Below are 55,932 nucleotides of genomic sequence, written 5' to 3'. Positions count from 1 at the left end.
GCAAAAAGAAATACCATTAATAAAATGGAAGAAAAAAACCTCGAAAGTAAGTCCTTCCGAGGCTAATATTAATCAAATTTTATAATCTAATCCTTGTCAACTTTTTTCAGGACTAGACACTATTTTTTGCAAGTAGATATTCCAAAGAGGGTATAAAGTGGACAAAAGCTAACGAGGCTAGTCAAAACAAATACGCCTGCAATAACCATTGCAATGATTCCAATAGTACCTGTGAGTGTCCCCGTAAAGTATAATGCTGCAACAATGATAGCAATGATAATACGAATCAATTTGTCGGTATTTCCCATGTTCTTTTTCATAGTATGAAATGTTTGGTTGAATATAAAAGGGTTTAAATGATGTCATAAATATCCCTATTATTCAAATGTCATACAGTGATAATTGTTACATAAAAACCTGTTTTTGAGAAGTTTATTTTAAATTTCAAACTTTTCTATCCTACCTGCTTTCCACTCGTAAGGAATATTTTCAACGACAAATCCGCTAGCAATTTGAAATTGGTTCTTGGTAATATGTTCGATATAATTACTTGAAAATTTGAGTATTTCGATGGGTCTAGGTTGCCAAAACTCTCTTTTCCCTTCGACAATTACCACTTCTTTTCTCATATTATCTACTGAAAAAGTAAACGGTAATGGTCCAGCGAATCGCCTAGCTTCTTGCCAATTGGCAAATGGAGAATTTGTCGGTAACTCAATATCTGATTCAATATCAGTCTTTAAACAGATATCGAATCCGCCTGACTTTGAGAGAAATAGAATGCTATTTGTGTGAATACTTTTCTGAATATCAATAGTTTTATATTGATAGTTGGTGAAAATATTTCCCAGAAATTCCATTTTTCTTTTATCTGTTTCAGATTTAAGAATATACAAGCCTCTAAGATTTTTACCTTTGACGTTGGTATATCTTACAAAGATTCTATAGCCAATAAGTGTAAAATCATTTCCCAAAATGGAAGGGAAACCCTTGGGACGAAGATTTTTAGTTTCTACCAATGCCATAGCCACAAACCCCCAATGGTTTTGAAAAGTATCAAGTTTTAAGGGTGCAGGAATTAATTTTTCAAGAATACTTTTTTCGACTGCACAAGTAACTATAAAAGACTGTTCGAAAAATGCCTGTACAGGAAAAGGGTGAGATGATAGTTTTTGGAAAAAAATCATTTTTGCTTTTCAAAAGGTTTAAATACAAATGTATGTACGTATATCATTGTACAAAAAAGCATTGCAAAAACTAAGTTCCAAGCACCCCATAAAAGCCAATGTTGAGCTAATTGAAACTCAATAAGGTTCATGGACATAACAATCACAATTTGGAAAATAGCCATAAACTTCGGCTGAAAATTAAGATAGATAATAAAACCCAAGCATATCTCAAGCACCCCGATGACAATGGTTAGTTCATGACTGTAAGTATTACCAAGAATAGTTTCTACAATCTGCTCATGTCTCGGAACCTGCCCCAAAACCTTACAATAAAGTCCATTCAGAAGCCAAACTGTAGCAATAAAATGCCGAAAGTAGTCATGGAGCGATTGATTCATGGCAGAGTTTAGTTTTATGTAAGGGTGGCAAGAAGACTAATTCAAATAAATGAGTATTCGATGAGATAATATCTTTTTAACAACAGTCCCAATTAAAGTAAGCCTTCTCAAAATGTTTATTCTTCAAGTCTTGAATATTGATAAAGAAATTTGCTACTCCACTATCTCCAAACATTATTTCATTATCTGTATCAATTTGAAGTAGTAACACATCATTTTTTAAATTTGTGCCGTAATCTCGTGGGTCAGACTGTGTGAAAAAAGCATAACCTCCAATTTTATGTCCGATAATATAAAAAAAATTGTCCAATTGCTCTTGCTGAGTACTATCTAATGTCTCCTTATAATCATAATAATCAAGACCATTAAAATCTAATTCAAATCTGAAATCAGTGATGCTTCCATATTCTGTTTCTTTCGTAAATGTTAATGAATGTTCACAATATATTGGGCTTTCTTCATAGGTTTTATCCGACAAAAAATTGAAATCCGTTTGATAATCATCACTTATTGTGTCATGATAAAGAATTTTATAATCATTCTGACTCATATTATACCAATCTGTTGGATGAATGAAAAACTGTAATATTCCACTTTCAGGGTAGTTTTCAAGTGCTGGAACCTCAGCAAAGTTAATTTGTGCTAGCAATATCATAGGTGTTCCATCCAAACCAGTGGGGTATTTTTGATTATTAGGTAGGTATGGAAGTCCTAAAAATTTACTTTGTTTTATTTCTAACTTTTGTCCTGCTGTTAATGGATGAGCCAAAATTTTAACAGAGTCCAGTTTATATGATTCAATCTGTGGAGCAAGATTTTCTAGAAAATAGGGTATCATTTTTGTGATTATTTAGGACTACTGAAGTCAAGTTAAAAGGGATTCAATAAAATTTTCAACAACTTTTTTAAAAAGAAGAAGCACTTTTTCTTTCGTATTAATGGTAATTTAACTTTTTTATTTATATTAAAAAAGAAATTTATTTTACGATTTTCTGCATTAAACTTTGCTTTAAAACCTTAAATATGTTTACTATTTATATTGCTAATTTTATGATAAAATCCTCAATGGCGATTTAATTAGATATGTATAAAATGACTCAAATGTTAGGCATTTATTTAGTATTTACAAAAAAGGCGTTCGAAATGAATTTTTCGAACGCCTTTTTTGATTATTTTATTCCTATGTAAGGATTTCCTGAAAATCGAAATTAGAATTTATAATTCACAGTCAACGCTAATTGGCGAGGTGCAATAGGATTAATACTATAGCGGTCGTGAACGATGTAATTCATCTCGTTAAATATATTTGAAACCTTTGCTAAAAATGACACTTGGTTGTATGTATAACCAACAGAGAAATCAACTGTTACAAAACCAGATAGTGGAATCAAAGCGTTGTATGAACTCAATGAGGCGGTGGTATTATTTAAACCACCATTCAAACCAACTACGTTGTTATTACCTGCAAATCGATTTCCAGTATAAAATGCTGACAATCCCAACTTCACACCTTTTAGTTTGGTATTATCAAAAGTATAAAATATCGAACCATTGGCTGTACTTCTTGGACTTCTGATAAGTTGCTCGCCTTCTACTTGTGAACCAACTGCACCAGTTGTGTTGGTATATCGCATATAGTTATATCCATAACCAAGTAAAAAGTAAAAGTTTTTCGATAAGATACCATTGAAATCAACCTCAAAACCATCACTTGTAGTTTCGCCTGATAATTCTCTAATGCTTGTATTGGTATTTGGGTTTCCGTTTTTATCAAAAAGTGCCGTTTGAGCAAAATTGCTATTGATGATTTTATATACGCTTAAATTAGCAGATAATTTACCATCTAAAAACTCATTTTTAACACCGATTTCATAGTTATTAATGATTGAAGGCTTGAGGTTATCTCCATTAATATCTGTACCAGTATTAATCGTAAAACTGTTGCTGTATGATGAATATACCGACGTTGTTTTCAATGGCTGGTAAATCAAGGCTAATTTCGGTGAAAAAGCTCCATCCGATTTATCGGCAGTAGTCCCACGACGCTCTACATTTTTTTCAAGATTTAAAATAGTTGATTGGAATGCTGTTTGATATGAGTATCTCAATCCTGCTAGTATCTTAAATTTAGCTGTAATACTTAGCAAATCTTGCACATAAACGCCATAGCGATTTTGCGGAGTCGTTGTACGAGCGGTATCTGCGATTGTAGGAATGTCGGTACGTGCTACATATTTTGAGAAATCATAAATGTTGATTTTATCATAAGCAGTACCTACTACCCCAGTTGCAGAGGTAAATTTAAAACTATGACTCACGTTAGAAATTCTTAAAAAGTCAGTTCCCACTAATAATTGATGACTTATTGCTCCTGTCTTAAAGTTTCCATTCAAATTTATTTGAGCTGTGTAATCTTTCTCACTTGTATGAACGGCACTCAATGTACGTGTGTAATCACCATTAGATGCAATTGCACTAGGTACACCTACTCCAAAGCCCTTGACTTCAGTATTTTGAATCGAACCAATTGCAGTCAATTTCCAATTTGTATCAAACTTATGGTTGATTGTCAAAAAGCTTGATGTCTGCTCAGTATTATTATAAGCCCAGCTTGTATTTATAAAACGATTTCGAGGTGCATCTGGTAATTCTGTAATAGTGATTCTACTATTTGGTGTCCCTACTCCAGCATCTGGTACAATATTACTTTTCAAATAATCTACTTGCAATAAAACATCCGTTTTGTCATTGATTTTATAAAGCAACGAAGGTGTAACGTAAGTTCTTTCAGTTTTTACAACATCACGATAACTTTTTGCATTTTCATAAGTTCCTACTACTCTAAAGGCAAGGTTTTTACTAATTGGTCCATAAACGTCAAGCGTTGGCTTGTACTGATTGTAGCTTCCCAAAAGCATAGAGGCTTGTCCACCCCAGTCGAAACGAGGTTTTTTAGTGACCATATTGATAATCAAACCACCAGAAACATTACCATATAACAAAGCAGAACTACCCTTCATTACTTCAACTGATTCTAAGGTACTAGCATCAGGAAAACCCATCGTATTACTAATTGTTCCATTTTTAAAAATACTACCTCCTGCACCTGCGATACCTACACTGTATCCACGAGAAGAAAATGTTTCGGCAACACCACCACGAGTTTCAGTTTGCGATACTCCACTTACATTTTTTACCACATCACCAAGTCTGATGGCTTGCTGGTCCGCAATGACGGTACTTGTCACTACTCCAGTACTTTGAGGTAAATCTAAAGGACGAATATTTGCCTTGCCTAAAGTAGGTGTACGGTTAGCAATATAACTACCCGATACTACGATTTCTTTGATCATTTCTGAGCTTTCAAGTAATTCGAGAGAAAGGTTCAATGTTTTACCTTCTTCAATTACAACTTTTTGCTCAAGTGTTTTATAACCTACAAAAGAGGCGACTAATGTATAATTTCCACTTTTCAGATTCGAAATAACAAATTTCCCTTGTTCGTCCGAAGTAGTTCCTTTTTTACTACCTTTTATTTGAATAGATACAAACGCCGCTGGTTGACCATCATTATTGGAAACTTTGCCTGCAATTTGTCCTGTTTGAGCATAAATAATTTGCGTAAATAGACATAACAATAGTAAAAAAACACTTTTCATATAACTTATTTATTATTGATATTTAGACTTATTTTAAATAGATGCACAAATGTATATGTCGTAAAACTATTGTACAAGTTTTATTTAGAATAAATTAAAATAAGATTCGAAATAGGATTTTTAGAAGATTTGATTGTGGAGAGGAGAGGGGGCTATCCAAAATTATCCATTTCGGATAGCGGATGTTAGATTTCGGAAATATGATTTACCTTTTTGAATCGAATTTTGTGAAGTAAAGGTATATGTACATATTTTGAAATTAGCAATCAAACCTGCAATACGGTAAAACTTTGGTTCAGTACTAATTTAAAATTTAGAAACAGTTTTATAAAAAAGTGCTTTAATCGATGCTGAAATAATTTTCATATAGATAGAAGGAGATGTTTATAGGTGTTATAGTTAGGTGTAATGTATATTGCTAGCAACAGGATTAAGCGAATACAGTTTAATTTTATCAAACCAAAAAATTAGAACATTACTTCTGGCGACACAAGTCGCCAGAAGTAATGTGATTACAGTAATTTAAAATGATATTCCTGAATCAATGCAGGCGTTTCAGGTGAAAGTGTCAGACTGATTTCGCATTTGCCTTTTTCTCCTTCAACTACGAAACTACCTCTCAATTTGTTTTGAGGATCAATAGGATGAATTTTAACCACCTTGCCCACTTTTTCTTGAAAGTTTTTGGTATCCTTTCCTAAAATTGACATTGGATAGTCATCGAAAAAGTTAACTGCAAATATTTTCATACTTTTCGCATTTCCCCAATCTTTTACAGCATCTACCAATTGAATATATCGCTCTTCCAAAACTTTGGCGGGTTGAATAGGATAACGTTCAAGTTTGGTGGTAGCCAAAAGTGTATCCAAAATTTGGATATTGATATAGCTCATTGGCGAATAGGTATTATTGGCAAATGAAATAACACCCAAACCATAATCTTGTAAAATATACCAATGACTCCCAAAACCTGGCAGACCACCACTATGTCCGACCATACGACGTCCATCACAATCCACAGACGTACGTAAACCATATCCGTAAGCGCTTACCATCGCACATTTTTTACCTGATTGATATTGATAATTGGCGTTGAGATTATTGAATTGCCAAGGCTTCTGCATTTCTCGTACCGAACTTCTTTTGATAGGGCCTGTTTCTGAAGCATCACTCGTTGGCCAAGCTGCTTGATGGAATGCAACATATTTGCCATAATCTTCCATTGTTGTAATGAGCCCACCCATAGCACCATATACGCCATCGTGCTCTAAAGGTTGTGGAATCCACTTGCCGTCCAACCAGCGGTAGCCCAATGCCAATTCCTTCTGTGACACTTTGGTGTATTCCCAATAGGTATGATTCATGCCTAATGGCTTTAAAATCTGCTGGTTGATGTATTCCTGATAGGTTATTCCTGAGACTTTTTTTATGATAGCACCTAGTAGTGCAAAACCCAAATTACTATATTCGTATTCGGTATCTACGGCTGTAGAGAAGCTAATTCCTTTTTTTAAGAAATCTGTAAATTCCTTCTCTGAAATTCCTAATTGCCTATCTCCCCAAGGATTATCTTCAGGAAAACCAGCAGAATGTGTGAGGAGATTTCTGACTGTAATGGTAGGCGAATCCTTGGTAGCGTATTTTTGATTCTTCATTTCAGGAACATATTTCCAAACTGGGTCGTCCATTTGGAGTTTTCCTTCATCACGTAGCTTGACAATAGCCATAGCAGTCAAACTTTTGGTCATACTTGCTATTCTAAAAGCAGATTGTGGTGTGGCAGGAATATTTTGGTCAAGATTCGCCAATCCAACACCTTTTGCATGAATCAGTTTTCCGTCTAGAACAATTCCGTAGCTCATGCCTGGGAAATGATTTTTCTCGGCATATTCCTTAAATAATTGGTCAACTAAGGGGAGAGCTTGAGAAACCTGTTGTTTTCTTTCTTCAAAAGATTGTGCTTGAGTTTGGAAAAATAAACCCAGACCCAAGGCTAATCCTAAAATTCGTTGATGAGGTAAGTTGCGCATATTTTATCATTGATTTTTCTCTAAAATAGCCTTTTAGGCTCTGAAAAACAAATATTTCATCTCTAAACAAAAACAAAACCCTTCTTGTAAAAGAAGGGTTTGTCAACTGAATTATATAGCAAATAGTGGAAAAATTCTATTCGATTTGGGATTTCGAATTTGAGATTTCGGATGTATAGGCTAGTTTTCGAATCCTATTTTACAAAAAAACAATATCCGAAATCCTTAACCCTATATCCGCAAAACTTCTTTATTCTTAGTAAAGTATTTGAACTGATCCTAGCAAACCCGATGGTTCGGGTTCCCAAGTCGACGGTTCCAATGATTTGTATTGAATATCTACGATATTGATATCCTTAAATTTTTTCCAATTATGAGATTGTTTGTCTATGAACCTCATTCTGTTGGCTGAAAGATTTTTTACTTCAATTTCTAAATGATTTTTTTCTTTTAACAGCTTGCTAGGAATGGCTACATTGAAAGGTAAACACCAAAGTGTACCCAAATTTTGACCATTCAACGTTACTTTTGCCGATTCACGAACATTGCCTAGATTTAAGTAAATCACGTTTTCTTTTACTGACTTCCAGTCAAAATCTATGGAATATTTAGCAGTTCCTGTAAAATATTGATTGGTGGAGTCTCCGACACTAGTCCATGAGTCTAATTTGTCTGTTTGGTAAGATTTTGGCAAAAATGGCTGTCCTTCCAAAAACTCAATATTCCATGTACCCTTAATGTCAACTTTGTGAGTAGGTTGGGCAGTCGTATTTTTGGTAATATTCTGAGCAGTCTTTTTGTCAAAAAACTGTACAAAACGGCTTTCTCCAGCTAAAAGTGCTAATTTGATTTCTGTGTAAGCGCCTCTTCTACTAAATGGAATATACTGTTTGGTTTGATGTAGTGGGTCATAGATTTCTACAGCTTCTCCTTTAGCACCGAGTAATAAATTTCCTTCTTGAAATTGCTGTGAGAAATTACTAATAAAATATATTGAGCCTTTGGCATTTTGTTTTTTGATAAAGGATATTCCCTTGCTTACCATTTCCTCTGAGGTTATTCCAAGTTTTGCTAAAGAACTAGATAGTGCAGAAATGTCAGTCGCTTTAAGATTTTTATTAAAATCGGCTAATAATGTTTCATTCGATTCCCAATCCTTAAAGCCAGCAGTATTGGCAGGCAATTGGTCTACAAATAAAATTGGTGCACCTTGTTTTTGTAGCTTTTGTAAGGCTTTAAGTGTTTCTGTTGGCAAATACTGGGTCTTAGGAATTACGATAGTTTTGTAAGTCAAACCACCACGACTTTGTAGTTTTCCGTTTATATATTTTAACTGAGTCAATTGTATATCAGATACATAGTCAAAGTTAAATCCTTTAGATTGTAAAAGTTTAGCGACTTGTCCAAACGAATTATTGAATAAAAGTTCCTGTGCATTGGCGTGTACAGATAATAGATGTACATGTTCTTTTCCCCCAGCATCGTGCCAAATGTCATGGATAGGGAAGTAGAGTAATACATCATTTTGTGCCTTCGATTCTTGCAAAAGTTCCTGACAACGAGCTATGTACTCATTCAAAAAGTGTAATTCATTCCAGAAATGACTTTGTTGATTAAAGTTAGTAGACGCATAGAACAACCAACCCGGATAGGCCTCTTGCGGAGGAGAATAAGGCACACCATGATAAAAAATATGGTTGATGCCCGAAGTCAGGGATTCATCAATAATTGGTTTTACCTGCGATAATGATACCTTGAAATGGTCTGCTAGCCAAGTTGCGGTTTCTGAGCCCACAAATTTTTTGTTTTCAGTATTAGCAGCAGAGCTAGCAAATTTGATTACTTGAGGATCAGGTACGCCATATCTAGCTTCCTCAAATTTTGGATCTCTTCTAAAGTATGGAATGTCAAAATACTTTGTCCCAAAGTACTCTGTTTCAGGTACATCAGATAGAGCGTACAAGTCCAACATATTCCCAGGAGAGCCATGCGCCTCATTTCGAGAGATTTTACCCATTTTTCGAACACCCTCAGCCCAAGTTTTAGTAAATTCTTCTCTGCACAAATCTGCGATTGTGGCATTGTAGTCGCCAAAGATTCTTTTTTCAAGCAGGTCTTTAGTTTCAGTTTTTGCCAAAATGTTTAGATAAGGTGTTAAATCATAACCACGCCTTTTCTGAAATTCTTCTAAAAAATCGTTAGTCCAGTTGGCTCCATACACCTCATACGAGTCATTGTAAAGCGCACGTACTCCATATTCTGGTAATTGAAATAGCGTTTGAAATGGCTTCATGTAATTATCCAATGCCTCCTTGTTGAAGTGGTCGAGTACAAATCCTTCGCCACCTGGCGCTGCACGCTTTACTTTTTGTTTGGTAGGTAAAACTTTGACACTGGTTTTTCCATTTTCCGATACAATCTCAAAAGCTTTAGCTGCATCTTTTTCACTTACGTGTTTTCCGCCAAATGGCCACCCCGTGCCCATTGTCATATCTATTCCCAAACCTAAGTTTCGTGCTTCTTTTACAGTAAAAGCCAACATTTGATTCCATTTTGGACTCAAAAAGTCAAGGTTGTTGGCGTCATTACCTTTTACCCCATAAATCGGAATGATATGTAGTCCACCAAATCCAGCTTGAGCATAATCTTGTAAGTTTTTACGGATACCTGCTTCGTCTACTGCACTTCCCATCCACCACCAATAAGCCCAAGGCTTATGCGTATTATATTTTTGTGCATTTGTAGTAAACGTTCCAATCAGAAGAAAAATTAGTGGCAAACATTTCATTAAAAAGTTGCCAAATCTTAGATGCTCTGATTTTGTAAAGGAGATAATTTTCATTTTTGATATGATTATTTTAATTTTTTCAAGATACATAGATAAAAAATAAAAGTAGGAACTGCATCCTGTAGCATACTGGAAATAGGATAAAATTCGATATATACCTTGAACAAAAAAATATTTTGAAGTCTATCAAACAAAGAAATATATAATATGATTATATATTTAACTGAATATTTATTCGAGAAATTTCTATTATAAAATTGTTTTTTCTACTTTTATTGTACATATTTAGCATACAAAGAAAATTATTGTGATTAAGATTATTGAATACCCATAAAATATACAATTATACCCCTTACGATTATCATATGTTTGACGACTCGACTGTAAATGTAGACATTCTAAAAGAGCGTGCCTACAACTTACGCTGGGCGACTGTTCCTGAAGGCGTGATACCATTAACCGCAGCGGACCCTGACTTCCCGAGTGCACCACAAATAGCCGATGCCCTAACTAGATTTATTAAAGACCGCTATTTATGTTATGCTCCACCCGAAGGACTTCCTCAGTTTAAAGAAAGCGTAGCCCAATTTTTTCACAACAAACGAAACGTTCCTGCCAAACCTGAATTTACTTTTCCTGTAGATAGTGCGGCATTTGGAATTTATGTTATTTGCAAAGCTTTTCTCGAAAAAGGAGATGAGGCAATTATTTTTAACCCAGTTGATTTTCTCTTTAAATACTCTATCGAAACTGTTGGTGCAAATGCTATTCCTTATGGTATTCCTTCAGGTCAGGAGTTTGTTGATTTTTGGGAATTAGAAACATTAATCACTCCCAAAACAAAAATGATTTGTCTTTGTAATCCTTTAAATCCAACGGGGAAAGTATTTACTCCTGCCGAATTGAAGATACTAGGAGAAATTGCAATCAAACACAATCTTGTCATTTTGTCTGATGAAATCTGGAGTGATATTGTGTATCAACCATACACCTATACCAGTATTGCAAGCTTAGATGAGAGTATCCGACAACATACTGTTATTGTTACAGGATATAGTAAATCGTATGGCTTAGCAGGATTGCGTATTGGTTCGGTAGTAGCTTTCAATCAAACTCATGCTAATAAAATTTTTCAAGCCTCTTTACATCAATCTACTGTTCATGGAGCAAACGTTTTAGGGCAAATTGCTGCAACCACTGCCTTAAACGAATGCGGATCATGGCTAGAGGCATTTATTCAACATCTTCAACAGATGCGTGATATGTGTGTATCTGAACTCAATGCAAGTAAAGGAGTATCCTGTATAGCACCTCAAGGGTGTTATGTTGCATTTGCAGATATTACAGGAACTGGCAAAACCAGCGCTGAAATACAATCGTATCTACTTGAAACAGCCAAAGTAGCAGTGGTACCAGGTTTGCCACAATGGTTTGGAACTGGCGCTGATGGTTATATTAGACTAAGCTTTGCCACATCACAAGGAATTCTTTCTAACGCACTTAATAATATAAAAACCGCACTTAATTACTTATGAAAGTTGTAATAATTGGTGGTGGAGTGGCAGGATTGTCACTTGGCTTGTTGCTAAACAAACAAAATATTGAAGTAGTTATCAATGAAAAAATGACCGAATTTCATACCAGAGGTCATGCTTTTTTAATGCATCTAGACGGATGGTCTATCCTTGAGGAATTGAGTGAAGGCAAGAATGTTCCGTTGCCAGGCATCGAAATCGGAGAGTTTAATTTTAATAAAAGTAACGGAGAACCTGTAAAACGCCAAAAGCTAAATCTTTGGCGTTGTATTAGGAGAAAAGACTTAATTGCATTTTTGAATCGTCTTGTTCCCGAAGGGCTCATCAAGACAGGACGTATTTTTTCCCATTTTATTTATGAAAATGGGAAAGCCATTGCCGCTCAGTTTAGCAACGGAGAAATCGAATATGGTGATATTTTTATCGGGGCAGACGGTAGTAACTCTGCTGTTAGAGAAGCCGTGTTTGGTTCAGTAGAATTTACTAAAGTAGAAGTAAAAGAAGTGGTAGGTTTGTGTAAAAATGAAGCACTTGCTTCTAAATTGCCCAATGTATTTACCAAATTTCAGAGCGATACCAGAGGAATTAGTTTTGGTATGATTCCTGTATCTGCTTCAGATTTTGTTTGGTTTATGCAATACAATTCGCTAGAGGCAGACTGTTGTGACAAGTCTACTCCTGAGCAACTTAAGGCCTTTTGCGATTTTCAATTAAGCGATTTTCCGCCAATTGTCAATGAATTGCTGGCTACAAATGATTATTCAACGAGCTATATTTGGAATACCAGAGATTTTGGGTTATTGCCTAAATTTCATCAAGGAAACATCGTATTGATTGGCGACGCAGCTCATTTGGCCTTACCATTTACCAGTGCAGGAACAACCAATGCCATTCTCGATGCAAAAGCATTGACCGATGTGTTGTTAAAAATTGGAAATTCAGAATTGGCATTTGAACAATACTATGCCTCTCGCAAAGATGAGATTTCCAAACATATCTATTTGGGAAGAGAGTTAAAAGAGCTCTTTATGCACCCAGAAAAAATAGACGGAGATAAAATGGTCGTACCACTGATTTCTAAAAAAGAGTCAGATGATAAAGGGGATAAACCATTGAAGGTGCAATATTTTACCGATCCCATTTGTTCAACATGTTGGGTGGTTCAACCAATGTTGCGTAGGTTAAAATTGGAGTATGGCGAATATTTTGATATCGACTATCGTATGGGAGGACTTTTGCCTTCATGGACAGATTATCAACGTGGACCAATTACCCAGCCATCTGATGTTGCATCGCACTGGGAAGAAGTTTGTATGATTCATGGAATACCTTTAGACGGAGATATTTGGTTGGAAGATCCTTTGCCTTCTTCTTATCCACCTTCAATAGCATTCAAGGCAGCTCAAATGCAAGATGGAGACTTGGCAATTTTGTTTTTAAGAAGAATCAAAGAAATGTTATTCTTAGAAAAAAAGAATATTGTAGATCTCAATTATTTGGAAAACGCAGCTTTCGAAGTAGGGCTAGATTCGGCCAAATTTATCAAAGATTACGAAACAAAGGCACAAGAAGCATTTCGGAATGATTTGATTTTGGCGCAAAATATGGAAGTTGGTGTGTTTCCGACACTAATTTTTACGAATCAAGACAATAAAACGATTATTGCGAAAGGGTATCAAGAATATGAATATTTTGAAGACATCATTCATCAATTGATTCCAAATGCACAAAAAAGAAGCTTGAATACAGATCCTGTTTTCTTGTTCAGTTGTTTTTCGACCATGACCAACAAAGAGTTTTCATTCCTGAGTGAAAAATCGGTAGAAGACACCGAAAAAACCTTGGACGATCTTTACGAAAGAGGATATATCGACAAATTTGAGAGTAAAAATGGTATAATTTGGAAGAGTAAATTGGCGGATTATTAACCGACGATTTTAGTATAAAAAAGGCCTCAATGTTATCAACATTGAGGCCTTTTTTATACTAAAACAAATTTTTTACAACTTATACTTCTCCTTCAAATAGCCCAACGCCATGCCATACGCCTCTTTGCTGGCAGCTTCGTCATATTTTGGGTTACTTGGGTTTGAGAAACCGTGAACTGCATTGAAAATTTTGTAGGTCAGCTTTTTATTCGCTGTTTTCATATTTGCCGCAAAATCTTCGATAACTTGTTGTGAGATATATTGTTCAGTGGCAAATAAGCCTAACACATCACTGTTAAGAGTCTTTAATTTTTCAACATCTTTTACTGGCATTCCGTAATACATTACTGAACCAATGGTTTGTTTACCTCCTAATAAGGCTGATTTTAGTGACCAACTTCCGCCAAAACACCAGCCTACATTGGCAATTTGAGCTTTTGGTCCTGCATAGGTAATTGCACCTTTTACAATGTTTTCAAGTCTCGACTCAACTACGCCTTGCATTAACTTTCCTGCTTCTTGTGGGTTAGTCGTCGATTTTCCATCATACATATCCAAGGCAATAACATTTACTTTTCCCCCAAGATCGTTGTAAAAAACATCTGCTTGATGTCTGATATGGTCATTGAGTCCCCACCATTCTTGGTACACAAATAGCCATTTGTCAGATTTCTTTTTGGCTTTGACAATATATGCACTAGCAGTGTTACCGTCGGCTGTTGGGTAAGTAATAGATTCACCTTCTGCTACAAATTTGATGGCTTCTGGTGCTGGGTGTAAAGCAATAAAATTTGGGTCGTTGGCAAATTGAGCCATATCACCCGACACTGGTGCATGACAAACTGTAATTTGATTTTCAGGTTGTTCGATAGGTTTTGCAACAAAGTATCCCATTATACTAACAACAAGGAGATTGAGAGATAGCCAAAGTTTGTTCATTTTCTACGATGAGTTTTGGATGAATGATTAATGAACTGGTGTATGATTCATAAATGAACATTCGCCAATTCTTTCTTAATAATAGAAATTTGCCTACAATTGTTCTAAGTCTTGTTGAAATATTCGACCAAAAGGCGATATAGTTAGATATATGCCGTCACATATAGCTAATTATATCGCCTTTCGAAGTTGGATACTAGCTAAATCTTTTAATTCAATTTATACCATTGTATATTTGAAAGGGGCTGACGGCGCTGTGCATGCTTGACAGGACCATAATATTTGCTCAAATAATCAAGGACTATTGGCTCGGCCTCTCCCAAATCCCAAAGTTTTTGTGTTCTTTGCATCCAACGAATTCTTTCTAACCAGCCTTCTCGAGAAGCTCTGAATTGTAAAATCATTTTACTCGAATGACAACCTGTACATTGGGCTTTGACCATGTCTAATTCTTTGGCAATAACCAATCCTGTTTCAGGGTCTAATCCTTTGGTCGAATCTACGTAAATAGCTTTTGAACTGTATTTTTGTGGCGTAATTTTTCCCAATGAAGCCAAGTAGGCCATAGAAAGCATTGTTGCCAATATCATGATTTTTTTCATAAGATAACAGTTGGGTTAAACCACTTTTATTGCGATTCTATGACACGAATTATTGAGATATCCTGCTGGATTCCATGCAGGAATGACCATTGGCTGAGAGATACCCTTGGCATCGGTAGCTTTTGCCCAAACTTCATAATAGCCTTTTCTTGGAAATTTTACCTCTGTTGACCAATGTTGCCAAGCCAATCTGTTTTTAGCTTTTTGTAGGCTAGCCTTTTGCCAAGTAGCGCCAAAATCAATTGAAATTTCCATTTGACTCACCTCCAAATCGCCTGCCCAAGCATGTCCTCTCAAACTGATTGTTTTGCCATCATCAATCATAGCGCCAGTTTTGGGATAGGTAATAACTGATTTTACAGGCATTGATTCTATGATTCTGTAATCGCTATCTGGTGCTTTTCCGCCTGGTTCAATCGGGTATAAAGGCACACGGTAATGCGTCCCGTCCATTTTTTCACCATCATGTACTTTATTACGTACTACAATTTTTTCTAGCCATTTTCCTGAAACAGAAGCTGGCCATCCTCCAAGAATCAATCTTAATGGATACCCGTGCATCAATGGAATTTCTTGTCCGTTGACAGCCCATGCTAATAAGCTTTCATCCTCCAATGCTTTTTTTATTGGTACACCACGAGAAATCGTAACTTTTTTAGGGTCGCCACTCAAGTGAGTATCTTTGCCAAAATAACCAATATAGACGGCATCATCTTTGATTCCAACTGAATTTAGTACGTCTTTTAGGCGTACACCTGTCCATTCAGCGCAATTAATTGCACCTTCAGACCATTGATTACCAGAAGCTTGAGGTACAAAACCACTTCGACCATTACCTCCACATTCTAACTGAATTTGATAAGTATATTGTTTAAATTGCTTCTTGAGTTGTTCTAATGTAAATGTCTTTTTTGTTTTAGCTGATTCGCCTTCAATGGTGAGTGTCCACGTTTTGATGTCTATATTTTCAGGAGGATTTCCATTATTTCTCACAAACATTTTGTCGAGAGGAGTTATCTCATCATCAAGAAGATGCGCTGGAGCTTCTACATTCCAAGGGCGGTCGCTCAAAATGGTCATTTCTTTATTTTTTTTGAGCATTTCAAGCGCATTATCATCCAGCGAATTCAGAATGATAGGAGAGTAGCCTTCTGGCATATTATTGGCAAAAACTATTTCAGTACCAAGTACACTAATTGCACTTGTTCCAATGAGTTTTTTCAAAAAGTTTCTTCTTTTTTGCGTCATGGTTAAATGAGGGCTTTGTTCAATTTTTGTAAATATAATCAACTTTCCGTAAGAGTCTATAATGAATTGCTTGGTTTGTATCTTATCCTATAGGATAAATAGTTTTAAAAGTTTTTAATCTCTACAAATAATCAATGAGTGCAAAGTATTTATTTAATTATATTTTTGAGACTCAAGGAAGTACACATCTAAAATTGCTTTGGGACGAGCTAGGTACTCACGAAGATAAGTTTTGTAGCCTGATGGAACATCTTGGGCGGCAAATGCTACGGCATCAACTCCTAGATGTTGTGCTAAAAATAAGGCTCTAGCATTATGGGTCGGTTGTGAGATAATGGTAAATTTTTGCTGATTGAAAACTTTTTTGCAACGAACGATAGAGTCATAAGTTCTGAAACCTGCAAAATCTAAAATCATGACATCGTAAGGCACACCTAGTTTAAGGAGTGCTTGGCGCATATCAGCAGGTTCGTTGTAAAAGATAGAATCATGATTGCCACTCAATATAAGGTACTTTACTTTGCCTTCATGATAAAGTCTTGCTGCGGCTTCAATACGGTAACGAAAGAATAAATTTTCTTTGCTTCTCGTAACATTTTTGCTTGTTCCCAAAACAAGTGCAAAATCATTTGAAGGAAGATTGTCGATATTATAATAGTTATAATTTTCAGTAGAAAAAACAATCCAGATATTACTCATCAAAACCAAAATAATTCCCATGAATCCCAATGCAATAAGCCCCTTAATCACCCGCTTGATAAATCGGGTAAAATTAAGTGGTTCTCGAATCGCTATTTCAAGGGTACTTTTCATATAGCTTTGGTACAACGTTGCTTATTTCTCTTAACTTTTCCAAAACATTATTCAAAATCCATTTACAAGTCATCTATCCGATTTTTTTAATATGCCATTTATAGAGATAACGCTAAAATCGGCAGGATATGTTGGTGAAATTGTTAAATTTTTTATTAGAAAAGTTTAAGTTTAGGTCTTAATATTTAATTAATATTAAAAGTATTTCCCTAATATATAAAAAAAAAGTCTGATAACCTCACCGTACTGTAGGGTACAGATATGAATTATCAGACTTTTAATTAATATGATAAAAATTAGAATAATCCTAATTGTTCTCCAGTTCCTGAGTCAGAGTTTTCAGGGAATTCTATTTCCTCTGGCTCAACTAATTTTGTAGCAATAGCTTCATTAGTTTCAGTACTGACTTCATCTTCTGAACTCTCTGGCAAAAGAATTTCTACGATTTTGGGCTCCAATGCTTTTATCCCCTGTACTTTATGTGTACTAAGTTTACTACCTAAAGCTTTCCAACCTCTAATTTCTGCTACTTCATCTAAAGCAATTTCTTCGTGCTCAAGGGATGCACCTTTTTCATCCTTTTTGAAAGCAAGCTCGATACGTGGATAAACGTCGACTGAGGCAAAATGTAGTTTTGAACCTTTTTCGTCCGAAATAAATAAAAATTTCTTATCTACCGTTGTCGTTTCTATTCTGAAACGTTTGACATAATACAATTTGCTACCGCCATCATAATACACCGCAGAAATGATACTCTCTGGTACAAACTTGATTAAGACAGCAATATCTTTTGGTTCGTAACGGTTAGTTAATTCGAAGTTGGTTAACTCATATTGACCGTCATTATAGATTACCAAGATATGGTCTTTGGCCTCAAAATTACCAAGATATTTGCCATGCTCATCACGATTTAGACGACCAATGGTTGGGTCATACCAAATATCCAAGCCACCTAAGGTAGAAACCCCAGCAGATTTTTGAATGATTTTTCTTACTGGATATTTTGTCAAAACATTACCCATCGAATCACGACCCTTAATGAGTAAATCTTTGAAATCGTATTCAAATTGTTTGACACGGGCTGTACAAGAAGCCGTTAGATTTACTTGAATTACCTCTGCCTCACCATTATCGTTGGCAGTAAAATAAAGTACTTTTGACTTCGGATTTCCTGCCGTTAAATCATATACTCTATCACGAGTTACAGCAGTGATCTTAAAGCGTTTGATATAACTTGTTCCTGATTTGGCATCAAAATACACCAAGTTGTAAACTTTGCGGTCATCATTCTTTTTAAAGACAGAGCAGTAAATAATGTCTTTTCCGACAAATACCTTATCTTGAATTTTTGTTACCACACAAGAGCCATCTCTACGGAATACGATTATATCATCGATATCTGAACAATCCATTACATATTCGTCTTTTTTGAGACTGTATCCAATAAAGCCTCCTTCGCGGTCTACATAGAGCTTTTGGTTGGCAGCTGCAACTACTGCTGCGGTAATGGTATTGAAGTTTCTAATTTCAGTTTTACGCTCACGTCCCTTACCGTATTTTTTGAGGAGCATTTTGTAGTAATCAATCGCATATCGAACCAGATTGGCAAGGTTATCATTTACCTCGTTGAGTTCATCTTGCAATTTAATCATCAACTCATCGGCTTTGAAAGAGTCGAATTTAGAAATACGCTTAATACGAATTTCTAATAGACGCAGCAAGTCTTCCTCTACAATTTCGCGATAGAATTGAGACTTATAAGGCTCTAATCCTTTATCTACCGTAGCTACTACCTCCTCGAAGGTTTCGCAGTTTTCGATGTCACGATAGATTTTATTTTGGATAAAGATTTTTTCGAGTGAACTAAAGAGCAATTTTTCCAATAACTCTCCTTTACGAATTTCGAGTTCTTGTTCTAATAACTCTAAGGTTTGACGGGTGCAAACTTTTAATACTTCGCTAACTCCTACAAAATGCGGTTTGTCAGCAATGATTACACAAGCATTGGGCGAAATAGAAACCTCACAGTCAGTAAAGGCATAAAGTGCATCGATGGTTACATCGGGAGATGTACCAGGAGCTAGCTGAACTTGAATTTCTACATCTTTTGCGGTATTGTCTATTACTTTTTTGATTTTGATTTTTCCAGCATCGTTTGCTTTGATAATGGATTCAATCAAACTGGTAGTAGTTGTAGCAAATGGTATTTCTTTAATAATGAGTGTTTTCTTGTCTAATTCTTCGATTTTGGCACGAACGCGGATTTTGCCTCCACGCATACCATCATTGTAATTAGAAACATCGATTAAACCGCCTGTTAAAAAGTCTGGAAAAATTTCAACATTCTTATTTTTGAGAATATCAATAGAGGCTTCAATAAGCTCCACAAAATTGTGAGGCATGATTTTGGTAGCCAAACCTACAGCAATCCCTTCTACTCCTTGTGCCAGTAACAATGGAAACTTGACAGGCAGCGTAATTGGCTCTTTCTTTCGTCCATCATATGACAGTTGCCAATCAGTAGTTTGAGGATTAAAGACTACATCCTGAGCAAATTTTGATAATCGAACTTCTATATAACGAGCTGCTGCTGCGCTATCACCCGTTCGGATGTCACCCCAGTTACCTTGGCAATCAAATAATAAATCTTTCTGCCCCATGTTTACCAGTGCTTCGTTGATAGAAGCATCCCCATGAGGGTGGTATTGCATAGTTTGACCTATTACATTGGCCACTTTGTTAAAGCGACCATCATCCATTTCGTTAAGGGCATGTAAGATACGGCGTTGTACTGGCTTTAGACCATCTTCTACGGCTGGTACGGCACGTTCCAAAATTACATACGATGCGTATTCCAGAAACCAGTTTTCGTACAACCCAGCCACTGCCACTTGCTCATGTAATGCATCTTCGCTTTTCGGGTTCTTGTTTTCGTCGAAATTTTCTGTCTGATTTGTGTTTTCCATTACAGCGTATTCTCAAAATTTTTAAAGTCAACTTAAGATCAAGTATGACATAGTTCTGATTAGGTGAACTTAGTCTTAAGTTTACGTTTGTTACTTTTACAAAACCCCAAATTACGAAAAAAATATGGGTAAAAAAAATATCTACTCGGTCTGTATTTTGAAAAAATGGCTAAGAAAACGGGTAAATTATTGGTTAGGTGAAAATTAAATCTCCAAAAATTGTTCAAGAAGCGTTATTTTATATGTTTTGTCATTTTTTTGAACAATTGAATACTGATATTTTCCTTTGGGTAGATTACTTGTTAAGAAAGTTGCATAGAAGCCATCGCCAAAATATTTTCCTTTAAATAATAAATCAGTTTTTCTGCCGTGTTTATGTTCGACGGGTACTAAATAATTGGCTTTATCAGAATGCAACATTAAAAAAGTATTCTCATTATAGGGAAAGGCTTGAGCTTCAATTAGGTAGGATACTAGAATGGTTGGATTTTTTGCATCCTGAATTGTGGTAGTAGATGGAACAGTAGTTAATTTAAAAGTTGAATCTTTTTTCAACTCAATTGTAGCATTTTCAAATGAATTTAGGACATCTAAATCAAAGTCAGAGTATTTGCTGATACCATTTTTGTAAGATAGCGCCAAGGTTTGTTTAATATTACTGTTGAATATAGGCGATTCTCTAAATATTACACCATTCATTCTGTAATTAAAAGCCTCTGCGCGTTCACTATCAAATTGATACTTCAATTTGATAGTTGATGAATACCAACCAAAAACATTAATTACAAAAGCTCCAGCAATAGCCATTACTCCAAGTGTTTTATGGATAGCTTTTGGCGAATTCAACAACAGGGTAAGATACAGTAAGGCAATTGCCCATAGCGAGTTGTGAGCGTAACGATTGTCCAACCCTGCTCCATAGCCAATCCAAGCTCTACTCAATGCCACTAAAGCTGAAGTAACCAACAAGTAGCCAAAACAGGCTAATAGAAATAAATTGCGGTCATCTAAAGTAATTTTTGGGGTCAATAGCTTTGTAAAAAAGTATTTACCTAAAATGATAATAAGAGGACCTACTATTAATACACCAGTACATGCTGCAAAGATATTTGTGACATTGTAATGATTGGTGAAGTGCCACGTAATACTACCCCAAAATGTGAAGAAGCACCTAAGAAGCATGTCAATATGATGCAAACTTTGTGATACATTGGAGTTTTGTCCACTTCTATATTGATAAAAATAGACTGAGAATAGCGCTACCGTAAATATTGACCATCTGAGCAAATCTGTTATTCGTCTGGTAAGGAATAAAATGACCCCAGCAATTAATAATCCAAATAGTCCATTCCCATGTGTAAATGTGAGTACAAACCCTACAACAAATGCCCAGTAAAAATATTTTTTATTAGGATTGGTAATAAGCCAAAACAACAACATTGCCCAAAATAGATTTCCTACTTGTTGTAGTACCGAGATTGTCCAATATATATTTTCATGTGATAATGGATGGAATAATAATAATGGTATCGGAAGAAAGTACCATGCCGAAACTTTTAACTTATTAAAAGCAAGATTAAATATCCAACAAATACCTAAATAGTAAAATAAGGAGATGATATTAAAGGTTTTCCAGTCGATAAACCCTTCGATTTGATAAATTAGTAACGTAAATAATCGAGGAAAGATAATTCGGTGTTCATTGTGTAAATCAAATAATAGCGAAAATTGTTCTTTGAAGCTTTTTCCTTGTTGTGAATCTGTTACATATCGAAGAAGATGATAGTCATCGGCAAAGAAAAAATTGTAACAGTATTGTTGTAAAAAAATGATAAAGACTAGGAATAACAGCAACGAAATTCCGAATGCGTACTTTTGAGTTTTCATTGGGTGTATTTAATAAAATGAGGAGATAGTAACAATAATCATTGAGATTGAATAAGATCAATCATTTCTGCAATCATCATTGCTGTTGCCCCCCAAACGGTATGTCCTTGAATATCAAAAAAGGCTGCTTCTACTTCTGTACCTCTGACATTTAGGATTTTTTTACCAATATTGGCTGGGTTTAGCAATTCATCAAGCGACACTTCGACCACTTGGTCTACCTCTCTTGGGTCTGGGTAAAATTCAGGTCTTTTTTCCATGTATCCAATTACGGGCTGTACATAGAAATTTGAAGGCGGGATAAATAATTTAGAAATTTCACCCAACACTTTGACGTCAGTAAGACGAACCCCAATTTCTTCTTGGGCTTCTCTCATCGCAGTTCTTATCAGATTTTCATCTTCTCTTTCCTTTCTTCCTCCAGGAAACGCCATTTGTCCACCATGAACTCCGTCGTAGGCTGGTCTCAAAATCAAAGGAAGATAAATTTTCCCCTCGTGTGGGTAGAACAAAATCAGTACAGCGCTTTGTCGAGTTTTTTCGTTGGGTCCTAACTTGAATTTTAACCTCGAACTTGATGCCATACGTATATGGGCGCTTTCACCTGGTAAGGGTAATGTAAAGCGCTGTCTCAAGTTGTCGATAAAGTGATTGAAGTCAGTCATAAATTATCTCAATAGCAATGTCGATTGTTTTATTATTGAATAGAATGTATGAAATTGATATAAATTAGTAGGAAATGAGCATATATACAAACTTTAGCATTGCCATTTGGGTAAGATAATATAATTTTCTAGCAGAAAAATCGCCATTTCTTCTAAATATGAAACTTTATTTTCTTTCCTTTTAATTGAAAATCAAACGCTTAAAAAAGCCCCTAACCGTTTAATAAAAAGTTGTTTTTTTCTTCTTTCAAACGATTAGAGGAATATTTTTCGTATAATTTACAAACTATAATGACTGTTGGGGGCATATCGTGCTACGAGTTGTTCAGCACATCTTTCCCCATCCATTGCCGCCGACATAATACCTCCAGCATAGCCAGCTCCTTCACCACAAGGATATAGCCTTTTAACAATGACGTGTTCTAGACTTTCTTTATCTCTGGGAATACGTACTGGCGAAGACGTACGACTTTCGATACCGATAATTTGTCCAAGATTTGTGCCATAACCTTTCATTTTTTGACCAAACTGCTTGATACCATCTTGAAGTGGTTTTCCGATATGTGGAAATAATACATCAAGCATATCTGAACTACTGAGCCCAGGTTGATAGGATGTTTCGAGGAGTTCTTTAGATACTTTTTGTTGTAAAAAATCACCTACCAATTGTGCTGGTGCTATTTGAGTACCATTCATCATTTGACAAGCACGTTGTTCTTGCTCTTTTTGTAATTGCAATCCTGCCAATGCACCAAAGTCTTTATAAGGCTCTAGGTCAATGTCGTTTACAGCAACTACCATTCCCGAGTTAGCAAATTTGGAATCCCTTCGAGATGGAGACATACCGTTGACTACTAATTCGCCAGGGGCGGTAGCAGCAGGCACAATAAAGCCACCGGGACACATACAAAATGAAAACACACCTCTTTGAATACCTTTAAAATGCGTTTGTGCTACCAAACTATAAGATGCCGCAGGCAGATATTGCCCACGCTCTTTGCGATGATACTGAAGCGAATCTATCAAGCTTTGTGGGTGCTCAATACGCACACCCATTGCAAATGGTTTGGCTTCGATATAAATATTCCTTTGTTGGCAAAGCTCAAAAATATCTCTGGCAGAGTGTCCTGTGGCTAAAATAACTCCAATTCCCTTTATTTCACGACCATCTGCCAAGACAACACCTTTAAGTGTATTTTGTTCAAGAATAAAATCAGTAACTTTGGTTTCAAAATGAACTTCGCCTCCTGCATTTTTAATACTTTCTCGAAGTTCTGCCACAATTTTTGGAAGCTTGTTGGTTCCAATATGTGGGTGAGCATCCACCAAAATTTCTTCAGTGGCACCATGGGCTACAAAAATTTCAAGAATACGACGAATATCGCCACGTTTTTTACTTCTTGTATAAAGTTTGCCATCCGAATAAGTACCTGCTCCACCTTCGCCAAAACAATAGTTTGATTCTGGATTTACATAATGGTCTTTGTTGATAGCAGCCAAGTCACGACGACGAGTTCTGACGTCTTTGCCTCTTTCGAGCAAAATGGGTTTAATTCCCAACTCAATCAAACGCAAAGCAGCAAACATTCCCGCAGGGCCTGCTCCAACAATAATAGCTTGGGGAGCTTTGGAAACATCGCTATATGCTTTTTTAAACTCAATCATTGAGGTGGGAGCTTCATTGATAAATGCTTCTACCTCTACGTTAACTTTTATTTGACGACCTCGTGCGTCAATTGAGCGTTTTGTAGCTCTTATATGAGCCTCATCGGGTGATGAAACTTGAAGAATATTCTTTACTTTGTTAACGAAGTTATCTTGGTCAAATGCAATTTCTGGTTCTAATACCAGAGAAAGTTGTTTTTTCATATTTGGTAAGGTTTTTATCCTTAAATTTTTTACAAAATAACAAAAAAAGAACGATGAATCCTTCTTCACTAGGCATTTTTGGTAAGAAAGGATGAATTTTAGCGTTTTTGATAAAAAGAAACTTGCCAACCCGAAATTTTCTATCATTTCATCGTTTTCTTTGAAATGAAGAACTAATCTTAACCTGTATAGTTTTTAAAATTATTAGAAAAATTCAATATAATCGAATATAAAATATGCTCATGATTTTGCAAAATAGGCTTTCCAAGTTTGTAGTTTGTTGGATGATTTTTATGAGTCATTTGCCTCATTTATTTAGTCAAAATAACTTTGAATTTATCCCATCAATTACGAAAGGAACCATTAATTGGCAGCAATTCCCCAACTTCTCATTGCCTTTTTTGAATGTGTACACTGGGCCAAGATTTGCAAATGATTTTCAGGAACCCCTAAAGCATGGGTTTAGTCATTTGGCTAGATATAATGATTATGATGCAAATTTGCCTGTAGAAAATAGAGCTCTTTTATGGTATGGGGTAGCTACTTTGCCCGGTCAACCTTGGTATGAGCTAGAGAGTCCGTGGGACAATAACCTTGTTGCTTATCAAGCATCTTGGAAAGGATTTATGCAAATGCTTGCCAACGAGTTTAATAATACAAGAGGGGGTGCTTTCCCATTATATGATTTGATGGTTTTGGATATAGAACGAGAAAGACCTACCAATGGAAGTATTTTGACTTTAAAGCAATCGTCGGGTGTACCTCAGCAATTCAAAAGCCTTTCAGATTCGGTATTTGTAGAGCGGTATAAGCGTGATATAATGAATTTGTATGCTCAACCAATGAGTTATTTGTGGGATAGTGGTTTTCCTAAAACTACTAAAATCGCCTCTTACAGTGATGCTCCCATCAAAAATCAGGAATTTCCAATTGGTTATTCTTGGAAGGCGATTCAAAATGAGCCAATTGCGTTGAATTATTATATGAAAGATTCGCTTACTCAGAAAGTTGGCGGACCCTTCTATGCTCAGAATTCTCATTTAACCCCTTCTGCGTACTTATGTTATGAGTATCGTTTTTTTCCAAATTATGGAAATGTGGCCTATCAGCTATTTCAGGTAGAGGCAAATCGTGCTCGTAGTAACAAAGATATTATTCTTTTTGAATGGCTCAATTATAATCGTTGTCAGAATTCAAATTATGGATATGACCTGTCAATCCCTAAACACCTAATTGAAGCACAAGCTATTATGCCTTATTTCTCGGGGGCAAAAGGCATCTTTTTGTGGGAAGGACCACTTGCTAGACAGGACACTATGAACTTTAATAAATACGAATATTTTATCAATGGATTATATCGTTTGTCAGCTTACAAAAACTTCTTTACTGGAGATTATTCTCTTTATATTCCCAAAACTGCCCATCAACATTTCCAAGATTACGACCCTATTTGGCGAGCAGTCATCAAGGGTGATAGTGTTTTGGTGGCAGCTATCAACGAATTTGCCAACGATAATGCTACTACAAACCTCACAATTCGTATTGGTTCGTGGACTAAAAATATTGCGTTAAAAGGAAAGGAAACCTTTTTGGAGGCTTTTGCGTTGGAAAAGTTTACCGAAAAAATACTGGTTTATCCCAATCCAAGTGCTGGACCTATTAATCTGGAGTATCAAGGTAATGGTTCGATTATGGGAACAGTTCAGATATATGATTTACACGGCAATATTCGATATGAAGCAAATTGGGATGATTTGCCCAATGAAAGTTTTGTTACCAACCGTCGGCTTATCAATCATAAGTTACCAACTGGTATCTATATTTTGAGGGTAAATAATCAAGGGCATTTGATGGAGCAAAAGATGTTTTTGACGAATAATTAAGTTTTGCTTAGGAATAGTGTTAGAACAACACATTTAGCACATAAATCTTTAATTTTGTTTCCTTTATTTCTAAAATGAATCCTTGAATTAAGTGTAAAAGCAATAAGAAAATTAGCATTAATACGCTTTAAGCTATAAGCCGTAGGCATTAGGCAAAAAAGTTTCTATTACTTCATGAGAAATACAATTTAAAACTTTTAGCCTACCGCATAAAGCCTAGAGCTTAAAGCGGGTAAAATTTATTTTAATTTTACCTACTAACTTAATTACAACCATTTTTATATCAAAAATTATGAATCGGTTAGCAAAAGAAACTTCTCCTTATTTGTTACAACACGCCCACAACCCCGTAGATTGGTTTCCTTGGGGCAAAGAGGCGCTTGATAAAGCAAAAGAAGAAAACAAGCCAATTCTGGTGAGTATTGGCTATTCGGCGTGTCACTGGTGTCATGTAATGGAACGTGAAAGCTTCGAAAATGAAGAGCTAGCCACCATTATGAATGAGCATTTTGTGAGCATTAAAGTAGATAGAGAGGAGCGTCCCGATGTGGATGCTATATATATGGATGCGGTTCAGGCGATGGGAATTCAAGGTGGCTGGCCACTCAATGTGTTTTTGATGCCCGATGGAAAACCTTTTTATGGAGGAACATATTTCCCTCCTATGAATTGGAAAAAGCTACTATATGCAGTTAGTGAGGGATTCCTGAATCATCTGCCAGATTTACAAAAATCAGCAGAAGGTTTTACCGAAAATATGTCTTTCTTGGAGTCTGTAAAATATGGTTTGCAGTCTGACGAGGTTGGCTTCAATATGGATGATTTAGAGGCCATGTACCAAAAACTATCAGGTACTTTCGACCCTCAATGGGGTGGTTTTAAACGAGCCCCTAAGTTTCCTATGCCCTCGGTTTGGTTGTTTTTGTTGAGATATATACAAGCAGGTGGAGAGAAAAAAGATGAAGCTTTAGCCCATGTACGTTTGACATTGAGTAAAATCGCCAAAGGCGGAATTTACGACCAATTGGGAGGAGGTTTTGCGCGCTATTCGGTAGATGGTGAATGGTTTTGTCCCCACTTCGAAAAAATGCTTTATGATAATGGTCAACTATTAAGTTTATATTCAGAAGCGTATTCATTGACAGAATTGCCTCTTTATCAGCAAGTTGTTTTCGAAACGATAGATTGGTTAGAACGTGAAATGTTAAGTCCAGAGGGTGGATTATACTCTGCACAAGATGCTGATTCTGAAGGGGTAGAAGGTAAATATTATGTGTGGACTCATGCCGAAATACATCAGGTTTTAGGCGAAAAAGCTGATAAGTTTTGTCTTGCTTATCAAGTAAGTATGGAGGGGAACTGGGAGCATGGGGTAAATATTCTTTGGAAAAATCATACGTTCTTAAATTCTGATTTTTCGGAAGAAATAGCCCTGTTAATGGCGTATAGAAACCAACGAATCAAACCTGGGCTAGACGATAAAATGTTATGTTCTTGGAATGGATTGGCGCTTAAGGGCTTGGTTGATGCTTACAAGGTTTTTGGCGAAGAGAAGTTCCTAGATTTAGCTTTAAAAAATGCTTCCTTTATCGAAAAGTATTTGTTGAATGACAATCAGTTATGGCATTCTTACAAAAACGGAGAGGCAAAAATTACAGGATTTTTGGAGGATTATTCAGCCGTTATCGACGGATTTACAAGCTTGTATCAAGTTTGCTTTGAAGAAAAATGGCTACATCTTGCCGAAAAGCTTTCTTTGTATGTCTATCTCAATTTTTGGGATGAGCAAGATGAATTGTTTTTCTTTACAGACAAAAATGCAGAGGCTTTAATTGTTCGTAAAAAAGAGATTTTCGATAATGTTATTCCTAGCTCCAACTCCATGATGGCTAAGAATTTTTATACACTTGGGTTGATTTTGGATAGAGAGGATTTTATCGATTTATCCAAATTGATGGTTGGCAAAATGAAAGATATGCTTACAAAAAATGTTGATTATCTTACCAATTGGGCTTGCTTAGCATCACAATTAGTGACCCCAACTGTCGAAATTGCTATAGTTGGTAAGGATTATTTGACATTTAGAGCTAAGATTGACCAAAAGTATTTTCCTAATAAAGTCCTATCGGCTACAAAAGATAAAAGCGAGCTTCCATTGCTCGAACATCGCACGGCATTTGATGGACAAACCAATATTTATGTTTGTTTCAACAAAGCATGTCGCCGACCTGTACAAACGGTCGAGGACGCTTGGGAACAAATTTTATAACTCAAAAATGGTCAGCCAAAAGGTTGACCATTTTTATTTTATGGCTTTTATTCCTTAATTTGAATAAATTCAAAAACCTATTGCGCTATGAAAACAATATTACTTCGAGGGCTTATATTTCTACTATACTTTTCTTGTCAATCATTTGCGCAACTCAGTCGCAAACAAGGGAGTGCCCAATTAGGCATCAGACCTATGGCGAGCTTGGTGTCTTTGGGATTACCTCAAAGTATTCCTGTTTCGGATGGTTTTTCTTCTAGTGCCCTCAGCAATATTCCCAAACCATTTTTCCCGCTACCTATCAATTTTACTGTCAATAAAAATGGTGGAACAGAAGCATTTGGTCTTGTCGGTACTTTCGGTTTAGGAGTGAATTATCAAAAACTATTTCGAAACAATCGACTTTTTAGGCTCGAAGTAGGTGCTCATTACACCAAGTCCCCCCATAGCTATTCGCTCGATGATAATATTAAGTTTTTTATCAAAGGCAAAGAAGCTAGTTCTTGGGTGAATACCATCAGCAATACAGGTTTTTGGGGAAGTGTCATGTATTCATCTATTTCGAAAGGAAGAAGAGGTTTTGGAGAATTACGTAATTATCTCGAATTCGGCGTACAATCGATGAATTTTCAGTCAAAATCTATGCAAGACTCTGACACATGGATTTATGATGGGAGAGGATTTACCTTACAGAATACCATCACAAACCCCAATAGTTATTTGTTTTTTGTAGAAATAGGGAAAACCTACTGGCGACCCGCCGATGACGGTCGTGCCTTGAATTTTGGCATACGTTTTGGCATTCCATATCAGGCAATTTCTGAAACAAAATTTGTGGGATATGCTCAAAATCAGTCTGTTGCAGGGCAAACACTCCGAGAAAATACAGGTATGATTTCGCTTCAAATGAGTTATGAGTTGCCTGTGGTACAATTACAGAAAGCAAGAAAACCTATTGCAAAATCACTTTGTGAAATACAGCGTAAAGTGGTGATAAAGAAGCGCTTTCAGATTGCTCAAACTACCATTTTGTTATCTCTTTATGACCACGAAAATGAGGATGGAGATATTGTATCAGTTTGTTGGAATGGAAAATATTTGATTGAAAACTATACTTTGACGAAGAAACCCAAAGTACTGGAATTACCGATGAGCCCTGTCGGACAAAATATCCTAACCGTTTATTCTGTCAATACAGGAACAGAGGGCGCCAATACTACGGCTATTTCATTTGAAAATGGAAGTAAAAAAGAGGAAATTTTACTCTATGCTGATAAAAAATACTCAGAGGCGATTGAGTTTATCAGAAAATGAGATCACTTAAGTATTCATGCAAAGTAAAATTGCATGAATACGCATTAGGCGGTAAGCTGTAGGCAATAGGGAAAAATGCTTCAATTATTTCCTGAGAAATACTTTTAAACTTTTAGCCTGCGGCATAAAGCCTACAGCAATGCTACCTTATTTAATTCTATTAGGATTTTCATTGATAAAAGCTGCCCAGCCTTTTTTCGTACCCTTATTAGTTGCCATAATATTATTGCCATGAAAATGATGACATACTGCAATACCTAAGGCATCGGTAGCATCAAACATTTCTGGCTCTAGTTTCATTTTTAATAAATGGTCAAGCATACTTGCTACTTGTTCTTTGGAAGCATTTCCGTTGCCTGTTACAGATTGTTTGACCGTTTTGGGAGAGTACTCTACAATCGGAATTTGTCTGGAAAGAGCGGCAGCCATTACCACACCCTGTGCACGTCCAAGTTTGAGCATTGATTGTACGTTTTTACCAAAAAATGGGGCTTCTATAGCCATTTCGTCTGGCGAAAACTCTTCGATAATTCCGATGATTCTTTCGAAGATTTTTTTAAGTTTCAATTCTTGAGTGGCATATTTGCTCACATTGATTACACCGTATTGCAAAACTGAGATATTTCCACGTTGCACCAATATCACCCCGTATCCCATAAAGCGGGTGCCGGGGTCAACTCCTAAAATGATTTTCTCAACAGACTCTGCCATGTAAAGTGTAACTTTGTTTCAAAATTGATTCTATGCAAAGGTAATCAATAAATTTTATAGAATTTGAAAGAAGCTTTGGGTAAATATTTTGGTCAAAAACTCATTTTTGTAGTTCGAATCCTTCTCTTTTGTACAGTAATGTATGCGCTTTTTCGTACAATACAGTACCAACAGCAAGGTTTTGAGGGACTTATGACTACGTTTTTGAGTTCATGGCAGGGGACACCATTTTATTTTTGGATAGTTCTTTTGACACTGATGGGACTGAATTGGACCTTGGAATCATTGAAGTGGCAAACACTCTTACAAAATATTGAGCCTATTTCAACTGTTCAGGCTTTTAAATCGGTCTTAACTGGTCTGGCGCTTGGTATGCTACTCCCAAGTGGAACAGGCGATGTGGCAGGACGAATCATAAATCTTAAAAAGAAAACCGAAGGAATAGGGGCAGGTATTATAAGTGGTGTTATTCAGACAATCGTCACTATCAGCTTTGGCTATTTTGGATTGATTTATATTGTTCAAAAATTTGGACTGAAAAATTCCCTCGAAAGCTATTTAATCCTTGGAATTCCTACAGTGGGTACGGTAGTCTTAGGAATAGGATGGTATATCGGAAAGCAAAAACTGATTAAAAATCAACGTATCCAACAGGTTTTAGAGGCTATTTATACCCTAAGAAAAAAACAATGGGGTAGTTTGTTTGCCATTGGAATCATGCGTCATTTGGTTTTTATCTTGCAGTTTTGTTTGCTATTCAATTGGGCAGGGGTCAAATTACCTTTTGTAGATACTTTGGCAGTAGTGAATAGCGTTTTCCTAGCAAAAACCATCATTCCAGCTTTAAACTTTGTCAGTGATTTGGGCGTACGTGAGCTGTCTGCTATTTACTTCATGAGACATTACGCCGTTGATATCAACCAAGTGATTACAGCAACTTTTAGTCTTTGGCTCTTAAATATTGGAATTCCTGTACTGATTGGCAGTATTTGGATACTTTTTACTCGAAAAAATGCTCATTAATATCTTACTTTTTTTGGTGGCGGTTTATGCCCTATTCACCTTTACATTAGCGGGAATTTGGCTTAAAAAGGTAACTTTTGGCAAACGTTTTATGCGAAAAGTGCCCAAAGATACGACCATTTCGGTGCTTGTTGCAGCCCGAAATGAGGCCCTGAATATTCCCTATCTGTTTCGAGATTTGGCTAAGCAACGTTATCCCAAAGCACTATTAGAAATCATCATTATCAACGACCATTCAACTGATGATACAGTTTTTCAAATTGAAAACTTACGCAACGAATTAGATTTTCCTGTTCATATTATTCATTTGGAGGAATTTGATTTAAGGGGTAAAAAGAATGCCATAAAAATGGGGGTTCAACAAGCTCAAGGCGAACTAATAGTATGTACCGATGCCGATTGTCGAGTAGGGGAATTTTGGTTGTTAGGAATGCAACAATTGTACAAAGGACGAAATGCCAAGCTTATTAGCGGAGGTGTTACGTTTATTCCCAATGGTCGATTATGGACGATTTTACAAAGTATTGAGTTTGCCAGTTTGGTTGGTTCTGGAGCTTGTGCCATGATGGTTGGCAAGCCAAATATGTGCAACGGTGCGAATATTGCCTATCCAAAAGCTGTGTTTGAAGAAGTAAATGGATTTGAGGGTAATGAGCATATCGCCTCTGGCGATGATGAGTTTTTGATGCATAAAATTGCCGAAAAATACCCAAATCAAATCGTTTTTGCTCATTATCAACCCAATATTGTTTTTACACAAGCCCAAGAAAATCTTAGCACTTTTGTCCAACAACGCAAACGCTGGGCTAGCAAATGGAATCATTATAAAGATTGGAAAATCACTTTTCTAGCAATCACCATTTTTACCCTTAATTTTGGAATGCTTTTGAGCCCATTTTTATGGCTAAGGAATGATTTAACGACCACTCAGTTTATAGTACTTTGGCTGGTTCGTTGTTTGCCAGAATACGTTTTTTTAGCACCAGTATTATCTTTTTTCAAGAAGGTATCCTACATTAAATATATTCCCTTAGTGCAGATTTTATATCCATTTTATGTAGTATTCTTCGGTATTTCGGCTTGGAAAAAAGGATATGTTTGGAAGGGGAGGAGACATTTTTAATTTGAAGATTTGGTGATAGGATTTTTTACAGAACCCAATGTTTTATCAGCACCGTAGGTGCGACAGACTTCCAGATTTTAGCTTTCTGTCGCACCTACGGCGCTTTTACAAAGGGAAACAATAAAATTTTCGTTTATTCAATCTTATTTTGCTCGCTAACTTGAGTGGGCAAAATAAGATTGAAACAATTGTAAATAAAAAATTAGTGATAATCTAAAAATTACATTCACAATTCAGCACTAATGCTTAATCCCTAATTCTCTCATGTTTTTACATAAAAGCAATTTTCTTTTTCGTGCTATTTATCCAGCAATGACTTGGCGCATTCCGAAGTCTAGCCTAGGAGATAAAAAGGTGATTTATTTGACTTTTGATGATGGGCCAATACCTGAAGTGACTGAATTCGTGTTGGATACGTTAAAGCAGTTTGAGGCAAAAGCCAGTTTTTTTTGTATTGGTGACAATATTCACAAGCACCCCGAAATCATGGATAAGGTGATAGCGGAGGGGCATCTGATTGGCAATCACACTTTTAATCATTTGAGAGGTTGGAAAACTGAAAATGAGCTCTATCATGAGAATTTTTTGAAATGCGAAACGTGGATTAATCAACACCAAGACGCCATCAGGGGACAAAAACCGAAGTTTCGACCACCACATGGAAGAATCAAAAAGACACAAGCAAAAAGTATATTGACTTCACATGAGATTGTGATGTGGGATGTGTTGACAGGGGATTTTTCTCAAAATCTGAGTCCCGAAACAGTTTTACAAAAAAGTATTCAGTACACAGAATCTGGTTCAATCGTGGTGTTTCATGACAGTATTAAAGCTAACCAAAATATGAGTTATGCTTTGCCAAGGTATTTAGAACATTTTAAGGAAAAAGGATTTGAATTTAGAAGCTTGGTGTAAGGTATTGAAATTTAATTGGTTGTGAATATGGAAATAGAGAAGAATACTTTAAGTAATGAGGAAAAACCTTTGGTAACCATTTGGATTGCAGCTCGAAATGAAGAGGGAAATATTATCGAATGTCTTGCTTCAATAGATGCAACCGACTTTCCCAAAAATCAATTACAAGTTTTAATTGGGGATGACCAATCGACTGACCAAACTGCTAGATTAGTCACAGAATATATCCAAGATAAACCTTATTTTGAGCTGATTTCAATCCAAAAAACAATCAATAATCAGCGAGGAAAGGCAAATGTATTGGCAAATCTTTACGAGTATTCTAAGGGGAAGTATTTTTTGATTACTGACGCCGATGTAAAAGTAAACCCTAATTGGATAGCAGGAATGATCGAAGGTTTTGAAAACAATCCAAAGTTGGGGCATCAAGTTGGAGTAACTGCGGTTAGAGGCAAATCTCTTTGGCATCAATTTCAATCAATCGACTGGCTTCATGCGCTTACGTTACTCCGAACAGCAGCGTTGATTAATCTACCTTTGACAGGTTTAGGAAATAATTCGGGTATGACTCGTGAGGCTTACGAGTCTACTGGAGGTTATGCCAAAATACCTTTTTCGATTACCGAAGATTTTGCATTATTTCATGAAGTAGTACGGCAAGGATTTAGTTTTAAAAACTCGATTAATCAGCAGGTTTTTGCCGAGACTTTACCCATGACAAGCTTGAAGGAATTTTTACATCAGCGGAAACGTTGGATGGTTGGGGCTTTGCAATGTCCTTGGTGGATTGTACTTTTGCTGTATTGTCAAGCGCTCTTTTTGCCGATTCTTGTGGCAGTTGCTTGCTTACATTCATTGAAAATTGCCCTTGGCATTTGGGCAATCAAATGGCTTGGACAAACTCTGACTGTATTACCAACTATTGTCAAACTCAAACAATTTCATTTAATAAGGCATTTGTTGAGCTATGAATTATATGCCAATTGGTGGCAAATTACCATGGTGATTTTTTATGCAATTCCTATTAAAATAGACTGGAAAGGAAGAATTTACTCCTGATTAGGGAGATAACCATTAACAACGATCAAAATGAATATTATAGAAACCCACGCACACATTTACGATGAAGGATTCAACGAGGATATGGAACAAATGTTGGCGCGTGCCTTTGAAGCTGGAGTAGAACAAATCTGGATGCCCAACTGTAACCATGAAACCATCGATAGCATGATGGTATTAGCAAAAGCTTATCCCGATAAATGTTTGCCCATGATTGGTTTACATCCATGTTATGTAAAAGAAGATTTTGAGAAAGAAATACAAATTATAGAAGATTATTTAGCGAAAGAAAAATTCATTGCTATTGGTGAGATAGGCTTGGATTTGTACTGGGATAAAACCTTTTTTGCGCAACAACAAGAAGCATTTTTACAACAATGTGCCTTAGCAAAAAAGCACAATCTTTGGATAGATATACATTCAAGAAATGCTTTTTGGGAAACGGTAGAGTTGATAGAAAAGAATGCAGACCCAAATCTAAAAGGCATTTTTCATTGCTTTACAGGAACGTTAGAAGAAGCTCAAAAAGCTGTTGAATTAGGATTTTTATTGGGAATTGGCGGTGTGGCAACGTTTAAAAATGGTGGCTTGGACCAAGTGATTCCACATATTTCTTTAGACAAGTTAGTTTTAGAAACGGATGCTCCCTATTTGGCACCAGTTCCATACAGAGGAAAACGTAATGAGCCATCTTATTTGCCATTAGTAGCCCAAAAGATTGCAGATTGGCATCAATGCGATGTAAGTGTAGTTTTGGAAAAAACGACACAAAACGCCAAAGCTTTGTTAGGTTAAGCATTCATGAAGCATTAAATTTTTCGTATCGGGTGAATTTATTCACCCGATAAACGGAATTATTGACTTACTGTGGTCCAAAGTCTCACTTGGACCTATTTTTTTGACAGTTTCTAAAGTTTCAAAAAAATATTGAAGTAAAATATAAATCTTTTTTTCTCCGATAATTCCCAAAATCACCGTAAAATAGTCTTGGTCATTTCATATACTTCGGGAAATTATCCTCCAAAACTTACTCTAGCCTCATTTTTTCGCTTTTTTTCAAATTCCTCAACAATAGCTTGATTCTTTGTTTGCGTTTTGATTGCTGGTGTAATTCAGTACTTTTGCGCCACAATTCATCCCCCAAACTAAATATGTACAAAACAATTAAGATTAAAACTAAATCCTCGGGTAATTCGAGGGTGCTGGTGATTTATACTGGTGGAACGCTAGGAATGGCCTACGACCATCATTCTGATAGCCTCGTGCCTTTTGATTTTGCCCAAATCCCCGATAATCTTCCAGAAATGGCACGTTTAGATTTTGAAATCACCGTGCTTACGTTCGAAAATCTGTTAGATTCATCCAATATCAAGCCTGCTTTGTGGATACGACTAGCTGAAATTATTGGAGAAAAATACCATGAGTACGATTCTTTTGTGATTATTCATGGTACCGATACCATGGCATATACGGCATCGGCTTTGAGTTATTTATTAGAAAATCTCAATAAACCTGTAATTCTTACAGGGGCGCAATTGCCTATTGGTGTAGCTCGTACAGATGCAAAAGAAAACTTTATTACCGCTCTTGAAATTGCGGCTGCCAAACAAAACGGTCGACCTATAATTTCAGAGGTTTGTATCTACTTTAACTCGCTTTTGTTGAGAGGAAATCGTGCACGTAAGCACGAAAGTGTTCAGTTCAACGCCTTCGAATCGGAGAATTATCCTCCACTAGCTGAAGCAGGTGTTCGCATTGAATATAATTATCCCTTTATTGGTCATTTTAAGCAAAATGTTCATCTTAAAGTAAATACCCAACTAGACGAAAATGTAGTGATATTGAAGCTCTTCCCAGGTATTTCCGAAAAAGTTGTGAAAAGTATTCTTGGTATTGAAGGTTTGCGTGGTGTCATTATGGAGACGTATGGCTCTGGTAATGCCCCAACCGAGCAATGGTTTTTAGATTTGATTCAGCAAAGTATTGATAAGGGAATCGTCATTTACAATGTGTCACAATGCAATGGCGGACGAGTAATTCAAGGCAGATACGAAACGAGTCATTTCCTACAGGAAGTTGGTGTAGTTAGCGGAGCAGACCTAACAACAGAAGCGGCAGTCACCAAAATGATGTATGCTTTAGGTAAAGCCAAAGAGATAGAAGAGATAAAAGCAATTTTGAAAAGGCCTTTAGCTGGTGAAATGTCATAGTTGTTTACAGATGTTTTAACGCATAATTGGAGTTTTTTTAGCAGAATATTTTGTTAAAAATACTCCAATTTTTATTTTTAGGAATAAAATAAAACAAAATTATTTATCGTTGAAGACACATAGGAGAATTTCCAATTAAGTGCTAATACCTGATAATTTTATAGGTTAATAAATCAAAAACCAGCATTTTTTAAGTTCTTTAAAACTATTTATTTACATAAACTACACAATTCAATGACCTACACAAAATTTGCCCTTATTGCTTTCACTTTTCTAGTAACCTTTAACTTATCTGCTCAATCCTCTAAACTCATTGGTAAACCTGCTCCTGAAATCGTATTTAAAGAAGTGCTCAATGATACGAAGACAGGATACAAACTTTCTGATTTCAAGGGAAAAGCTGTCATTATCGACTTCTGGTCGACAAGTTGTAGACCCTGTATCGAATCCTTTCCAAAATTAGAAAAGTGGCAAAAGGATTATCAAAAGGACTTGAAAATTATTACCATTGCTCAAGACAAAAAAGCAAGAATTATAAAATTTCTCCAAAATAGAAAACTGGCGCTTCCTGTGGTTTTGGACACAAACGATCAACAATATGTGAAGTATTTCCCTCACGAGGCTGTACCACATACCATTTTTATTGATAAGAGTGGAATTGTACAAAGTATTACCACTGCTGGATTAGTAACAGATAAACATATCAAAGAACTTATTGCTGGCAAAAAAGTAACAGCGCAATATTCTGATGGGGTAGAGAAGGAGATAGAAAACCTGATTGGATCTGAGCAAGGAGAAACTGATGTTCAAATTGTGCAAAAACCTTTTGACAAGAATACCTACAGCGTTTACAAAGCTTTTAAAAATGGAAGGTTAACGTTTATCAATATGTCATACTCAACTATCTATGAGATATTGTATAATTATCCCAACAGAACTAGGACGAGATGGGAAAATCCAAAATCATATTACCGTGGATGGGGTGCGCCTGACCAAGCAATTGGTTTGGAAATATATGCGCCTAAATTCACTAAAGAGCAAGCCTCAAGCGCCATACTGGGGTATTTGAGTGGTATTGCACCTGTGAAAGTGAAGTTTGAAGAAAGAGAGATTGACATAAAAGTTTTGTCAAAAGTAAATAATGTGGCTAAAATTGAAGAAGCTGAAAGTGATGATACATCTTCTGTTTCTACCTCAGCAAATGGACTTGAGATGAAGAGTGGAGGACTGGAAAATTTGGCATCTTTTTTAGAGGACAACCTCAGTAAACCTATTATTGATGAAACGGGATTAACGAAAAAATACAATTTATCTTTTCCTTGGTATCCCGAAAAACCAAACGCTTGTATGGAGGAGTTAGAAAAGATAGGTTTAACATTAACGGATGGAAAAAGAAAAGTAAAGTTGTTGATTTTAACTGCTGATAAATAGTAATATTAGTCATCTTTCTTTGTGTTTCGTGAGTGGTGGTTGAATGATTTAGTGATTCTTTTAAAACAAGTAGAGACGCAATGCTTTGCGTCTAAAGCTGAGTCATCAAACATTACAGCATCGAAAAAAGGGGGCGAAAATTGTTTTTTTGACCCCTTTTTGATGAATAGTCAAAACTCTTACAGTCAAATTAATAACTTCGAGCTTTACATAAAATAATCACTCAATTACTACTCGCTAAAGGATTATCACCTGATAGAGGTTCGTATTTTTAACCAACCTTTTTTTGAACCTTTTGGAGTGAAAAAAACATGAATCGTATCGCTGGAATAATAGTCATGTCGTTCATCGATATTTATTTTCCCTTTAGAAAGCTTTGTTGTAGTGTTCATTATGAATTTTGAAGTTTTTATCCCTTTTCTCTTTTCAAAAGCATAAAAACCATAAGATACCTCAGCACTATCGTCTAATTCACCTGTAATTTTTAACAGTAGTACGGAGTGTGAAGAGCCTTTTGAAGAAGAAACGGAATCTACAAAATTTTGAGGTTGAGAAACATCAGAGACCTTAAATTCGGCGAATGGAGGCTCATAGGGATATAGTTCCAGTAACCATATTCCTAAACGGAATAGCAGGTGAAAAAGGAGGTAGACTATAATGAGCTGAATAAAAAACCTCAAGGTGGGGTGCAATTTTTTTAGTGAATAGAACATGGCGTTAGTAAGTTTATTGTAGGTGTTATGTCAACTACAAGAAGCACGTTCAAGTAGCTAAATACTAAATTAGGATATTCTTAAAAGCTGGAAAAGTATTCTAGTAATAACTTATTCTTCGGGTATTGAAATATTGTAGATTTATTCTTCAATGTTTGTTTGCTAATATTTGTTAAAACAACTAATATTGTAGCGATAATTAACCTTTGATATTGTACGATAAATTTTAACAAATTAGACCATTAGCACTCGACAAACTAATGAAAGAAGCACTCAAAAGATTTGAAAACAAACGACCAGAAATCGTATTTGAATGGAAAGATTCTGAAACTGAAGCCGAGGGATGGGTAGTCATCAATTCCCTACGTGGAGGGGCTGCGGGTGGAGGGACTCGTATGCGCAAAGGACTTGATAAGCGTGAGGTAGAATCTTTGGCTAAAACCATGGAAATCAAATTTACAGTATCTGGTCCTCAAATCGGTGGAGCCAAATCTGGTATCAATTTTGACCCAAGCGATCCACGCAAAAAGGGTGTTTTGGAGCGTTGGTATAAAGCAGTTGCACCGCTTTTGAAAAACTATTACGGAACAGGTGGTGATCTAAATGTTGATGAGGTACATGAAGTAATTCCTGTAACCGAAAAATATGGCTTATGGCATCCACAAGAAGGTATTGTTAATGGACATTTTCATGCTTCTGAGGCACAAAAAATACGCTTGATTGGTCAGTTGCGTCAAGGTGTTTCTAAAATTATTGAAGACTGGAATTACACACCGACTTCAAGCCAAAACATTCATAGATATACCGTTTCGGATTTGATTACGGGCTATGGAGTGGCTGAGGCTGTCAAGCATTACTACACGTTGTGGGGTGGTGATTTATCAGAAAAAAGAGCAATTATTCAAGGTTGGGGAAATGTAGCTGCCGCTGCTGGACTCAATTTGGCGCGTATGGGTGTCAAAATTGTAGGTATTATTGATAGAAATGGTGGTTTGGTTGTGCCCGAAGGTTTGGGATTAGAAGAAATCAAAGACCTTTTCTTTAACAAAAAGCAAAATACCTTATATGCTGAAAATATGTTGAGCTTTGAGGAAACAAATGCCAAAATTTGGGAAGTAGGAGCTGAGATATTTATTCCAGCGGCAGCTTCAAGAATTGTAAGTGCAGAGCAGGTGGAAAAATTGGTAAATAATGGTCTCGAAGTAATTTCTTGTGGCGCCAATGTACCTTTTAACGACCCTGAGATTTTCTATGGAACAACCATGGAAATGGCAGATGCCAAAGTAGCGCTGATTCCTGATTTTGTAGCTAATTGTGGAATGGCTCGTGTATTTGCCTACTTGATGAGCGACTCGGCGATGGTGACTGATGAGGGAATTTTTGAAGATGTTTCCGAAACGATTTACAAAGCTTTAGACAAATTACACGCACAACACCAAGGCAAAACTTTGCTGGCAAATGAATTATATCGTATTGCTTTGGAAAAATTAGAAAATAAAGTGGAAGTAGAATTAGTGTAAGAAAAATAAGAGGCAATTCAGTCAAAATGTCAAGACTGAGTTGCCTCTTATTTTATTCCTGAAAAATCTCTTTTGAAAATAGCGCTATTTTGAATATTTTGCCTCTCTGCTAATTCAATCTCAACCGTAAAACTATGAAAATTCTTTGGTCGCCTAGCGAGCAACAAATTGAGCAGTCCAATCTCAAGCGATTTATGGATTATCTTTCGCATGAATATGGTTTGCAATTCAATAATTATCAGGAACTTTGGCAATGGTCAGTAAAAGATATCTCCAAGTTTTGGGATATATTTTTACATTATTCTGGTATTCAATTCACTGGACAATATTCGGAAGTAGTTTCTGGAAAAATGCCTCATGCCAAATGGTTTGAGGGAATTCAGCTCAATTATGCTGAACATGTATTTTCCTTCGAAACTAGTCATCGTCCTGCGATTCTTTTTCAATCAGAAACCTCCCCACTTCGTGCCATTTCTTGGGCAGAACTTCATCAAAAAACTGCCTCATTGGCTGAATATTTACGTTCAATAGGAGTACAAAAAGGGGATACCATTTGTGGTTATTTACCCAATATTCCTGAAGCTGTAATAGCATTTTTAGCGACTGCTTCAATTGGGGCAATTTGGTCAAGTGCTTCACCTGATTTCGGAGGAGGAAGTGTTTTGGAGCGTTTTGGACAGATAGAACCGAAGGTATTAATCTCCGTAAATTCGTATTCGTATGGGGGCAAAGTCTTTGATAGAAGTGCCGTAGTGGCCAATCTCCAAGAGAATTTGCCAAGTTTGCAGCAGACTATTTTGATTGATTATATGTCTATTGGCAATACCTTGCCGAATACAGTTGATTGGAATACAACGGTTTCAAATCGTAATAGCGTATTAACATTTGAGCCGTTATCATTCGATTTTCCCTTGTATATTCTTTATTCTTCGGGTACTACAGGTGTTCCAAAGCCGATTGTTCATGGTCATGGAGGAATTTTACTGGAGCATAAAAAGTACCTTCTTTTTCATAATGATGTAAAAGAAAATGAAAACTATTTCTGGTTTTCGACGACTGGTTGGATGATGTGGAATTTTTCCATTTCAGTACTTTTTTCAGGGGCTACTTTGGTATTGTACGACGGAAGCCCAGGGTATCCCAATATGGAAACGCTTTGGCAATTAGTGGCCGAAACGCCTGTGCATCATTTTGGTACCAGTGCTGCTTTTATTCATGCCTGTATGAAAGAGCAAGTCCGCCCACGAGTAAACTATACGTTTGAACATTTACGCTCGATAGGCTCGACAGGTTCTCCTTTGTCACCCGAAGGATTTGATTGGATATACGAACAAGTAAATCCAGAAGTATGGCTTGCATCAATTTCGGGTGGGACAGATGTTTGTACCGCTTTTGTAGGTGGAAACCCTATCTCTCCTGTATATGAAGGCGAAATTCAATGTATAGGATTAGGGGTTGATTTACAGGCTTGGGACGAAAATGGGATGCCTTTACATGATGAAATAGGGGAGATGGTTATCACTCAACCAACGCCATCTATGCCTGTTTCCTTTTGGAATGACCCAGATTTTGAGCGATATAAAGCTAGCTATTTTGAAGAGTATCCCAATAATTGGCGTCATGGTGATTGGGTGAAATTGACATCTACAGGAGGTTTAGTAATTGCTGGACGGTCGGACGCTACCCTCAATCGCGGGGGCATTCGTATAGGTACTGCCGAAATATATCGTGCTGTTGAAGCACTCGGATTTGTCAAAGATTCATTAATTATTCATTTGGAGGACAAAGATTTTATGCCATTGTTTGTAGTTACAAAAGAAGGGCTCGAATTAGATGATTCTCAAAAACAAATAATCAAAAAAGTCCTAAGAGAAACATATTCACCTCGACATGTTCCAGACCAAATTATACAGGTTTTAGAAATTCCTTATACGATTTCTGGCAAAAAATTAGAATTGCCCGTAAAAAAACTCATTCAAGGAAAACCTTTTGAAAAAGCTGTTAACATTGGTGCTGTGCGAAATCCTCAGAGTTTGGAGTTTTTTAGAAATTTTCATTAGCAAAAGGATAAATTTATTATAGTTTTTTCAAGAGGGTGCAATTTTCTTTGCACCCTCTTGAAAAATTTACCTGATTTTAGCCAAAATATTAATTTAAAATAAGGATAGATGGTTTCAATGCTCCCAGCCATTCTATTTCTTGAATTAGTTCATGAATTAGATTTTTGACTTTAATAGGTTCTGGATTTGGTAATTCTTCTAATTCACTCGCAATATTGCCAAGCTTGATAAAACTTACAGAAAGGGCTGTTCCTTTGAGTTTGTGTGCTAGCGATTGAACCAATGTCCAATCTTGTGATGTAAAGGCATCCTGAATCTCAGCCAAAAAACTATCTGTTTGTAAGAAAGCCAACTCCATCAATTGGGCAATCAACCCATCATCAGCACCAGTTCTTTCTATCAACTCATTTTTATCAAAATGGATTAATAGTTGTTTTGATGACAAATTGGATAAATCTTCTTGTTCAGATTTGTCTAATACCCATTTTGTAATCATTTTCTGGATAGTAGCTTTCAAAACTGGTTTTGTTATATAATCACTCATGCCAGCTTCCAAACATCTTTCTTTTTCACCTACTACTGTACCTGCTGTGAGTGCTATAATCGGAACAGGTTGACCTCCAGCCTCGATTGTTCTGATGGCTGTAGTTGTTTCATAACCATTCATTACAGGCATTTGGATATCCATGAATACAATATCTGGGCGTTTTTTCTGAAACTTTTCGAGTGCTTCAGCTCCATTATTAGCTTTGATGATTGTTGCATTTGGTACTATTTTATTTAAAAAAGTAGTTGCCAAAAGCATATTTACAGGATTGTCTTCCACTAGTAGAATATCCAATTTAGCTTGAAAAGATTCGGCTATCGCATTATCTGCAAATCCTGTATTGCTAGCTTGAATAGTATCATTGCTAGTATGAAGTCGAGAAAGTGCCTCATAAAATTGCTGAATCTTGATAGGTTTTACCAATCTTTGTTGGATAGCTAATTCCTGGCAAGCAACCTGAAGACTATCATCGTCGGAAGAGCTTGAAAACAAAATAATTGGCAGATCTTTTGCTTCAATTCCTAGTTTATTTCTGATGTGTCTAGTTGTTTCGATTCCATCGAGATATGGCATGTGGTAATCCATTAAAACCACATCAAATGTTTTGTCTAATTTTAATTTATCTAAAGCTTCGATACCATTTTTGGCACAAACGGACTCTATTTGCTTAAGAGCCAACATTTCGTGGATAATTAATCTATTAGTATCGTTATCGTCTACAATCAATACTTTTTGAATAGATAAAGGTAGATTGGTTTTGATTGGTCCTGCTTGTTCAGTTTCGAAAGCTACATCAAAGTAAAAAGTACTTCCCAATCCAGGGGTGCTTTCTAATTGTAATTGGCTGTTCATCAAGGCCAATAACTTATTAGCAATGGTTAAGCCTAAACCTGTTCCGCCAAATTTTCGAGTTGTTGAGGCATCCTCTTGAGAAAATGCTTCAAATATTTTTTGTTGATTTTTAGGTTCGATTCCTGCTCCCGTATCTCTTACCGAAAATCTGAATAAAGTAGGGTTCTTAGGGCTAGACGAAAGAACTTCCACCTTTAACTCGATTTCCCCTGTTTGGGTGAATTTTACAGCATTACCCAGCAAATTGACGAGCACTTGGCGCAAGCGTATTGGGTCGGCATGAATATATCTATTAACTAATGGAGAAATATTCAAAAGCATTTCTAAGTCTTTGCGGTGAGCTTGAAACTTAATCATATCCGCCACTTGGCCTCCCAATTCTAGTAAATCAATTTTTTCAGGAGCTAACTCCAATTTGCCAGCTTCTATTTTAGAAAAGTCCAAGATGTCATTAATAATATCAAGCAAAGAGTTGGCACTTTGATGGACAGTTGACATATATTGTTGTTGGGTTTCGTCCAATTGAGTTCTCATCAACAAATCTGTAAATCCAATAACACCGTTTAAAGGAGTTCTGATTTCGTGACTCATATTTGCCAAAAACTCTGATTTTGAACGACTTGCAGCTTCAGCCTGTTCTCTGGCTTTCATTAATTGAGCTTCAGTTTCTTTGCGTGAAGTAATATCTCTGATAACGGACTGAACAATCCTTGTTCCGCTGATATTAATTGAGTTCAAAAGAATATCACAAGGGAAAGACTCTCCTGTATCCATTTTTTTATGCAAAAATTCAAACCCATAAAAATCCTTATCTTTAAGTTCAAGGAGCACATCATGAATCATATCTGCACTTTTTATACCGTTTGGTTGATATTCTGGTGAGAAATCAATCGGATGCTTTCCAATGAGTTCGCTTTTGGAAGCTACGCCCAATAATCTCAATGTCGCAGGATTACAGTCCATAATACCATTTTGATTGTAAAGCACTACTGCATCTGAGGTATAGTCGAATAAACTTCTGAATTTTTCTTCAGAATTAGTTATCTGGTATTCAAACTCCTTTCTCTTCGTAATATCTTGCAGGTATCCATGCCATAATGAAGCGTCCTCTGTTTTTTCTGGAGTTGAAGCAGCTCTTAGCCATTTTATATTACCCTTAGAATCTAAAATTCTAAACTCTTGTTCCCATGGGATAAATGAATTTAGGGCAAACTGCATGCTGTCAATAACCCGTTGTTGGTCTTCTGGAATGATTCTGCTGAAAATTAACTCAGGATTCTGTATGATCTTTTCTGGTGCTACCTCATATATCTCCGAAATACCAGCAGATACATAAGGGAACGAAAATCTTCCAGTTTTTTCAGAAAATTCATATAAATACAAACTACCAGGCACTTGACTTGATAGTTTTTGAAGTAGCAAGGTCGATTTTTTTGCTTCTTCTTCTGCAATTTTTACTTTTGTAATATCTTGAACTACACCATAGGCTTTTTGAGGAGTAGACTCAACATCCATTTTGCCAATCAATCGTAGCCATTTTTTCACACCCTTTTGTGTAAATATTTCTACTTCGATGTCAAAGCTTTGCTGATGTTTAATACAATTTTCTACTGATTCAAGAAGCAAATTTCTATATTCTGGAGTGTAGAAATTTACGCTTTTTTCTAAGGCAGGAATAAAGTCTGGTTCAACTTCAAAAATACTTCTTGTGATGTCAGTCCAATAGAGGTCTCTGTTGGGTACTCTCAATTCCCATCCTCCGACCAGCGCTACTTCACTGGTTTGCTGAAGGGATGCTTTTGTATCTTGAAGCTCATCTTCTGCAATTTTTTTTGCAGAAATATTTCGCTCTACGGCAATGTAGTTGGTGCAATGATTATTTTCATCAAAAACAGGATTTATTGTGATGTCTACCCAATAGGTCTGTTTATCTTTTGTGTAATTCAAAATAACCTCAGAAACAGGAACCTGATTTTTGATGGCGTTTCGGATTCTTTTAACTGTTTCTGCATCCGTTTGAGATCCATGAATCAATTCTGAAGGTTTTCGTCCAATTACCTCTTCGAGCGAGTATCCAGTTAAATCTTCATAGGCTTGATTTATCCAAGTTATTCGTCCACGTGCATCAGCAATGATGATAGCATCTGTAGTTTTGGATGCAACCAATGCCAATTCCTTGAGCTTTTCTTCTTTTTCTTTATTTTCTGAAATATTTTGACTCGTAAAAACTAAATTTTTGGTGGCAGCATCATAATTGATAGAGGAGCGAAGCCATACCCACTCTTCTGAAAAATCTAAAATTCGATATTCAACTGAGGTTTGCGTTTGAGATTCGCCTAAGTTTTTGATAGCCGAGGCTAGTTTTTCTTTATCATCTTCATGAATTAATGTCAAATAGTTTAGCCCCATCCAGCCCTCTACAGATTGGTTTAATACTCTTTCCCAGCTGTTTGATAGATACTTTATTTTGAAATCAGTCCCCACCACCATGAGAATATCCGACATTGTGGCCACGAGAACACTAAGGTCATTTTGAATTCTGATTTGATCTGTGATATTATAGCCTGTACAAAGAATTTCAAAAACTTCGCCTTGATGATCTGTTTGCCCACTAAATTCCCAAGCATTGACGATGACCTCGCCATTTTTGTCAGGTTTTCTGAGAATTACAGGATGTGGTTTATTGGGAAACTGAAAGCATAGTCCAACGGTATCTTGGCACTTTTGATGATCTTCAGGAATGATATTTATTAGCGCATTTTGACCAATAATTTCTTCATGTGAAAAGCTAAATACGTTACAGAAGTGCTCATTGACAAAACTGTAGTTCCCAAACAAATCGGTGGTAACTATATAAAATGCTCTATTTTTAATAATTGAAGAGACTAACTCAGCACGCTCATGGTTACTTATATCGCTTATTTTTAGCCCTAAAGCAACTTTTGTTGATTCCTCAAAATGGAAAGGGAAAGCTTCAAGACATATTTTGTCTTGAGCTGAATTGTTTAAAAATATTTTAAAATCTCCTGAAGAAAAAGGAAGATGTTGCCATAAACTTTCTTGCACGACATGAAGGTCGAGGTCTTTGTTTCTCAAAAACTCGATTATATTGTCATTAAACCAAATCTTTTTGGTTTCTGTGTCATCCATGAAACCATATCCTGTAAAACTGTTTGAAATAATCCAATCAAAAAAGGCTGGATTATGTTTTATTTCCTCAAATAAGTCAATCTTCACCTGATTCATAGTTTGTTAGTGTGCTTTAATGGTTAGCAAATAATTCCTGACCTCCGCCAGTTTTTTAGCGGAAAAACATCTTTAAAAGAGCTAGGGTTGAGGTGGTTATTTTACCATACATTTTTATGGTCTTCATCTTGCTTTAAGCAATTTATAGGAGACTTAATTTCTACTTTTAGTAGCGTACTATTTAGGAGGCAATAATCATGATGTTGAAGGCGATGGCAAGTTAGATTTTTGGTGACTAAAATCAAATGACTAAAGTTATTAAGTTACACAAAAAGTGTAAAATCCCTAGTATTAGGGGTGATCTTTGTCAGTTTTTAAGGATGAAAGACAGAATATGGAGATAGAATTAAAGAAAAGAGTAAAGGTTTATGAGTATTTTTACTCTTCTCTTTAAGAAGAATATACTTAAGTTAGTAGGCAAAATAAAATTTAAGATTATGCTTGGGGCTTTCAGTTAACAGCTTTCGGCGGTGGTTTTTGGGAAAAAGCATGGTTGTGGGTAATAAAAAACATTTTAACACTCTGTGCCTTGTGCCTGTTGCCTTGTGCCTAAACACATAACTTAAATCTTATTCTGCACGATTACTTAGACTTGAACTTTTTTGAGGTCTATTTTATGATACAAAAGTTTAGTAGCAATACCTTGCTGATCTCTAAAATTAAAAACCTGTCCATCAGCTCTTACTTGTTCCAACAAATCAAAATCTAAGGATTGATAATGCCATGTTGGTTTTTGTGTTTCGCCCATAGAAATGATTCCTTCCTCTGGCAAATTCTTATCAGGGGTTGAATAAAAAGCTGCATAACCATAATTAATGTCTACTGCTGGCGACCAAAGGGCATTTCCAACAGTCTGAGCTACAGCGGTATAAATTTGATTTTCTAAGGCTCTAGCTCTTGCCCCTATATGAACCCTAGTAGCGCCTCTTATGGTTTCGGTACAGCTTGGGGCTACAATTAATTGTGCGCCTTCGGAAGCAAGTAATTGACTACCAATAGGGAACTCTACATCGTAACAAATCTGGATACCAAATTTTCCCCAAGCAGCTTCAAATACAGTAAGGACTTTTTCTCCACTTGAAATTCCCCATTCTTCGTTTTCAAAACGAGTCATAAAAAACTTATCTTGATATCCCACATAGCCTTTTTGCGAAAACACCATAGCCCTATTTACAGGACGCCCATTAACAATGATAGGTAAACTTGGTGCTACTATGGTTACATGATTTTGTTGGGCTGCGGTAGTCCAAACATCAATGAATTTTTCTTGCAAATTACTTAACTCAATTACTTGCCCCTGAAGTGAGGATTGTAAATTAGCTGGCAAAATGCTCGTCAATTCCATGGCGCCATATTCAGGAAAAACTAACAGTTGGGCATCTTGAGAAGTAGCTTCTGCAACCCATTCATGAACATGGTTTGCCCACGCATCAAACGAGCTATGCTGCGTAATGGGATACTGTGCTGTTGCCACACGAACTTTCATACCGAATGGATTAAAATGTCAATGTTTGTTGATGATAACCGTTAAAGGCTTCTATGTTAGTGGGCAAAATCAATTTAATTTTACCCGCTCTAGGATGTCGTAAGCAGAATGTTCAAAAGTGTTTTTAATGAAATCTTTAATACATTTTGCCTAATGCCTACAGCTCATAGCCTAAAACGTATTAACGCAAAATAAAACTTATCAATTATAGAACTTAGCTATGTCTGTTGATTAGGTTTTTTTCAGAAACCAATCTTTTCATCAGCTCCTTAGGTGCGACAGACTTCAAGATTTTGACTTTCTGCCGTTCCTACGGGGCTTTTACAAAGGAATACAAGATAGTGCCTATATTGCACGATTACTTATGTATCAAAAAAGATCGAGACACAATTTGTTAGTAACCTTCTGATTATGAGTGTTCTCAAATAACCAATATACGATTAACTAATAACATCTTGGTACTTAAGCCAAAATCTTAGAGGTTTTGGAGTACTGTATATTTCGCCAATATCTAACCAACTCATCTCACAAACTAGATGAGGTTGCGGAATGTAGCCTCTTTTACTCCAAAAAATATCATTTGGACGATATTCTGACGGTTTTAGAGGGTGGTTTTCTCCACGGTCGACCGAACAGAAAGCGGTAATTTTAAAGCCGTTTGCTTTGGCATAAATCTCTCTTTCGTCAAAAAAACGATGACCTAATCCCATACCTCTGTAAGATTTCAACAAAATACTTTCACCAAAATAAAAAATGTCAGCCAAATTAAAACCTTCTTTTATAAATGGTAGCTGAACTTCCTCTGTTTCATCTTTCAAGGGAATCGCAGTAGTAGCTCCAACCATTTGACCTTGGTCATAAACGGCAAATAGAAAACCTTTTTCCGAATTGGCATAGGTTTTTAAGTATTCTAATTCATACGCTAAAGTACCTTCGTATAGATAAGGATAATCGTGGAAAACCTCGATTCGGAGCTGAGCCAAATCCTCAAAAACACTTTCGATTTCTTTACCTACTTTTTTGATAAATTCCATGTTACTTTGATACTAATTCAATCCAAAGAGTAAGATTATAATAAGTAGTTACACGTGTGATTTTTCCATCTTTCACTTCCAAAAAAGCACCAGCGGGCAATATATATGTTTGTCCGTGTGCTTCAGGAAGACCTTCTTCTCCTTTTTTGTAAATGCCATTTACTACAAATTCTACGGCTACCCGTGTGCCTGTTTCTTCAGCAAGAAATACCATTTCAGTAAGGGTTTCTTCATAACTGTCATCCATTTTTTGAAGAAATATTCTGAATTTATCCTTTCCCACACGAACATCGCCTTGGTTACTTTCGTGGCGAATATTCTCATCAAGCAAGTCTAACATTCCTTGCCAATCCTTTTGATTAAAGCAATTGTAGTATGCTTTTACTATTTCTACACCTTTCATGGTACTAAATTGTATAATTAATCATTGATTCCAGCGATGCACTGGGCATAATTTTTATGCGACTCAAAATTAAAAAATTCGATAATCAAATGGGTATTTTATTTGTAGGTACATCAATTTATTACCATTAGTGAAGTGTAAAATGAGTTATTGAGATCACCTACCTGACTTATATCTCCTTATTTCTTGGAACAACTCTCGGTATCAATCGTCTGCCCGTTGTTGTAGGGTTGTGGTATTTGTTTTTTTAATTTAGATAAAATAATAAAATGACGGAGCTAATGAATGCTTGATAGTCAGTAATTTGAGTGTTTTTTGGGCCGTATTTTTGTTATGATAGATTAATTAAATGCGGATATTTTTAGCTACAAGACGAAATTCCTAAATATTTGAAGAAAGCTTTGTCGTGATGGCATATTTTTCTATATTTACATCGAGCATTATTGTTACTTGAAATTATATAAAAATGGCATCCTTGCTAATCTCTAATAATTGTGAATCCTTATGTTGCTTTATTCATTCAAAAATTTTACCGCCACTAATTCAGTACGAGACATACCCAAATCCCTCACTGAGTGCCTTCAGGAACTCTGTACTGACTATGAGCATCTTCAGACAGAAGAAATTACCCAACTAGAGTCTTCCCATATACGTCCGATTGTCTTTTATTACCTACCTAGTTTTACGTCTTCAGATATTCAGCTTTACAACGACTACCGCCAGCAGTCATCTTCTCTCTACATTATTTTAATACTTCCCAAAGACAAGAAAAACGAACTCAAATCTCAAAATGAGATTAAATATGAAGATTATTTGCTAGATACCCAGCTTTCTACGGATTGGATAGAGCGTGTGTTGACTTTTTATGAAAAAAGAAAAGAATGCAAACAAAAACTATCGAAGTACGTAGATCTTTATCATAACTTGTTTGCTAGCTCAACAATACCTATGATGGTGACTTGTGCCTACACTAATCAAATTGTGATGGTGAATCAGGCTACCAAAGACACCATCTTAGCAGATGAAGACTGGCTAAAGCAAAGAAAAATTACAGAGCTATGTCATCCTGATGATATGGAGCGAATGGAGTCAAATATGGCTTTGCGTACAGGAGAGCGAACAGTAGTAAGATGGTGTTTGCCCAATACTCAGATTCTCCATGTTGAGTTTTCGGCATATAATATCATTGTTGATGACTACCCTGCTTCTTTGGTGATTTTTACCAATATCACACAACTCATCGAATCTCGAGAACGAGAACGCACTTCCCTTTTTCAGTTTGAAACTATTTTTGACAAAACTCAAGAAGCTATCTTGGTTTTTGATGACGAAGGGCAAATCATTGACGCTAATCGCTCGGCTGTAAAACTATTCAGAGCTTATAATAATCAACTGATTGGTTCTAAAATCCAGCCTTTAATGACTTATGGTCTAAAGAAATCACTTAGTCAAATCTGGCAAACTTTCCGAGATAATAATCAAGCAAAAGGGATTACCAAAATCAGAGATTTTGAAAATAATCAACTCATTGCAAGTTATCAGTTGCATAGAAAACTAATAGGTGGGTATCATTTGGCTACGCTGTTGGACATCACTGATAATTACCAAAAAAATCAAGAAACTCTGTGCCTCAATGAAATACACAGGCTTTTAGGACAATCTCAAACCTTCAATGAACCTTTTGAGATGGTGTTAAAACGTGTTTGTGAGCTAGCAGGTTATCAAACGGCACTCTTGTGGGTGGTAGATGGAGCAGATAAATACCTCAAAAACGTAAGTTATGGTACGCATAACTTCAAAGAAACTTTATCGCTAGCACCATCTATTCGTTTAGAACATTCTGCCGACGATTGGGAAGTACAGGTGTTTCGTCATGGACAAGCTATGCGTGGCAAGCAGATGCGTGAAATAATCCACGGAAAAACTATTGATTGTAATTCCTTTGTGTTGCCGCTCAAAAGCAAGCATAAAGTTGTGGGTATTTTGTCTCTTTGTACACAAGATGCAACCCTCATCAACAAACGTCATACGTCATTTTGTAAAAGTGTAGCAGATATATTAGGACTAAAAATTGTCAAATTAAATGCGTTAAAAGATTGGGATAATGTATTCAATTATTCTAACAATTACATCTGTACAATCGGTAGAGACGGTTGTTTTATTAAAGTAAATCCTCGTTTTTGTAAAGAATTAGGGTATCTGAAGGAAGATTTTTATGCAAAACCATTTTTACAAGTAGTTCATCCAGAGGATTTAGGCGCAGCAAGGTTTGATTTGGATTTGATGTTTGATAAAAATGCAAGCGCTACTTTTACCAATCGATGTGTAGCCAAAGATGGAAGTATTCGTTGGATAGAGTGGAGCTCCACCTACGAACCCAATAGCGAATTAGCTTACTTGATTGGCAAGGATATTACGCAAGAACAATCGGCCAAAAGACAATATCTTCTTGAGGCAGAAAATAGTGGCAGAATTCTATCAAGTATTACAGATGGATATTTTATTGTAAATGACCAATGGCGGATTCAATATGCAAATAAAGCCGCAGAGCAACTCTTTGATATAGACTCACAAGCACAAATGGGAATGTACCTTTGGGAGGTTTTTAATATTCATCCGTACCATCCATTTTTTATGCAACACGTAGTGGCACAGGACGAAAATCGTGAGTATTCTTTTATTGACTACGAAGAGCATTCGAAAAAATGGCTTTCGGTAAGTTGTAATCCTCTCAATGATGGTATGGCTGTGTCGTATAGGGATATAACGACACTCAAGGAGCAAGAAAATAAGATAGAAGTAATGAAGTCTAATTTGGAGCTGTTGATTAATAACACCGACAATTATATATGGTCGATTGATACCGAAAAAAGATTGGTTACTTTCAATTCTATTTTTGCTCGAAGAATATCTGATAAATTAGACGAAGAGCCACAAGTAGGTTCTTTAGCACTTAATGAGAAATGGTCGCCCGAAGAAATAAAGCTATGGGATTCTTTGTATCAAAGAGCTTTGGCAGGCGAGTCTTTTTTTGAGGTTGTGTCTAGTTTCAATCCACTCAAAGGCGAGATTGAAATTTCAGAAATCAATTTATACCCTATTTATCGTGACAATGAAATCGTTGGTGTGTCGTGTTTTTCAAAGGACATTACCGAAAATACAAAATATGTACGTGCCATCGAAGAACAAAATAAAAAGCTCCGTGAAATTGCGTGGATGCAGTCACATGGCGTTCGAGCTCCTTTAGCACGTATTTTGGGAGCAGTTGATTTGCTAATGCACGATACACAAGGTGCTTTACCTTCTACAGAATTACTATCATGGGTAGACGTGTCGGCTCGTGAATTGGATGTTGTGATTCATGATATTGTTAAAAAGGCTTCGCCATTGTCGGCAGAGCCCAAAGGTTTTCCAAATAATTTAATGGTATCATAAATTTATCATAACGATAACCTTCTTGTTTTAAATTTGTTTTGTATTTTAACTCCTGTACCACATTGAAAATGATAATAATGTGGTCCAGGAGTTAGAAATTGATAGACACTTTAGCTATTTGATTGTTCACAAACGATACTTATAGACTAAATATGCTTACCCAATTGAAACAAAAACTTATGGAATCAAGAAGAGAATTTATTCGAAAAGCCTCCTTTCTCGCTAGTGGCGCTGGATTTTTTGGCGCTTTACCTCAATCTATTCAAAGAGCATTGGAAATAAACCCTGCGCAAGGTAGTTCTTTTTGGGACGCCGAACATGTGGTGATTTTGATGCAAGAAAACCGTTCCTTTGATCACTGTTTTGGTACACTTCAAGGAGTTCGTGGGTTCAATGACCCTCGTGCTTTGACTGATGGTAACAAACGTAAAGTATGGTTACAATCTACAAAAGATGGCAAGACTTATGCCCCTTTCCGACTCAACCTCAAAGATTCAAAAGCTACATGGATGAGTTCTTTGCCACATTCGTGGGAAAATCAAATTGATGCGCTCAACAACGGAAAAAATAATGGATGGCTTGGAGCTAAGCAGTCTGGTAATAAAGATTATAAAGATATGCCTCTGACTTTGGGCTATTATAATCGTGAAGATATTCCGTTTTACTATGCCATGGCGGATGCCTTTACTATATGTGACCAAAATTTCTGCTCTTCTTTGACGGGTACAACGCCCAATCGTTTGTATCTATGGACTGGGACAATTCGAGAAAAGTCTTCATTTGATTCTAAAGCCAATGTAAAAAACGAAGATATCGATTATGAAAAATGGGCAAAATGGAAAACTTTCCCTGAAAGACTACAAGAAGCCAATATTCCATGGAAAATTTATCAAAACGAAATCAGTTTATCGTCAGGACTAGAAGGAGAGGAGGATGCTTGGCTTGCTAATTTTACAGATAACCCTATAGAATGGTTTGAGAATTACAAAGTGAAATTTGCTCCAGAATATTATGAATATATTCAAAAAATGGAAAAAGTTTTGCCTGAGGAAATCAGTAGTTTATCGCAAAAACTACCAACTTTAGATGCCTCTAGTGCCGAATATAAAAAGACTCAAAGACAACTAGATTGGAAAAAAGGTTTGCTAGAACAAGTAAAAATTGACTTAGTAGCCTACCATCCTGATAAATACAAGGATTTATCGGATACCCAAAAAGCTATCCATCAGCGTGCTTTTACCAATAATAGAAAAGACCCAAATTACAGGAAATTAAGTCATTTGAAATACGACTTTGATGGTAAAGAACGCGAGATGGCTGTTCCTCAAAGCGATGTATTGTATCAGTTTCGTGAAGATGTCAACAACAATAATTTGCCAACTGTATCGTGGTTGGTAGCTCCTGAAAACTTTTCAGACCACCCAGGCGCACCTTGGTATGGTGCTTGGTATTTGTCAGAGGCGATGGATATTTTGACCAAAAATCCTGAGGTATGGAAAAAAACCATCTTTATTTTGGCTTATGACGAAAACGATGGCTATTTCGACCATATTCCTCCTTATGTTGCTCCCGACCATCAGGAGCAAGATTCAGGAAAGGTATCCCATGGCATTGATGCTTCAGTAGAGCGAGTAAATATTAAGCATGAACAACAACGTCCTTACAAGGATATTCGCAAAGGACCAATTGGTTTGGGCTTTAGAGTGCCACTTTTGATTGCCTCTCCTTGGACACGTGGCGGACGTGTATGTTCGGAGGTTTTTGATCATACTTCTGTCATTCAGTTTTTGGAAAAATTTGTTTCTAAAAAAACAAAAAAGAATCTTCATGAAAGCAATATCACCGAATGGCGTAGAACCGTTTGTGGTGATTTGACTTCTGTTTTTCAACCATATAATGGCGAAAATATTCCTCTCCCTAATTTTGTAGAGAAAGAACCCTTTATTCAAGCCGTGCACCAAGCGCAGTTTAAGCAACTGCCATCGGGCTATAAAGTACTTACTGAAGCCGAGCAAGACGCAATCAATCAAAACCCTCAAGTAGCAAAATGGATGCCTCAGCAAGAAAAAGGTATTCGACCAGCCTGTGCCATTCCTTACGAATTATATGTGGATGGTCAGGTAAAAGGTGAAGCTTTTGAACTTAAAATGAAGGCAGGGACAACCATTTTTGGGAAAAAGACAAAAGGTTCGCCTTTCAAAG

General features: G+C 36.3%; 37 protein-coding genes (1 of these 37 cut by a window edge). 16 read left to right on the top strand and 21 right to left on the bottom strand.

The window, feature by feature from the left end; all coding sequences use genetic code 11:
- Positions 1-119: 119 nt before the first annotated feature.
- The 7 genes from QM491_RS20555 to QM491_RS20525 form a co-directional block, all read right to left on the bottom strand.
- Positions 120-320: a YgaP family membrane protein gene (locus QM491_RS20555; RefSeq protein WP_283329408.1), complete on the bottom strand. Its 201-nt coding sequence runs from the start codon at positions 318-320 to the stop codon at positions 120-122.
- A gap of 117 nt (positions 321-437) precedes the next feature.
- A complete protein-coding gene (locus QM491_RS20550; protein WP_283329407.1) occupies positions 438-1,187 on the bottom strand; it encodes a DUF2071 domain-containing protein in 750 nt (249 codons plus the stop codon).
- Complete coding sequence (locus tag QM491_RS20545; protein ID WP_283329406.1) at positions 1,184-1,567, bottom strand: DoxX-like family protein; 384 nt, start codon at positions 1,565-1,567, stop codon at positions 1,184-1,186. The genes QM491_RS20550 and QM491_RS20545 overlap by 4 nt, the downstream gene beginning before the upstream one ends.
- Before the next feature lie 76 nt (positions 1,568-1,643).
- A complete protein-coding gene (locus QM491_RS20540; protein ID WP_283329405.1) occupies positions 1,644-2,405 on the bottom strand; it encodes a YwqG family protein in 762 nt (253 codons plus the stop codon).
- 370 nt (positions 2,406-2,775) lie between these two features.
- A complete protein-coding gene (locus tag QM491_RS20535) occupies positions 2,776-5,226 on the bottom strand; it encodes a TonB-dependent receptor (RefSeq protein WP_283329404.1) in 2,451 nt (816 codons plus the stop codon).
- Positions 5,227-5,738: 512 nt separating this feature from the next.
- Positions 5,739-7,256 carry a serine hydrolase domain-containing protein gene (locus tag QM491_RS20530; protein WP_283329403.1) on the bottom strand — a complete coding sequence of 506 codons (1,518 nt, stop codon included), beginning with the start codon at positions 7,254-7,256 and terminating at the stop codon, positions 5,739-5,741.
- Positions 7,257-7,512: 256 nt separating this feature from the next.
- A complete protein-coding gene (locus tag QM491_RS20525; RefSeq protein ID WP_283329402.1) occupies positions 7,513-10,098 on the bottom strand; it encodes a glycosyl hydrolase in 2,586 nt (861 codons plus the stop codon).
- Positions 10,099-10,409: 311 nt separating this feature from the next.
- On the opposite strand from QM491_RS20525, the gene QM491_RS20520 reads away from it, so the two are divergent.
- Both QM491_RS20520 and QM491_RS20515 read left to right on the top strand, forming a co-directional pair.
- Positions 10,410-11,579, top strand: a complete 1,170-nt coding sequence (locus QM491_RS20520; RefSeq protein WP_283329401.1) for a pyridoxal phosphate-dependent aminotransferase — start codon at positions 10,410-10,412, stop codon at positions 11,577-11,579.
- Positions 11,576-13,507: a DsbA family protein gene (locus QM491_RS20515; protein ID WP_283329400.1), complete on the top strand. Its 1,932-nt coding sequence runs from the start codon at positions 11,576-11,578 to the stop codon at positions 13,505-13,507. Before QM491_RS20520 ends, QM491_RS20515 begins: the two co-directional genes overlap by 4 nt.
- 72 nt (positions 13,508-13,579) lie before the next feature.
- Here the strand turns inward: QM491_RS20515 and QM491_RS20510 are convergent, their stop codons facing one another.
- The 8 genes from QM491_RS20510 to QM491_RS20475 form a co-directional block, all read right to left on the bottom strand.
- Positions 13,580-14,446 carry a dienelactone hydrolase family protein gene (locus QM491_RS20510; RefSeq protein ID WP_283329399.1) on the bottom strand — a complete coding sequence of 289 codons (867 nt, stop codon included), beginning with the start codon at positions 14,444-14,446 and terminating at the stop codon, positions 13,580-13,582.
- A gap of 209 nt (positions 14,447-14,655) precedes the next feature.
- A complete protein-coding gene (locus tag QM491_RS20505; RefSeq protein WP_283329398.1) occupies positions 14,656-15,048 on the bottom strand; it encodes a hypothetical protein in 393 nt (130 codons plus the stop codon).
- Positions 15,049-15,063: 15 nt separating this feature from the next.
- A complete protein-coding gene (locus QM491_RS20500; RefSeq protein ID WP_283329397.1) occupies positions 15,064-16,296 on the bottom strand; it encodes a sulfite oxidase in 1,233 nt (410 codons plus the stop codon).
- Between the two features lie 153 nt (positions 16,297-16,449).
- Positions 16,450-17,109 (bottom strand): SanA/YdcF family protein, encoded by a 660-nt coding sequence (locus QM491_RS20495; RefSeq protein ID WP_283329396.1) that lies wholly within the window; start codon positions 17,107-17,109, stop codon positions 16,450-16,452.
- Positions 17,110-17,405: 296 nt separating this feature from the next.
- Positions 17,406-20,075: a DNA gyrase/topoisomerase IV subunit A gene (locus QM491_RS20490; protein WP_283329395.1), complete on the bottom strand. Its 2,670-nt coding sequence runs from the start codon at positions 20,073-20,075 to the stop codon at positions 17,406-17,408.
- 204 nt (positions 20,076-20,279) lie between these two features.
- Positions 20,280-21,962, bottom strand: coding sequence for a hypothetical protein (locus QM491_RS20485; RefSeq protein ID WP_283329394.1), 1,683 nt, complete (start codon positions 21,960-21,962; stop codon positions 20,280-20,282).
- A gap of 38 nt (positions 21,963-22,000) precedes the next feature.
- Entirely contained in the window at positions 22,001-22,627 is a 627-nt protein-coding gene (locus QM491_RS20480; RefSeq protein ID WP_283329393.1) for an NUDIX hydrolase, read from the bottom strand.
- Between the two features lie 279 nt (positions 22,628-22,906).
- Positions 22,907-24,496, bottom strand: a complete 1,590-nt coding sequence (locus QM491_RS20475) for an NAD(P)/FAD-dependent oxidoreductase (RefSeq protein WP_283329392.1) — start codon at positions 24,494-24,496, stop codon at positions 22,907-22,909.
- Between the two features lie 236 nt (positions 24,497-24,732).
- On the opposite strand from QM491_RS20475, the gene QM491_RS20470 reads away from it, so the two are divergent.
- From QM491_RS20470 to QM491_RS20460, 3 genes are all read left to right on the top strand, one after another.
- The gene (locus tag QM491_RS20470) at positions 24,733-26,379 is read left to right on the top strand and encodes a T9SS type A sorting domain-containing protein (RefSeq protein ID WP_283329391.1); all 1,647 of its coding nucleotides are present in this window, start codon (positions 24,733-24,735) and stop codon (positions 26,377-26,379) included.
- Positions 26,380-26,671: 292 nt separating this feature from the next.
- Entirely contained in the window at positions 26,672-28,648 is a 1,977-nt protein-coding gene (locus QM491_RS20465; protein WP_283329390.1) for a thioredoxin domain-containing protein, read from the top strand.
- A gap of 87 nt (positions 28,649-28,735) precedes the next feature.
- A complete protein-coding gene (locus QM491_RS20460) occupies positions 28,736-29,962 on the top strand; it encodes a hypothetical protein (RefSeq protein WP_283329389.1) in 1,227 nt (408 codons plus the stop codon).
- Positions 29,963-30,109: 147 nt separating this feature from the next.
- Here the strand turns inward: QM491_RS20460 and ruvC are convergent, their stop codons facing one another.
- The gene (ruvC, locus tag QM491_RS20455) at positions 30,110-30,673 is read right to left on the bottom strand and encodes a crossover junction endodeoxyribonuclease RuvC (protein WP_166552045.1); all 564 of its coding nucleotides are present in this window, start codon (positions 30,671-30,673) and stop codon (positions 30,110-30,112) included.
- A 63-nt stretch (positions 30,674-30,736) separates the two neighbouring features.
- Here ruvC and QM491_RS20450 point away from each other — a divergent pair, with 63 nt between their 5' ends.
- The 7 genes from QM491_RS20450 to QM491_RS20420 all read left to right on the top strand — a co-directional run bounded on the left by QM491_RS20450 (position 30,737) and on the right by QM491_RS20420 (position 38,434).
- Positions 30,737-31,696: a lysylphosphatidylglycerol synthase domain-containing protein gene (locus tag QM491_RS20450; RefSeq protein ID WP_283329388.1), complete on the top strand. Its 960-nt coding sequence runs from the start codon at positions 30,737-30,739 to the stop codon at positions 31,694-31,696.
- Complete coding sequence (locus tag QM491_RS20445) at positions 31,686-32,819, top strand: glycosyltransferase (RefSeq protein ID WP_283329387.1); 1,134 nt, start codon at positions 31,686-31,688, stop codon at positions 32,817-32,819. Before QM491_RS20450 ends, QM491_RS20445 begins: the two co-directional genes overlap by 11 nt.
- Before the next feature lie 264 nt (positions 32,820-33,083).
- The gene (locus QM491_RS20440) at positions 33,084-33,734 is read left to right on the top strand and encodes a polysaccharide deacetylase family protein (RefSeq protein WP_283329386.1); all 651 of its coding nucleotides are present in this window, start codon (positions 33,084-33,086) and stop codon (positions 33,732-33,734) included.
- A gap of 27 nt (positions 33,735-33,761) precedes the next feature.
- A complete protein-coding gene (locus QM491_RS20435; RefSeq protein ID WP_283329385.1) occupies positions 33,762-34,793 on the top strand; it encodes a glycosyltransferase in 1,032 nt (343 codons plus the stop codon).
- Positions 34,794-34,823: 30 nt separating this feature from the next.
- Positions 34,824-35,588 carry a TatD family hydrolase gene (locus tag QM491_RS20430; RefSeq protein ID WP_283329384.1) on the top strand — a complete coding sequence of 255 codons (765 nt, stop codon included), beginning with the start codon at positions 34,824-34,826 and terminating at the stop codon, positions 35,586-35,588.
- A gap of 356 nt (positions 35,589-35,944) precedes the next feature.
- Positions 35,945-37,003: an asparaginase gene (locus tag QM491_RS20425; protein ID WP_283329383.1), complete on the top strand. Its 1,059-nt coding sequence runs from the start codon at positions 35,945-35,947 to the stop codon at positions 37,001-37,003.
- 234 nt (positions 37,004-37,237) lie between these two features.
- A complete protein-coding gene (locus QM491_RS20420; protein WP_283329382.1) occupies positions 37,238-38,434 on the top strand; it encodes a redoxin domain-containing protein in 1,197 nt (398 codons plus the stop codon).
- A 248-nt stretch (positions 38,435-38,682) separates the two neighbouring features.
- On the opposite strand, the gene QM491_RS20415 is transcribed toward QM491_RS20420, so the two are convergent.
- A complete protein-coding gene (locus tag QM491_RS20415; RefSeq protein ID WP_283329381.1) occupies positions 38,683-39,147 on the bottom strand; it encodes a hypothetical protein in 465 nt (154 codons plus the stop codon).
- Positions 39,148-39,407: 260 nt separating this feature from the next.
- On the opposite strand from QM491_RS20415, the gene QM491_RS20410 reads away from it, so the two are divergent.
- Together QM491_RS20410 and QM491_RS20405 are read left to right on the top strand one after the other, a co-directional pair.
- Positions 39,408-40,667, top strand: a complete 1,260-nt coding sequence (locus tag QM491_RS20410) for a Glu/Leu/Phe/Val dehydrogenase dimerization domain-containing protein (protein WP_283329380.1) — start codon at positions 39,408-39,410, stop codon at positions 40,665-40,667.
- A gap of 134 nt (positions 40,668-40,801) precedes the next feature.
- Positions 40,802-42,727: an acetoacetate--CoA ligase gene (locus QM491_RS20405; protein WP_283329379.1), complete on the top strand. Its 1,926-nt coding sequence runs from the start codon at positions 40,802-40,804 to the stop codon at positions 42,725-42,727.
- 88 nt (positions 42,728-42,815) lie between these two features.
- On the opposite strand, the gene QM491_RS20400 is transcribed toward QM491_RS20405, so the two are convergent.
- The 4 genes from QM491_RS20400 to QM491_RS20385 all read right to left on the bottom strand — a co-directional run bounded on the left by QM491_RS20400 (position 42,816) and on the right by QM491_RS20385 (position 50,295).
- Positions 42,816-47,372, bottom strand: a complete 4,557-nt coding sequence (locus QM491_RS20400; protein WP_283329378.1) for a PAS domain S-box protein — start codon at positions 47,370-47,372, stop codon at positions 42,816-42,818.
- A 586-nt stretch (positions 47,373-47,958) separates the two neighbouring features.
- Positions 47,959-48,858, bottom strand: a complete 900-nt coding sequence (locus tag QM491_RS20395) for a carbon-nitrogen hydrolase family protein (protein ID WP_283329377.1) — start codon at positions 48,856-48,858, stop codon at positions 47,959-47,961.
- Positions 48,859-49,298: 440 nt separating this feature from the next.
- Positions 49,299-49,892, bottom strand: a complete 594-nt coding sequence (locus tag QM491_RS20390; RefSeq protein WP_283329376.1) for a GNAT family N-acetyltransferase — start codon at positions 49,890-49,892, stop codon at positions 49,299-49,301.
- Between the two features lies 1 nt (position 49,893).
- Positions 49,894-50,295 carry a ketosteroid isomerase-related protein gene (locus QM491_RS20385; protein WP_283329375.1) on the bottom strand — a complete coding sequence of 134 codons (402 nt, stop codon included), beginning with the start codon at positions 50,293-50,295 and terminating at the stop codon, positions 49,894-49,896.
- A 504-nt stretch (positions 50,296-50,799) separates the two neighbouring features.
- Between QM491_RS20385 and QM491_RS20380 the strand changes: the two genes are divergently transcribed.
- Both QM491_RS20380 and QM491_RS20375 read left to right on the top strand, forming a co-directional pair.
- On the top strand, positions 50,800-53,730 hold the full coding sequence (locus QM491_RS20380) for a PAS domain S-box protein (protein ID WP_283329374.1): 2,931 nt from the start codon (positions 50,800-50,802) through the stop codon (positions 53,728-53,730).
- 179 nt (positions 53,731-53,909) lie between these two features.
- Positions 53,910-55,932: the 5' portion of a phosphocholine-specific phospholipase C gene (locus QM491_RS20375; protein ID WP_283329373.1), read on the top strand. It continues 533 nt past the right edge of the window; the window shows 2,023 of its 2,556 coding nt (coding positions 1-2,023); it begins with the start codon at positions 53,910-53,912; its stop codon lies beyond the right edge, outside the window.

The sequence above is a fragment of the Flectobacillus longus genome, from assembly GCF_030056705.1.
In the GTDB taxonomy this organism is placed as follows: Bacteria; Bacteroidota; Bacteroidia; order Cytophagales; family Spirosomataceae; genus Flectobacillus; species Flectobacillus longus.
This window is presented reverse-complemented; position numbering and strand designations above follow the sequence as displayed.

Excerpts from the sequence above, each read along its gene's own strand:
- QM491_RS20520 (WP_283329401.1), top strand. The coding sequence starts at position 10,410 with ATGTTTGACGACTCGACTGTAAATGTAGACATTCTAAAAGAGCGTGCC.
- QM491_RS20545 (WP_283329406.1), bottom strand. The coding sequence starts at position 1,567 with ATGAATCAATCGCTCCATGACTACTTTCGGCATTTTATTGCTACAGTT.
- QM491_RS20535 (WP_283329404.1), bottom strand. The coding sequence starts at position 5,226 with ATGAAAAGTGTTTTTTTACTATTGTTATGTCTATTTACGCAAATTATT.
- QM491_RS20435 (WP_283329385.1), top strand. The coding sequence starts at position 33,762 with ATGGAAATAGAGAAGAATACTTTAAGTAATGAGGAAAAACCTTTGGTA.
- QM491_RS20465 (WP_283329390.1), top strand. The coding sequence starts at position 26,672 with ATGAATCGGTTAGCAAAAGAAACTTCTCCTTATTTGTTACAACACGCC.
- QM491_RS20400 (WP_283329378.1), bottom strand. The coding sequence starts at position 47,372 with ATGAATCAGGTGAAGATTGACTTATTTGAGGAAATAAAACATAATCCA.
- QM491_RS20415 (WP_283329381.1), bottom strand. The coding sequence starts at position 39,147 with ATGTTCTATTCACTAAAAAAATTGCACCCCACCTTGAGGTTTTTTATT.
- QM491_RS20495 (WP_283329396.1), bottom strand. The coding sequence starts at position 17,109 with ATGAAAAGTACCCTTGAAATAGCGATTCGAGAACCACTTAATTTTACC.
- QM491_RS20405 (WP_283329379.1), top strand. The coding sequence starts at position 40,802 with ATGAAAATTCTTTGGTCGCCTAGCGAGCAACAAATTGAGCAGTCCAAT.
- QM491_RS20490 (WP_283329395.1), bottom strand. The coding sequence starts at position 20,075 with ATGGAAAACACAAATCAGACAGAAAATTTCGACGAAAACAAGAACCCG.
- QM491_RS20445 (WP_283329387.1), top strand. The coding sequence starts at position 31,686 with ATGCTCATTAATATCTTACTTTTTTTGGTGGCGGTTTATGCCCTATTC.
- QM491_RS20550 (WP_283329407.1), bottom strand. The coding sequence starts at position 1,187 with ATGATTTTTTTCCAAAAACTATCATCTCACCCTTTTCCTGTACAGGCA.
- QM491_RS20485 (WP_283329394.1), bottom strand. The coding sequence starts at position 21,962 with ATGAAAACTCAAAAGTACGCATTCGGAATTTCGTTGCTGTTATTCCTA.
- QM491_RS20515 (WP_283329400.1), top strand. The coding sequence starts at position 11,576 with ATGAAAGTTGTAATAATTGGTGGTGGAGTGGCAGGATTGTCACTTGGC.
- ruvC (WP_166552045.1), bottom strand. The coding sequence starts at position 30,673 with ATGGCAGAGTCTGTTGAGAAAATCATTTTAGGAGTTGACCCCGGCACC.
- QM491_RS20525 (WP_283329402.1), bottom strand. The coding sequence starts at position 10,098 with ATGAAAATTATCTCCTTTACAAAATCAGAGCATCTAAGATTTGGCAAC.
- QM491_RS20385 (WP_283329375.1), bottom strand. The coding sequence starts at position 50,295 with ATGAAAGGTGTAGAAATAGTAAAAGCATACTACAATTGCTTTAATCAA.
- QM491_RS20475 (WP_283329392.1), bottom strand. The coding sequence starts at position 24,496 with ATGAAAAAACAACTTTCTCTGGTATTAGAACCAGAAATTGCATTTGAC.
- QM491_RS20395 (WP_283329377.1), bottom strand. The coding sequence starts at position 48,858 with ATGAAAGTTCGTGTGGCAACAGCACAGTATCCCATTACGCAGCATAGC.
- QM491_RS20510 (WP_283329399.1), bottom strand. The coding sequence starts at position 14,446 with ATGAACAAACTTTGGCTATCTCTCAATCTCCTTGTTGTTAGTATAATG.
- QM491_RS20480 (WP_283329393.1), bottom strand. The coding sequence starts at position 22,627 with ATGACTGACTTCAATCACTTTATCGACAACTTGAGACAGCGCTTTACA.
- QM491_RS20540 (WP_283329405.1), bottom strand. The coding sequence starts at position 2,405 with ATGATACCCTATTTTCTAGAAAATCTTGCTCCACAGATTGAATCATAT.
- QM491_RS20380 (WP_283329374.1), top strand. The coding sequence starts at position 50,800 with ATGTTGCTTTATTCATTCAAAAATTTTACCGCCACTAATTCAGTACGA.
- QM491_RS20430 (WP_283329384.1), top strand. The coding sequence starts at position 34,824 with ATGAATATTATAGAAACCCACGCACACATTTACGATGAAGGATTCAAC.
- QM491_RS20460 (WP_283329389.1), top strand. The coding sequence starts at position 28,736 with ATGAAAACAATATTACTTCGAGGGCTTATATTTCTACTATACTTTTCT.
- QM491_RS20440 (WP_283329386.1), top strand. The coding sequence starts at position 33,084 with ATGTTTTTACATAAAAGCAATTTTCTTTTTCGTGCTATTTATCCAGCA.
- QM491_RS20500 (WP_283329397.1), bottom strand. The coding sequence starts at position 16,296 with ATGACGCAAAAAAGAAGAAACTTTTTGAAAAAACTCATTGGAACAAGT.
- QM491_RS20390 (WP_283329376.1), bottom strand. The coding sequence starts at position 49,892 with ATGGAATTTATCAAAAAAGTAGGTAAAGAAATCGAAAGTGTTTTTGAG.
- QM491_RS20470 (WP_283329391.1), top strand. The coding sequence starts at position 24,733 with ATGCTCATGATTTTGCAAAATAGGCTTTCCAAGTTTGTAGTTTGTTGG.
- QM491_RS20555 (WP_283329408.1), bottom strand. The coding sequence starts at position 320 with ATGAAAAAGAACATGGGAAATACCGACAAATTGATTCGTATTATCATT.
- QM491_RS20420 (WP_283329382.1), top strand. The coding sequence starts at position 37,238 with ATGACCTACACAAAATTTGCCCTTATTGCTTTCACTTTTCTAGTAACC.
- QM491_RS20410 (WP_283329380.1), top strand. The coding sequence starts at position 39,408 with ATGAAAGAAGCACTCAAAAGATTTGAAAACAAACGACCAGAAATCGTA.
- QM491_RS20425 (WP_283329383.1), top strand. The coding sequence starts at position 35,945 with ATGTACAAAACAATTAAGATTAAAACTAAATCCTCGGGTAATTCGAGG.
- QM491_RS20505 (WP_283329398.1), bottom strand. The coding sequence starts at position 15,048 with ATGAAAAAAATCATGATATTGGCAACAATGCTTTCTATGGCCTACTTG.
- QM491_RS20530 (WP_283329403.1), bottom strand. The coding sequence starts at position 7,256 with ATGCGCAACTTACCTCATCAACGAATTTTAGGATTAGCCTTGGGTCTG.